Genomic DNA, 43,169 nt, shown 5'->3' on the forward strand with positions numbered 1-43,169 from the left:
AGAAAGCATCGTGCCCGTCGACCGGAGGCCGACCATGCACTAACAATTAACCTGGAGCACTCAGACGGGGCAGCTCACATGCAGGTCGCGACGCTCGTTATAAACTTTCCGGGTCGTGCGGTAGTAGTTGAAGTTCTTCGTGAAGTTCGAGGTGAAAGTCAGCCGGCTGGACTTCGACCGGCTCACCTTGTCGAAGATACGCTCTTTGCCAAGGCTGCGTTGGCGCTGCACGAGCTCGAGGAAGCCGAGTTCGATCAGCTGGCTGTGGATGGGGATCATTCGGCGGGCATTATCGCTCTTGAGCGATTGGCCCGTTCCACGCTCAATGTCGAAGAAGTGGATGCCGTCGTCGCGCCGGATGTTCTTCGGCTTCAGCTGCAGGATCTCCTCGCTGCGCAGGCCATGTAGGCGCGCGATCAACGGCACCCAGAACACATGGTCGTTGATCTGGGTCTTCTCCGAGCTCCACTTCTCCGTTTTCAGAAGGGCAGCGAAGTCGCTGCTGCTCCAAAGCTGGCGCGACGTCGTGGGGAGAGATTTGCGCATGTCCTCGATCATGGCTTCGCCGACGACATAGGGCTTGAACGGGTTATGCGACAGCAGCCCTTTGCTCACAGCGTGATCCAGGGGAGCCGACAGGTATTTCTGGTGGCGCTGGAACGTGCGCGGCGAGATGCGGGCGATCCTGGCCTTGCGAAGGAGCTCCTCCTTCACATCGCCATCGAGACCTTGCTGAGCGATCTGCTTCTCGGCGGCGGCGATCTGCGCCTGCTCCTTCTTGTCCTGGAGCTCGATGAACTCGAGACAGGTCAGCTCCCGCAGCCTGCTGGACCGGCCGTGATTGTTGGGAAGCCGAAGCAGGGTGTCGTTGAACCGGGTCCAGACCTCGCCGCCAGCTTGCGAAATGCGTGTGTCGCCCAGGATGTCCGCGATCAGCTTGCGGGTGGAGCGGATGGTGTCAGCATCCTTCATGAACCGCTTGGCCTTGCCGGCATCTTCGAAGGTGTAGGCGCCGCCGACCCGCACACCACGCGACATCTCGTCGAACCACTCGTCCCAGAGATCCAGAAGGCTGGGGTCTGTCCCCTTCAGGCAACGCGCCGGCGCGCCATGGCTCGCATCGACCGAGACCGACAGCCCCTCCCGCTGGTGAAACGGCGTCGGGGCTGCGGACAGGGCCGCCGTCGGGGCGGAGGTTGCCGCCTCGACGTCTGCGGCCTCGGTCTTCGTTTCCTGTGGTTCGGCCTGAATGATGGGCTGCGCCGAGGCTTCATGTGGGACGGGGGGGGCGGAGATCGTCTCGGAAGAGAGTGCAGGAGTGGCCGACTGGCCGAGTGCGGCAGAGAGATAGGGCTGGGGCTCGGAGAAATGCCCCCTGGCGCGGCGCTCCTTCTCCTCGCTGATCTCGATCATGAGGCGGACCATCTTGTCGGCCAGGATGGCGAAATCATCTTCGCTCTCATCGAGGGTGAGGCCCAAGCGGGCCGCGACGTCACGGATCGGGGTCAGGGCAGGGGTGGTGTCGCACAGGAAGATGGCGTCGCGCAGAGAGGCGCGCGCCGCTCCCTCGAGGGACATCGCCACTTCAGCGGCCTGCCTGGTGCGCGGACCGGTCAGGGCGCGCAGGCGGTCGGCGGCCTCGATCTCGATCCGGGCGTAGGTGACCAGGATGTTCGTCATGATCTCTGGCGACACGTGCGACTCCGCGTTGAAGCAGAGATCGCTGACGGCGGTCAGTCGCCAGGCGAGCTCTGCGGCATCGCGGGGGACGTGAGTCCGCAGCGGGAAGCAGAAAAAATCAGGTTTGAATCGATTTTTTTCACGCGCCGGCACGCGCCGCCGCCAGTAGTAGCCGGTGGTTCTGAGCTCGAGATGGGGTTGGGCATTTGCCACGATCGGGCCTCCTCGGGTTGGAGGCGCCACGCGGCAGGATCGGGGTCTGTGCAACGCTTTGTGCAAAGCGGAATGCAAAATCCCCGGGCCTCTGACCGAGACCCGGGGATTTTTGTAGCAACTTCAGCGCAGTGCTGGAAGTTTGGCTCCGGCGGTAGGGGGCGGAGCCGTAAAGCTAAGCTACTGAGTCTAAGGCGCTTTTCCGGAGCGACTCCTGTCCGACTCCGCAATGTGCCAGCGACTGTGCCGCAACATGTGCCAGCGCGCAAGCGAGAGCTTTCCCCATGGAGTGATAAGGTCGGGCAGGGCGAAAACTCGGGGCCCGGTCGATGCGCGCTTGCGTCCTGTGCGCGAGGTACATCTTAGATCCGAATTGATCAGCTGACTTTGAGCCCCACCACCTCGTCCGCGAACCGTTTCCACGAGATCTCCACAGTTCGACCTTGAGCCGGTCAGTATCTTCGTCACGGATACGCGCTCGGGGCGCGCCAATCGTATTGCGCACCATTATGGCGATCTCAGCTGTGCCAGAATGACTTGCGGTTGAGAGGCCTGGTTGGCAGAGTGCCGCTCGGGGCGGAGAGATATTTCATGCGTGACGAATTTTTTTCGGGCAAACAGAGCGGAAACACGAGCGGTCAACCACTCCATTCGTATCGGATCTCCGAACGGGAGTTCGACGAGCTGGAGATCGAGGTTAAGAATCTGATAGGCGCGCGGCGATACAAATCCGCCGCTAAGCCTTTCGTTCTCTGGGCTTCGGAGAAATACAGGCTCGATTTCGAGGGTGGCGGTTTCAGCTGGTCTTTTTTGACCGATCCCCTGCGATGCTCCCTCAGTCAGGATGAGCTGAGGGAAATGACCGAAATCGGGCTGAAAGAATTTGGCCGTCTTCCTAAACGCACCCCGGACGGAGCAACCCAGTATCTGCGGACCATCGCCGCCGAAGGCGGGATACCGGTTCGTCTGCTGAGCGCGCGCGGGGGGTATCGAGCAGCCATCGTGGGTCTGGTGGCCGATCTGGAACGAATGGGGCTTGCATGCCCCGAGGCACTGGCGATGAGCTTCGCGGCCAAACGCACCGCCCGCTTGCCGCTGGGGTACCGTACCGAAGAGTATCGAAGACTTTTCGTTTCCTTTGCTCGCGAAGTGCTCGAGTTGCGGGCCATGGCCCCGACGAGTCTTGCACCACATGAGGTAGAGGCCTGGCTGGATCGGGAGCGCCCTGAATGGCGCGACAACCTGTCTTTGCGACTTGATGGAGAGGCAGCGGCCAGCTTGCTATCCGAGGCCGTCGCCGCCACGCGCCGTTCCGGTGCCGTGACTGACCCTCTCCGACGACTTCTTGCTCGTTCCTCCGATGGTCGGTGGTCTGGCTGGATCGAGGTGGAGGACGAAGCCACGATCGCGGCCGAGCTCTTGCAACATGTGGTCGGCGATCGGACACGTTTGCGTCTCGGCCCCACTGGAGAGTTGGCGACGGTGGTTCCCGATCTCATGCTGGCCTTGGATCGCGATGCTGCGAGCGGGTCCTGGGGATGTCGCCGGATTAGCGCAAGACGAACGGCACGTTTTCGGTTCGACCTGGAGCGAGCGGCCAGCTTCGTGGCGATGGCCGATGGCCGATACTTATCGCACGTTGACCTCCCAGGGGCGGCGGCCGTCGAGCCTTCGGCCGGGTTGTCTCTCTGGCTTCTGTCAGAAATGGGTGAAAGCGGGCCGCGAGAACTCGAATACGCCGGGTCCTCGTCGCTTACCACGATTGACCCTCATGTCTGGGTTGTCCTGCCAGAGCAGTTTGAGCCGGACTGCACCGGTGACCTGACAGCCAGTCATGAGGCGGATCTGCCAAAGGGAAAGCTCTGGCGCTTAACGGGGAAGGGCCGCATGTCCATCCCGGACTGGAGCGTTGCGGTCGCAACCGATGCCGATCGCTCAGATCAGGAAGAGATTTTGTCCGTTGGTTCGCTCGAGTACAAAATACTCGATGGTCGAGGTGCCCCGGTGCATCGGGGCGTGCCAGGAGTGCTTTACCGCCAAGCTGGTCGACCATTTCGCAACCTTCTCTCGAAGGAAATTCGCTACCGCAGTGCGACAAGCAAGCTGTGGAAGAATACCTGCCAAGACGACGAAGTACTTGGTCCACTCACGATTGCCAGGTGGGACGAGAAGGGGATCGGCGCACGACTGACTGTCAGCGTCGTGCCTCAATCTCTTTCAATCCGAGAAAGCAGCACTCCTGGTCATCAGCGCGTGGTTCTATTCGAAGGGCTCCCTCCTGGCTGGACGCTTAGGATTGCTGAAGGGGCGCCGTTCGTTAGCGACATGCAGGGCGTTGCCCGCGTAGAGCTCCCATTGAACGCACACACCAAGGGTCATCTTCCTTTGACCATCGCTGGACCGAAGGGCACGCCTATCCTGAGCTGGACCCTATCATTGCCACGATCACGATCCGCGTTTGTCACGTCGGCTGGCGACCTGTTGCTCGGCGATCGAATGATAACGGTACATGATCTTCGCTCTTGGCGGATCGTACCAAGTAGCGCGGGCCATACTCACCTTCGCATCCGTCTCGCCGGTGGCACTCAGGAATATGCCCCGACGATTACTATCCCGGTGGCGGGCGACGTGGCTCTTTCGAGTTTCCGGGCGCTCTTGGAGGAGGTTCTTGCGCTCGGAGGACCGGATTCCGAAATTCGTCTCCGGGCCTTGAGCGGTCTGGACCAATCTCCAAGGTTGATCCTGCGCCGACATCTTGGCGAAACCGTTCTCGAGGGCGACACGGTGTCCGTTCTGAGCGAGCGGGGCGCCGAGTTGGCATCTAATCTACAGCTTTCAACGGTGGATATGGAGGACCCGGAGCGTGTTGTTCAGGTGGAGGCGAATGGCCTCTCGCGACTTGGGCAAGGTAGATGGTTCCTGATGCCGGAACTGGACGGGCATCCCCTGAGACCGCCGCGGCCGTATGTCGTGGCGGACGCAGACGAAACAGCAGGTCTTGATGTCGAGAAAATTCGGACGACACGCGAGCAACGCGTAGCTGAATTTGCTCGTAATCTCCGAGAGGAGAAGGGCGAAGCCACAATCAGAAAAATGGTTGGCCTGATCGGTGTACTTCTTGATCATGGTGCCACGCCCGGTGCTCTGGACCAGGTTCTCGCGCTGACAAAGGTGCCTTCGGTGGCAGTTCGATTGCTGTTGCAGGCCGCGTCAGAAGACCTTTCTGACCTTCTGGCTCTCGATGTGCATGGGGGCCCCAACTGGATATTCATCCCACCTCAAGACTGGGGGACGGCTCTCGCTTCGGAAGCCGCGGCTCTTCGTGCGACCTTGTCCAGCATAGCCGCACTGGCCGACAACGCCGACAACCTGGTGCGCCAGCAGCTTTCTGGACGGATCAAGGAACTCCTCGTTCTAAGGCCAGAGCTTTGCGCCCACATGGCGCTTGGCCTTCTCGAGACCGGCCTCGCAGGCCCAGCTGAACTCCCGAAATGGGCCGGTACGCTCCCGTCTTGCATCGGCAACCCAGAAAGAGCGCTTCTATCGCACGCGAATTCAGCGGCGCAGCGGCATGTCGGCCAAGTAGAGGCGCTGCGTGATATCCGCGCAAAGGTCGTCCCATCAGGGCTTGAGCAGTTCCATGACGATATACGCGGTCTAATCGACGCACCGCTCTTTGTGGCGGAAATCGCCTTTGGAATAAGACCACCCCCGACCAAGCGTCAGAGAATTCAGATCGTGCAGGCCATACAAACCGATCCCGGGGCATTTGAGCAGTCTTTGCCGGCGGCTGTTGCGTGGCACTACTCCCGACAAAAGACGTAAGAAGGACGAACGAGTGAGAGACCACGTATCGCGGCTGAGCTCAGGCTATGAAGAAATTCTGACGCGCATTAACGACCGTGCTGCTGATGCAGTTCTGGGCAAAGGGCGTGTTCAGTCGACGGCATTGCGCTCAGCGGTCGCTCGGAGGCTTCGGGCCGGTGCCGGCAGTTCTGACGCTTTTCTTGCAGATCCCGTATTTGAGGCTGCGCGAAACTGGAAACGTGCAGATCGAACACTCGACGCGCTTTCTGGCACAATGCTCGAAGAGGACCTCGTTGCTGCACTGGATCAGGAAGGTCCGCGCCGGTGGCCGCGACGCGGGCCCGATACCGAGCCCTATGTCCATCAATTGAAGGCTTGGGAAGCCGCGGCAAACCATCGCAGCTTCATAGTCACCAGTGGCACCGGTTCGGGTAAGACCGAGTGCTTCATGGTTCCAATGTTGAACGACCTGCTCCGGCGCGCCGCGGGACGGCGCAGACAGGGCGTTCAGGCAATCGTGCTCTATCCGCTGAACGCCCTGATCGACAGCCAGAAAGAGCGGCTCAGCGCCTGGATCGATCCACTTTCCGATCGGCTGACCTATTCGCTCTACAATCGCCATCTGCCTGAGAGCCTTCCAGCGTCCAGCCGGCGTCAGGGGGCAGAAATCCGCGATCGAAAAACGCTTCGCGCTGACCCAGCATCGGTTTTGGTGACCAACGTCACCATGCTGGAATACATGCTTATGCGAGCGCAGGACCGGCCCCTTTTGGAGAAGTCGCAGGGCACGCTGCGTTGGATCATCCTCGACGAAGCCCACAGTTATGTCGGAGCTCAAGCGGCAGAGATGGCCCTGCTTCTCAGACGCGTCCGGGACGCGTTTGGCGTCCGACCGGAAGATGTTCGGCTGGCGGCTACCTCCGCGACCATCGGAGAGGGGTCTGAAACTCGGGAGGCGCTGGCCTCATTCCTCGCCGATCTGGCTGGTCTCTCGCCCAACCAGGTTGAAGTCATCGAAGGCGAAGAAGTCGAAGCGGTATTACCTGCAATCCAAACTGACGCCGTGATCGATCCTGACGGCCTAAGTCAGACCGAACACGATTTGTGGTCAGAGTTAGCCTCCAACGCTCGTGTCCAAAGCGTTCGATCGAAGATGCGAGATGGTGGCATCTCGTTGCGGCAGTGTAGCGAGACGCTGGGCTACGACCGTCTGTCTTCCGGTACCACCGAGCGTACGTTGCGCGTGCTCGAGGCGGCAGCTCAGGCACGAGATTCTAAGACGGGGGTCGCGTTGGCTCCCTGGCGGCTGCATGTCTTTCATCGCGCGCAGGGGGGAATGTGGGCCTGCGTCGATCCAGAGTGCACCTCGCGGTCGCAAGAACTTCAGGAAGAAGGATCTGACTGGGCGTTCGGTGAGGTTTACCTGAAAGAGCGCGAACAGTGCTCCTGCGGCGCGCAGGTGTTTGAGATCGGAGCGTGCGACGAATGCGGCACACCTTGGCTCTTGGCAGACATCCAACATCTCAGAGCCCAAGATTATCTGCGACCGGTCGCCGTCGACAACGCCGAGGACGAGTATATCCTTGATGTCGAGCCTGATGAACACGTCGATGGGCCTCAGGCAGCTCACAGCAGTATTCGCGAACGTGTCGTAATTGGCCAATGCCGGGATGAAGTTCGAGAATTCCTTCGCCTGCGGGACGGAGCTTTGTTTGAGCAGCCCGATCCTGAGGACAGGGTGATAGCTCTGCGGCTGGTGGATGAGAAAGAACGCGACTGCTGTGGGAAGGCGAGGCAGAAGGGCGTTATTGCTCGACCACAGCGATTTGGCGCACCATTCCTGATGGGCAACGCCATGCCCTTGCTCCTCGAAGCAACCAAGCCCAACCCAAGTTCAAGCCCGGTTCCCAGCCAGGGAAGACGACTGCTCAGCTTCACTGATAGCCGTCAGGGAACTGCCCGGTTTTCGGCAAAGCTCCAACAAGAGGCGGAGCGAACGTTAACGCGAGCCTGCATCTATCATTCGGTACAAAGGTCAGAAGGGGACCCAGAAAAGGCTGCCCAGCTGCGCAGTGTGATCGAAGCCCTGCGTCCAGTGGTGCAACTGAACCCAGCACTGAAAGTCACGCTTGTTGAGCAGGAAAGAGCATTGCGCGAAGCTGAAGGTGCGAGCAAGCCAGTGCCATGGGGTGAGATGGTCGAGCAGCTGGCTGCAAATCCGGAGCTTCAGAACTTCGCCCGACCGGTTTGGCGAGATCGTCCCGAGAAGGGTGAGAATGGATTGGCCGAGCATGCTTCTGCATTGGCGGAGCTGTTCTTGTATCGGGAGTTTTTCCGTCGGCCCCGTCTCCAGAACAACGCGGAGACTATGGGAATCGCACGGCTGATCTTTCCCAGACTTATCGAACACGCTCGACTAAAAGTACCAGCGCCGCTCAAAGAAGCCGAGCATGACGAAGGTGTTTGGGCCGACATCCTTCATGCTGCCATTGACGCTGTCTTCCGCACCAACTTGGCGACAAGGCTGCCTGAAGAGCCTGCCGATGTGAGACATTGGATCGCGCCGAGAAGCGCCTTGTCCGCAGTGCTGGAGCCTGGCACGCCACCAGACGCTCCCACGACGGTAAAGAAACCCAGGGCCTTCCCGACTGCACTCGGCAATTCGAATCTCGTAAGCATGCTGTACCGCCTGACAGGTGGTTCTCGTGACAGCGCGACTGACGCGGAGAGGGTTGAAGCGGTCCTATCTGCCATTTGGACAGCACTAACTCAATCGAGGGTTCTTTGGGCCGCAGGCCCAGGGGCGTGGCGCCTGGACCTAACGAAATCAGAGATCGTCAAACTGGATCAGGCTTTCGAATGTCCGGTGACAAAGCGTCTTCTACCCTTTGCGCCTGGCGGGATATCGCTCAACGCTCCGGAGGCGTTGCAGACCGTCAGGCCAGTGGAGATGCCAGCTCTTCCTATCTCAGTTCCTCAAGGACCCACGTCGGTGCAGCGAGAGTCTCTCCGATCCTGGCTATTGCAAAGCCCCCAGATCCAGAAGCTGCGCCTCGCCGGACATTGGACCGACATCCATGATCGTGTGGCCGAGTTCTCACCCTTCCTACGGGCTCAGGAGCATTCTGCGCAGATAGATCGGCAGAGCCTAAAAACATACGAAGATGCATTTCGAAGGGGCGAGATCAACGTCTTGAATTGCTCCACGACGATGGAAATGGGCGTGGATATACCGGACGTGGGACTCGTGGTGAATACCAACGTCCCCCCTGCGCCCGCGAATTATCGGCAGCGTATTGGTCGTGCAGGGCGCCGGGGGGAGCCATGGGCAATGGCATTTACATTCTGTAAGGACGTCCCCCTCGATCGCATGATTTTCGACGACCCAAGCCGCCTGTTGCGAGCGGAAGTGCAGGCCCCACGGGTCCGGTTGGATTCTGCTGTCTTGGTGCAACGGCATGTTAACGCTCTCCTCTTGGGGCTCTTCCTGCGCGAGGCAGGCGGTCTCAACGTGAAGACGAGTATCGGCATTTTTTTCGGCGCGCTGGACGATCCGAGCGACCCGTTCCAGTCCGGAAACGTAGCTGAAGATTTCATGTTGGCATTGAAGGGCGACTGGGCAGGTTCTGAAGCGGTACGTGATGCAATCCGCACGCTGGTGCGGGGGACTTGCCTCGAGGGACGAGATGGACTGGTCGCGCGCTGCGAAGAAGCCTTTGGTACGATGCGCGGCCGCTGGTGTGCCGAATACGAGCAACTGCTTGCTGCGCAAGCGGCATACCCGGATACTGAGCCTGCACATTGGCTTTATCGCAAGCGCGCGAAGCGGATGCGCGAAGAGTTCATGATGACAGAGCTGGCACGCCGTGGGTTTACACCGTCCTACGGCTTTCCGGTCGATGTCGTGTCTTTCGATCACGCAGGCCGGGACAGCGCAGAAGCCGGGCCATCTCGTCCACTTGATATGGCGATCCGTGAGTTTTCGCCGGGCTGCGAGGTGGTGATTGATGGATTGGTTCACCGGTCAGATGGCATCTTGCCGACTTGGGGTAACCGTCATGATCCCAGTTCCATCGAGGATCTGCGAACGCTCTTCACTTGCCGCAAGTGCGGTGCCTTCGGTTCCACACGTCATGATATAAACGAATGCCCCCGTTGCCACTCGACCGTGAAACCAGAGGAACTCCTGCGTCCTTCCGGCTTCTTGGGAACGCGAAAGCCACATAGTGCTTATGAACAGCTGGCCTTCGTGCCGCCAGATCCTGCTCGGGTCTCCGCTGAGCCTGCGGACTGGATTTCGATGCTCGATCCAGAAGTTGGACGCTTCCGCGCCTCTCGCGAAGGTAGGGTTTTGGTAACGGCTTCCGGAGCGGAACAGACAGGATACGCAATCTGCATAGCGTGTGGTCGGGCTGAAGCTGAGGGTAGCAGAGAGGATGATCGCCTACCGCAGGGGCTGAAGGATCACCTCCCGCTCCAGCGGCTCCGCGACAATCCGAGGCACGACGGCAGGTGCCCAGGGAATGACGAAGTATCCCGCAAGATCCGGCGCCGTGTCCGGCTGGGCGCCGAGGTAACGACCGATGTTTTCGAGCTTCAGTTTGACATGTTGCCTTGGACAGTCCCGGGCAAACAGCAGGCTCTCGCTATTGCAGCCGGGCTCAGGGAGGCCTTGGCTTCGCGTCTGGGGGTCGATGCGGAAACAATAGGCATTGCAGTCGCTCCAAGTATCCGGGCGGATGACTCACGGCGCACTTCGATATTCCTCTATGACAAAGCGGCGGGTGGCTCCGGCTTCGCGACCGCTGCGGACCAGAACCTCCCGGAACTGTTGACAACAGCTGCTGAGAGATTGGAGTGCCGCGCCGGTTGTGCCCATGGTTGCCCAGAATGCGTCTTGCGGCGAGATCTACAGTTCAGCGCGGAGGGGCTCGATCGCCTCGAGGGCCTTCGCGTTCTGCGGCAAGCAGTTCTGCCGCGTCTCGCGCTGCCACCGACTCTCAAGCTTTTCGGAGACGAGACGCGGGCGATTACGCGCCCCCTTGCGGAATGGTGTCTGCGGAAGGCAGCTTCGGGCCAACTCGAACGGATGAGTCTGTTTCTGACTGGCTCACCATCGACTTGGGACATCCTCGAATGGCCTGGAATGGCGGCACTTACCGAAGCGGATAAGTCGGGCGCGGCTTGCGCGGTCGTGGTCCGACAAGGGGACATTCCAGCGCTTGAGATGTCGCAGAAGCTCGACCTCGTGCGGCTCGCTGCACGAGCTTCCGCGCAGCTGCATGCAGTCAAGGAAATTCCGGAAGTCAACGGCCAACCGGTTATCGCGGAGGTGACGATCGACGGGCGTCATATAGCCATTGTTGCCAATGATAAAGGCGCAGCAGGGATCGACAGAGATTGGGGGGCAACGGCCAATGGTCCGCTTTTGAGCGGAAAGAGCCCTGAAACTACACTTTCAGGCCCGATATCCCTTAATAGACTGGCGTCCTTCGGGGAAGGAAACTCCGCTCATCGTGATATAACCGGCGAGTTGGATGGTTCGGTTGGTCGCTTTGGCGCAGCTTTTTGGCAGATTGTAAGGTCATTGAGGCCTCAGGCTTTTGCAGGAAAAGAAGTCACAAAGGCTTCCTACAACGACAGGTACTTACGCAATCCGCTAACCACTCGCCTCCTGTTCGAGGTCTGGAAGCACCTGCCAAACAAGGCGCAAGGCGCCAAGCTCGAGATCGTGTCAGAGCAATCTGTTCCGGAGGGCAGGTCCGGATATTTCCTTCACCACAATTGGGAGACCGATCAGTTGAGGACTTCAGTTCTGAAACTGCTTGTGCCGGGGGCTGACGTTCGATTGGGCGCCAAATCGGATTGTGCTCACGCGCGTCGCATGACGTTGAGCTTCAATGATGGGTCCGTCGCGACGGTCTTCCTTGATCAGGGCTTTGGCGCATGGCGCTCGTCTTCCGACCGCGCGATCCGGTTTGAACAGGGGAGTGCTCCTGAGCAACAGGCGAAGAGCCTCATAGACCTTGAGTTTAATGTAGCTCTGCAAGACAATGGAAAGATTCCGTCCCCGATTTGGGTGGGATGGTGAACGAGAGAGAATAATCGGACATGGGGCGATCCGGGGCCTCAACGCTGTGCGGAAGTAGATCTTAACGGAATGGCCGATCTGAAAGGGTCGGCCAATTCTAAGTGAACGGCGGTTCTTGTCGCGCCACTATTAGCGGCGCCTGCGCCTCTTGCCGGCCAAAGTTTCACTGCTTTACGTATGTGACGTAGAAGCCTTTGGCCATCCGATGCTCTTGCAAGCGATCGCCAAGATTAAAACCCTCGCGACGCATTGGCGCCTGAAAGATATCAAGACCTCGGTCGAGGACGATTTTCCAGCCGGTGTCGGTGACGATGTCGCGCGCATGAGCAGTCCCGGAGGTATCGAATGCCCAAGTGAAGTCAACACCTGTACCGATGCAGGCTTCTGAGATGCTCTCGAGTAGCTCTCGCTGCTTCTGCACCTCTCCGTCATTGGGGGCGGTCACCAGATGGACGGCGACTTGATCCTCGGGCGCTTTGCGCTGGATGACCATCTCAACGAATTCCATCATATTCCGGGTTTGGTAGTAGAGCCGGATATAGGGGTCCGTAACGATGATCCGCTGGGCGCCGTCGATATAGGGGCCAAACAGCTTGTCATAGCTCACGCCCTTTCGGTTCTCGGCGAAGACGTGGTGGCCTTCCGATAGATCAGATTTTTCTCGTGCCTTAGCGTCCAGTCCTCCAGTCGGTGCCTCGTCTCGATCAATGACGATGTCGTCCCTCGAATGGCCCGAGGCGTCTCGGGCTATCGGGTCATGTGCAGACTTCTGGTTGTAGAATTGGGGAAACTCCTGCTCCTCGACAGTCTGAACCCGTCGCTTCTGCCCATCCGATCCAACATAATAGAAATCAACCTCGGGATAGGTCGCATCGATACGGAACAACTGGTCCTTCACACGCTTGCGGCTCTCGAGTGCAAGTTGAAGTAGTTCCTCGACGTCCTCGGGGGACTCGCCACCAGCCGGGAAGATAACCTTCAGCAGGCCTGACATGGTCTTGTAGATAGCATCGCGATCACGGGTCGAGATCTTTTCGCTGATTTGGAAGTACTGATCAGGCCGGTTCGAGAAATCCTCCTGCCTCAAATGACGCAGTATCTCAGCCAGGTAGTCCACGATGAAACCGTAGCCTCGAGTGAACATCTCACCCCGGATGACGTCTACTTCCCAGCCGGGAAGGTAGGCGTGCAGTCGATCGATGAATGCACTGTCATGGAATTGTGACGGCAGCGCCTCGAACAGGTCGGAGTTCTTCAGCATGTAGGGCACGTTGTGGTCGGTGTTGCCCACGAAGGCGAAGCTCGCTTCGGCGCCCATGGGGTTCACCCCGCGCGAGAAGGTCTTGTTCGCCATATAGTTCTTCATGATATCGACAAGAGCTTTGTTGGCGGTCTTCTCGCGCCCGGCAAACTCGTCAAAGGCGACCACGTCCCAGTAACCTACCAACCCGATACGTCCGTTCGAGTTGTTCACGAATAGCTTGGGGATGGTGACTTCTCCGCCGGAAATCAGCTGCCCGTGGGGTGAGAATTCCGAATAGATATGCGACTTTCCGGTACCTTTGGGCCCCAATTCGATGATGTTGAAGTTTCGCTCAACAAAGGGGATCAGGCGCATCAGTTGCAATAACTTGCTTCGACGGCCGAATGCATCGGGGTTGAAGCCGATGGACTGCATCAGAAGGTCGATCCACTCGTCCTTGCTGAACTGCGTGCGGGCTCCCTTGTATCCCTCGTAGTCAACCCGGGCGATCTGGATCGGTTTGATGGTCTCCAACACCCAAGGCGAGGTGCGGGCGTCTTCTGAAAACTCGTACTGGACATCGGCGATGCACCAGACACCGGTCACCAAGAGCTTGGGATGGGCTTTGACAGTACCGCTGTCCACAGCGACCTTCTTGATACCGAGGTTATCGAACGTCGCCTCGTAGCTGTCGGTCTTCTCGTTCAGCGACACACTGATTTGGTCGATGACCTTGTAGCGACCCTTTTCTTTGATCGTTGATTGAATCAGGCCCGCCTCGCTGCGGTGGACATAGTGCTTACGCAGGATTTCCTTGACGGTCTCGATCCCGGAATTGATGGAAGCCTCGTCATCGGTCGCGCAATACTGCCCAAGCAGGTATTCGAGCACATAGGTGGGGACAATCGCGTTGCCCTTGACCGCCTTCACCAGATCCTTTCGGACGACGTACCCAGCAAAATGTTCGTTGATCTTGTCGTCGAGTGTGCTCATGGCGCGTCCTCAGAAGTCGAAGTCCGTCGAGATCCCGCGGCGGAGCTGGAACCGGTGGCTCGTGTATTCGTCATAGTGGCTGGTTTTGCCGCGCTGCTCTCGCAGCTTCAGGAAGACATCTTGATTGTTGAACCGATCCGCGTCCCGCGAGAGCAGAAACTTGATAGGCATTTCGCGTTCGCGGGCATTCTCGGCGGTGTAGTCGAAGGTCAGGCTGTGCTCGTCCGAGATGAGCGTACCATCGCTCGCGTAAATCCCTGCACGCAAGACTCGCTGCTGCTGCTTTTCGGAAACCGGTTGAGCCTGGTATAGGGTGACGGCGGTCTGGCCCGAGGAAATCAGGCTCCGGCCAGTCACAACAATCTGCACTTCAACCTTGCCGACATCCTCCTCGCGGCGCTTTCCGACGCGGAGGACTGGAATGACAACCTCCTGCAAACTGGCCCCACCATGGACGAACCGGCTGCCGGCCCCTTTGACCCGCATCCGGTTGATCGAATTTGGGATCAGGACATCGAGATCGCCAGCCAAGCCAAGCGCTTCCGACGTAAATTTCTTCATCCCTGTTGTCTCATTCAGGTCCTGCCCGACAACAAAGCGGCGGTTCTTGAACAGGATCTCGTTGCCGGTGGGATCGGCGACAGAGAAGTCCGTCTCGTGGAGCTCTCGGTGCTGATAGAGGAAGCCGTGGTCGGCAGTGATCAGGATGTTGGAGAAGTTCGAGGTGGTCAGCTTGCGTACCAGCTTTGTCAGATCTTCGATCGCGTCCTCGGCGGCCTGCGTCACCCGCTCCTCGGTCGCGAGCTTGTCGCCCACGACATCGATCCGGTTATGGTAGAGATAGAGGATGTCATGGTCGCGGAAGAGTTCCTTGCCGTCATCGGTGCGCAGGCTCATGAAGTCATCTGCCTTCATCGCCTTTACCCGGTCACCGGAACGGCCCATTTTCAGGACCTTTTCGCGGTTTGACGTGCCTTGGGTCGGTAGCCCGAAGGAGGTGACGCCGCCATCCCCTGCGACCGTCAGCGCTTTGTTAGGGAGCAGCGCTGCCATCCCGAGCTGTGTGTAACTCGGCAGCGCCGAGATCATCGGCTTCAGCTCGGCGTCAAAGCGGTTGAGCTTTCGGATTTCCCGCAAGCACTCCTCAGCGATCTCGAAGCGCAGGCCATCGGAGATGATAACCACCACCTTCTGATCCTTACGCCGGAACTCGGCGGCCTGTTCGAGGTAAAAGTCCCGCTGCTGCGGGTAGCCAGGAATATGCCAGGCATCCAGCTTCGCGATCTGATCCTGCCAGGCATCATTGACGGCGATCAGAAAGCTCGTCGTGTAGCGGTTCTCGACGGTCTCGAACAAGGCGCCCAACAGAGAGGCCTGTCCGCTTCGCTGCATGTGATATACGAACTTCCGATAGAGTTGGTCGATCTTGTACCAAGCTGCCACATACCGCCTCACGCCCTCCGCAGGCGAAGACATGGTCAGATTGGTTTCGGCCAACGCCTGCTGGAATTGAGTGGCAAAACCGATCGCCAGGTAAATATCCTCGTAGGTCGCGTACCAGTGACTCTGGCGGCGCTCACGAGTGATGGCCAGCACATCCGCGGCCGTCACCGTCTGGCTCGAAATCGCCTCGACCAGACCGCGGATGATCTGCCTGTCGATCTCTTCAAAGTAGTCGATAGGGCGCAGCGCCTTTAGCTCACGCACTTTTACATCAGCTTCGATCTTCAGCAGGTCCTGATACTCTGCGCTGAGCTCTGCAAAGGCTTCAGCACCGAGGCGATTGTTCTTCCAGCGCCGGAACATCAGGAGGGATTCGGTGTTCAGGTTGCCGTCCTCACCCAAGGCGCGTTGGTAGCAGGACTTGAACAGCGTGATCGCGAAATCCTCGAAATCGGGCGTGTCCGAAACATAGCCATAGGCGTTCTCGAGCTGTTGCCAGAAGAACGGCATCAGACCCGACCGTTCCATCAGACGCTGGCCATCGTCCCGCTTTGCGGCCAGCTGACCCAGCAACTCCTCGACGACCGTATCCAGCGCCCCTTCGGCCCCTGCACAGACGGCCAGCATTCGGCGCAGCACGTCGGATTTCTGGTCCGCGGGCGTGATCAAGCGCTTCAAGGCTTCGATCCGGGCCCTCGAACGGTAGAACTCCATGTGGTCGCGGACCACATCTTCGAAGGCTGACGGAAGACCAAGTTCGGCAAGCCAGATTGCGGCCTGGTCAGCCTTGAACACCGCCGTCGCAAGTTGCAGGTCGAGGAGCCAGTTGTCCTTCATCTCTGGCTCCGGGCCGTCCTTGAACACCAGGAACCTCTGCTTGGGCTCCTGCCGCAGCATCCGGTACTTCAGTCCGAACTCGTTATTCGCCACCTCGACTTTCTCGACCCCCGGCAGCTCCACGGCATCGAACTCACCGCGCATGTCTCGGGCGCCGTCGTACCAGAAGACGATCCGGTGTTCCTCGAAGAGCCGTTCAAGGCCGGCGCGGATGCGCTCAGTCATCCTTTGCCTCCAGCCCGACGATCTTCTTCAGCGCCGCTCCGAACTTCGGGTAGTTCGCCTTCACCCCGTCATCGAGGTCGATCTCGATCTTCTGCTGCGCCAGCGGGAAAATCACCTCGCGCTCCCACTCGTTCAGCTCATCAACCTGCTTCGCCACGACGCCTGCGTCCTTCAGTGCCTTGGTGCGCTGTCCTTGGGTGGCGGCCGGATCGTCGGAGAGCTTCTCCAGACGCGCGCGTTCGCCCTCCAGCTTGGTGATGAACTCGCGCAGGTAGTCGTTGAGCAGGACCGACACCGTGTCGCCACGGTAGCGGTGCAAATAGATCAGCGCGTTGAACGTGCCCTTGGGGCTGGAGAACATCCAGTAGATCGGGCGCTTCTTGTAGCGCTTTACGTGGTCGACGTAGAAATCGCGGGTGAAATACTTACGGATGTCCTTGCCAAGCGCGTCCTCGATGAACTTCAGGTTCTCGCGGAAATGCTGTTCGCCGAAGGTGGTGCGAAGGAAGAGGCGGAAACGTTCGGTGATGTCGTCGACGAACCAGTCGCCGGCAAGCACGGGGATGACGTTGTCCGCATCGGGCGTGAAGCTGGGCGAGGGGACACGGGCGAGGTAATCCGCCAGCGTCTCCCCCTGATTGGCGAGGACCAGGCCCGGCGCGTCGAGGCTGTAGCGCCCGAACATGCAGCCCACGGCATAGCTCAGGAACTCGGCCATGGTGTCGGCGCGTAGGCGGGTTTCACGGTCGTCCTCGGAGCCCTTCACGCCATAGCGATAGGCGGGGTTGCAGGTGAGGGTGATCTCTTCCAGCGGCACCTCGGGGGTCAGCTCGTCTTGCAGACCATAGGCGTCGATGAAGATGCGGTTGTTCTCTTCTTCAAGGGTTTTCATCTCGTCCGTCATGGACTGCCAGCGAGCGCGCAGCGTGGCGTAGCTGTCCGCCAGCGTCTCGCCGCGATGATCCGGCGAGAGCAGCGGGAGCGTGCTGAAATCCCAGGAGGTTTCGTTGGCATCCCAGTCGGATTTGGTGTGTTCTACCAATTTCTTCGAAGACGCTATCACCTTCTCTTTCTGAGATTCAATTACCGGAACCTTTCCAATCGGGCCTTCATGGTAGTCCAAAGTTGGAGAAACGGCGAGGAGTGCCTTCTCGACTACTCGAGTATTCATGAGCGCCAGAGGAAAGAACGGCTCGCGTCCATTGAGAGGAAAGCAAACAGAGCCTTTTGTCTCAAAAACAGCACCTTGGGGTGAATATCTCATCGAGAGGGAGCCGCTGGTCACAGTCGACCAAGTGATGCCCTCTTTGAAGTAGTAGTTGGGATTTCGAATAACTGACCCGGGATGTTGTCGCATCTCGGCGCCATCATTCTCCCAGTTGGCAACTATCAGGTTATTCCCATACCACTTTCGAAATTCGCCTCCTTTGTTGCACGGGAACCAGCGAGCGTTAGATTTTGCTGCAACGGCAGCATTGCTCGCTAAAAAGTTTGTGCGGTCATCCGAAACTTCAAACCAGCTGCGTAAGAAACGTTCGTTTTCCCCGGTTGCAAACCCTTGCCTCGGGACGGCGTATTCTTGAATTGGGGTGCCCTTCGCAAATGCGTCCAAGAACTCATTTGACAGCCAATAAGCGATAGGTGTTCCGGGAATTGCGAGTAGGTTTTTCTGAGGCGTTAGAAAATATCCATATCTACTTTCCAAGAAAAGTTCCTGGATCTCGTGAGGCGCGCGCACCAGAACATGCTTTTCGAAGAGCCGCCGGTAAACTGCCGTCTGACTTTCCTTTGGCTTTTTCTTGTCAACTATGAAGGCAACGCTTCCAAAATCAGACCCAAAGATACCTCGTCCTAAGTGCAATAGCGAAACAAAGCTTTCGTTCTCCAGCAGCGCGAGGCGCAGTTTTTCAAAGGATGACAGGAACATCCAAGACGGAAGGTTGATCATCCCCCATGTTCCATTCTGGCGAAGCAGCAGGGAAGCGCGCTCCATGAAGCAGGTCATCATATCGGACTTGCTGCGTGGGAAGTGCTTCTTGGCGAACTCACCAAGTTTCCCGTTCATCCCCTTGCCGCCCATGTAGGGCGGGTTGGCCACGACCACGTGATACTTCGGCGACAACGCCTCGGCCATGCGCAGCACGGCCACGACGCGTGCCTGAACGTCCTTCAGCAGCAGGTCAGAGCCGAAATCCCGCGCCTCGACCACCCGTAGGGTCTCTGCCGGACCCTTCAGTTTCGGCACGATCAGCGAGCCGAAGTTCTTGGCCTGCTCGAACTGGCCCAGAGTCTCGCGCAGCTCATTGGTGAACAGATCCTTGCCCACCACGGCGGCCACGTCCTGCATCTCGGCATTCGTAAAGCTGACGTTTTGCAACACGCAGATGTCGGGCTTCGCCTCCATTCGCAAGAACCGCCGCCGCCCCAGCTTGCCCGCCGCCTTCATCGCCAGCGCAAAAGCCGCCAGCGCCCCCGCGCGGTCGTCTATCTCCATCCCGGTCAGGTTGTGCGTCAGGATCAGCGCGGGGATCTCGGTCGCCTCGTATCCCTCTTCCTCGTAGATGGCGTAGAGCAGCTCAAAGGCATAGGTCAGCATGTGCCCTGAGCCTGCGGCGGGATCGCAGATGCGGATCTCTTCGGGGCGAGTGATCTTCAGGAAATCCGTCTCGGGCTCTTCAGGCGCGATGTAGTAGGCCATCCGCTCGGCCAGGCGGCTTTCGGGGCGGTTCAGCAGCCAGAGCCGCCCCAGCGAGTTCTCCACCAGGTAGCGGACGATCCAGTTCGGGGTGAACAGCTGCGTCGCGGCGGGGATGTTCTCGGCCGTGATCTTCTGGTTCTTCTTGAGGCCCGCGAAGACCTGATCCTTCTTCTCCGAGATGTAGAACTGGTAGAGCCAGCCGATGATCTCGACATCCCTACAGGCGTCCTCGGTCATCACCTTGCGCAGTTCGGCGAGGATGGAGGTCTGCGAGAGCAGATCCTCGGGCATCAGGAGTTCGGTGTAGTCGTCCAGCTCCTCGAACAGGAAGGGCATGGGGCCATGCCACTGGTTGCAGGCATGGACCAGCAGTAGGCGATAGGCCTCCGCCTGCGGGTCGTTCGAGGGGGTGCGTCCGTCGAGCAGGGACTGGATGATGGTAGGGGCATCGTCGGGCAAGTTGCCGGCCATCACCTCTGACAGAATCTCGGGCCGGGTGGCGCCCTCAGCGGGAGAGACGACACGCACCTGCGTGTAGCCGTTCGCATCCATGAAGCGCAGGGCGGTGAAACGGTTGAACCAAGTGTAGGCGACCTGTTCGATGACCTGCTTCCTGCTCGTCTGCCTGATGGCATTCTCAAGTTCACGAATGGCCTGCGGATGCTCCCGCCGCGCGGCTGCTCCTTCGGCCAGCACGTGGTCGAGCTTGGCCCTCACTTGGTCGATCAGAAGATTGCGAGCAGACTGAGCAAATTTCTTGAGCGCGTTGGTATCCATTAAACGAGTACTTTCCTGCCTGCATGGATCTCGGCCAGCAGGGTCTTTTTCAATTCGGTTAGGTATTGGTCGATATCGGCCTCATCCGAGAGGAGGGATTTGGGCGCTACGACTTTGAGCTGTGAGGCAACGACCGTGCTGGGGGCCTGCGGTCGTGGTGCTGGCGGTTCTCCCATCCCGTCCGGGCCAGCGGGCACCGGCTGGGGTGCGGGCTGCACAAGACGGCTGACCTCGGAGACCAGCTCGGGCAGGAGTTGTGTGCGGGCCGTATTTGCTTTGTCGCGAAGCGTCGGGATCAAGGTGATGGCTTCGAGACCCGTCCTGTGACGGTCGATCCGGGCAGTGATCAGAGCTTGCTGATCGGCATCGAGTTCTTGGAACTCGGACAGCTCGGCGATCTTGGCTGCGACATTCTCCAGCTCAGCGAGGACAGCTTTGCGTTCCTCGATCACCTTGAGGTCGATCTTGTTCTTTATCTCAAAGAGGTCGTTCTTGAGGTTCTGGATCGAGTTGCCCTTGAAGCACCCTGGATCATTCAGTGCGGCTCGCAAGCTGCGCAACGCTTCAGGATCGACATAGTCGATATTAGCCTCATCGCGGCGCAAAGTGTTGCGGGCGTCGTCATAGATCGCCTTCTGCGTGCCACCCATGAAGGCGCGGATCTTGTCCAGGATCTCTTCCTTCGCGTCGAGCAGGTCGTCTTCCTTCTTCGGCGCGTCTGAGATGTACCAGTTGGCGGGCTTGTCTTTCATCGACCGCAGGAGCGTGTGGAAAGGCTCCAGCTGGGCGAGAAAGGGGTAGTCATGGGCCTGCCGGATCAGGCGATCGACCTCGACTTCAAGGGTGTCGATGCTCGTCGCCCATTCGGCCCCAAGACTGCGGACATCGGTGCCAGAGGCGGGTTGAGAGAAGAGCTCCTGATACAGGTCCTTGACCTTACGGATCTCGGCTTGGGTGAATTCGATCTGCGGGGTCAGCAAGATGCTCGAGATGACCTGACTGTTGTTGAGCGCCTTGGCGAGGGGAAGCCCCTCAATCACGCTGCCATCGATCCGCGCCTCGATCTTGCCCTTGGCAACGAGGCTGCCTGCGATACAGAGCGCGGCATTGCTGGGCCAGCCATAGGGCTTTGCGGTGAAGCGATCGGCAAGGTATTTGACCGTGACCTTCAGACCTTTGCGTGCCTGAGCATTGATGCTGCTCAGAACTTCCTGTTCTGCCTCGCCGAGACCGGTGCTGAAGAGCCCACTTTCGACCTGTACCGCCTTGTTAATGTCGGCCTCGGTATAGCTCACTCCACGCAGCATCGGCAGGCTCGTGTAGACTTTGTCCACCAGCAGCTGAAAAGCCTTGATGATGCGTTCCTGCGGGTCCTCGCCACCGATCTCGAGCTCGTCGCCACGTACGAACAGGCGCGCTTCCCCCAAAAGCTTGCGTAGCCGCATTTCCAGATCCCGAAAGCGGCGGGAATTCTGCTCGCCCTTTTCCGAAATGATCCGATCGCGGCCCGGTTGCGGTGAGCCGCTCCTCGACTGCCGGATGAACTTGTCCGTCTGCTTGAAGAGGCGGAGGTCACGCACGAAATTTGAATCGGGCCTCAACGCTACGGCAAGCTCTTCGCGCGACATGGTATTCATCCGGATCGCATCCGGACTATCCACATCATCGCTCAACGGCGAGATGATGTTCACCGCCAGCTCGTATTCGCGACCTATCACGTGATCGTCGAGCTTGCGCGTAAACAAGTACTCGCTACCGGTTGTAAAATGCTTGATACGGCGGTGCCGCAAGATCGTGTCGAAGGCGAGGGTTGTCAGCTCGGTCGACAGCTCGGACGAGTCGATTTGGAGGTTCTTGATCTCGGCCTCGACATCCTTTTCCTCATTCGTCAGGAATTCATAGACTTCGCCATTGCGCTGGATCAGAGTGTTGCGCTCAAGCGTGGCGAGTGCGTCTTCGATCTGACGCCGCTGCTTCGTTTGGTCGGAATCGAAATGCGACAAAAGAAGGATGCTGATATTGCGCACCGATGGTTTGAAACCTTTGACGTATTTGACGAGAAACAGCGCCTTGAGAACACGCACCGCAAAGGGGTCGTCCAAGTTCTTTTCGGCAATCTGGATGCTCTGTTGGACTGAAGATTTCAGAGCCGTTCGAATACCTTCGAACATTAGGTCGAAGGTCGCAAGGTCGCCGACCTGCTGATCCTTCAGTTTTTTGGAGACTTCCTGAAACACCCCCAGCATCGAGCGCTCGCCCACGGAGCTGTGCTTGCCCTCGAATGCATTGTGTTGCGACAGCGATGTGATCGTCATCTGGAAGAGGTCGTATTGGTAGGGCGGGAAGGGATAGCTTGAGATGAACTGATCGCGATCGCGGTAGTTCGTCAGCTTCATCGACCCGTCGGCGAAGTGGAAAAGAGTTTTGAGGTTGTTCTCTTCTCGGTCATGCAAGTTGCCGAGCGTGACCCGGCCTTCCTCCGTTTTAGCAAGCAGGCGGCGCTGGATGACCTCGGCGACATCGGCTGAATTGAGCGGCATCCGGTTGCTAAACCGCGCCTGGATCTTTGAGAAATCGTTCTCCTGCTGCTGGGTCAGGTCACCGATCACCGACGCCATGTCCTGCTGGGCAGTGACGATTATCCAGGCTTGTCCCTTGCATTTCGTATTCAGGCTTTCAGCAAGGGTTTGCAGGTTCGTCATTAGTTTGACATTGTCGGCGATGTACTGCCCGACTTCGTCGACGAAAAAGTTCAGCCGGAACCCTTTGGGCTGTTCGTCAAGCCAAGCCTTAACGGCAGTTGCGAAATCCTCGATCGAGACGCGGGTATCCTTCCGATACTGGCTCAGGATGTCCTTTGCATCGGATGCATCTCCACCAGTTGCCGCGGCGAATGCCGTCGCGATGTTCTTGCCTTCGAGCAGAGCCTGCTCACGCCCGCGTTCCCAGTCTTTGCTGGACGCATCCCTGAATGCGGTCTTGAAAGCCTTGAACTGACCGCGCGCATGAAGGTCTCGCTCAAACTGGGCGATATACGCCTGCTTGCCGTAGAAGCCACAGGCTTCGTCAAAGACCTTTTGAAAGACAGACAGAATCGCATCGACATCCGCCTTGGAAATCACGTCCGCTTTCTGATCGATGTTGAATAGGATCGACTTCGAAGGGATTGAAACGGCCTTATTCAGCGCCCCCGCCAGCATCGGCTCGTCTTTGAGCTTTTCGCTGAAGATCTCATGCGCCGTCTTGCCGTCGACTTCGCGGTTTTCGAGGAGTAACGCCAGCATCTTCAAAAGGTGCGACTTGCCCGATCCAAATAATCCGGAGATCCAAACGCCATTCGATGTGTCGTAGTTATTGTATGCCTCGAGAAACTGCTCCAGCCGTTGGCCGATCTCACCGGTAATGACGTACTCGTCCAGTTCGACCCGGAGGCTTGCCTCGTCATCGGCCTTAATAACGCCATCTATGGCACGGTCGACCGGCTTCTCGAAAATATCCTTAAGTGAAAGAGCCATGGGGTCAGACCTCGTAGTTCAGAATATTGAAAGCGCGATAGTATTTGTCGTCGTGGAGCTCTCCGAAGAGATCGAGTGAGGCGCCGGTAGCCAGTGCATGCGTGTAATTTCCTGGGAAAAACAATACAGTAGGCGCCTCTTTGGCGGTGCTTTGGAGGTTGTTCAGAACGCTGTGCGAGCGAATAAAAGGGTAGACCTCTCCGACGCCTGACAGAAAAATCACATCATGCTCCGTTGCATCGATGGCTTCGCCAATTCTGGGGATGAGGTGGTCCTGAGGATCAAGAACTCCTTGCAGCAACTCCTTGATCTCGGATTTCTCACTCTCCGCTTCGATCTCAAGTATTTGATCCAGAACTTCTCTTTCCCTAAGGATCTCAACCGCGAGTTCATACAGGCTGAGATCCAAAATCTTGACTCCGGCATGCGAAACTCGTGCCACCAGGTCCCTGCGATCTTCGATCATCTTCAGTCCGTCGCGCGCCGGAAAGGGGCAGATGAAGAACGGCACCTCGTTGCCAAGGCCTTGCTTTGTCAAAAAGCGTTCGCTGGTAACGACGCGATAGAGGTGCTCGGCACGTTCCTTGCGGCTCATTTCTTTTGTCAAATTACGCTCCATTGATCGAAGATCCGGGGAATAGCAAAAGCTCAGACGGGTTTTGATCTGCGATCATGGCCTTCAATCGGGTTGAAAGAATTGCTGCCTGTATTCGGTTGGCGTTAGATAGAAGTCCGGCTTCCCGCATCATTTTGAACATCACTTGGCGCAGCTTGGATCGTGTGCTCTCTTTGATGGCGGCAAGGTCATTATCCCATTCCGCTTTCGCCTCGAAGAGCAGATCAAAACTTTCTCGCGGGAGGTCGAGTTGATAAGAGAGGTAACGTTCGCGGACCACCTCGAGCGAGAACTCGCGTACGAAGCGGTACGCGCGGCAAGCAGCGAGCCACAGCAACGCCTGCTGATCGGAGCGGTCCGTCGTTTCGAGTAAGAAAGCTCTCTCTTCAGCCGAGAGCATCATCAGACGGTTAGATATTTCCCGCGTGGCTCGGCGATTGGATATCGCCTTCGGCAAGCTGGTAGTACCTTCCTGTCTGGCGCGTAGTAGAGTTTCACCCCATGGCTCGCCTTCTATATGGAGCCGCGCAATCTCAAGACTTTCATTAAGAAGCAGCCCACCGGTTGAGAATGACATCTTGTAGTTTTGGCTTGTCATTTTCTCATGGCGATATTGAGCGAAAAGCTGCGAAGGCCTCGTTCGCCTCGATTAGGGGTCTGCTGATCACGCAAGCCCCGTATATCAGTGCGAGTGGCGAGGCCAAGATGTTTCGGGCTGCGGGAGAGCGGGCACATCCGGAACGTGTCTTACGGTGCAGTTTTGCTTCACATTGGCCAGACAGATGCCGCTCGGCTGACACAGGCTGACTGACGATCGGTCCATCGCAGGCATGACCGGCCCGGTATAACCCGGGTTTCGCACCGAACCATCCCGGGCTGTCTGGACTGTGTTCCCCATTATCACAGCAAACACGGCGGCCCCGTGCGATAGAGTTCCGGGATTGGGGACTGCCGATATGCCTCGCTTGTGGTTGCCCCACAGGGTTGTATCCTGGGTCTGCATGTAGAGGCTACGGAGGCCTGCAAGCGCTGCCCCATGGGCTCCGTCAAACCGGCAGAAAGATGAACCTCCGGTCAGTAGAACCACCACCAGCGGATAACCTTCAGATAGGTGAGGTCTGTCTGCCTGAGCTGTTTTGGTCGGGTCGTCTTCTCGTGGAGCTCGTCCGCCACCTCGATCACTACGAAAGCCGGGCTGGTGGTCAGGTCATCGGCCTTTGAAACGCCGTAGACGCTGGCCTCGGACACGAAGTAGCGCCGGGTGTCGGTGAACCGGACCGCGAGTTCCGGGGCGACAGCTCCGGGCTGCTCACCGGTCAGATCGACGATTTTCTCGCGAGAGATCCGGTTCCAGACCCGGCCGGACGCGTGGCTGCACTCTTCGAAGAAGTGCTATTTGGGTTCTTCTGACGGGGCAGGCGCAACGAGGTCCGCCAGAACGGCGCGAATGTCCTCGCGGTTTTCCGGATTGCGCAGCTCAGCAAAGAGGCGACCGACTCCGCTCTGTTCGCTGGTTAGACGCTCCAAATCCGCGCGGGCAATCCGAAGCTCTTCGTGCGCCTTCGCCAGATCCCCAGCGAGCTTGTCTCGTTCTTTCTCCAGGGCCCTCGTGGCCACCTCCTTCTCGGCGAGTGCTCCCTCGAGGATTGCCATGCAATTCTGCGCATTCCTCTTGTCGGCCCGGAGTTCGTCGCACTCTTGTTTGGCCAGTGTCAGCGACCCGGCATGTTGCTGAGCGACGACCAGCAACAATTCCTTTTCGGTTGCAGCCACTGCTGCGGATACCGCAGCAGCGGTCCCCTTAGGCAGCTTCGCGAGGAGCGCTCGGTTCTCAGCCTCGCGGATCTCGGCATGAGCGGTTTCGACAAGGCTCTCCAGCGTTTCCTGCCGGATCGAGCCTTTCACACCATACTCACCGCATAGCCGCTCTTTGACGTAGGATGCATCGAGATCGGCAGCGGGTAGGCCGCTGGCCAGCCCTGCGGAGATGATCTCGTGGACGAGGTTGGGGTCGTAGCTGAGGGGACGGCCGCCAGTGTTGCTCTTGTTCTGGTTGGTTTTTGTCACGGCTGGTTTGTCTTTCGGTTTGTCAAACCAGGTTTGACAAACCTGGCTTGTTGATTGCTTCTGCGGGGAAGATTGGTCGATTGTCTCCGACACAAAAAAAAATCGGCTTTCAGGTCATGTCGGGGCCGCCTCTGTTGACAGGCGCCAATCCTGGCCGGACTTTTCAACCACGGGGGGTTTCTGCTCGGCGAGGCGCGCAAGTACACGACGGATCGTGTTCATGCGGTTTTCGTCCGACATCGATCCAAAGATCTCCGGCGGAACGCTTTCGAGAATATCGCGAGGTTTGAAGGGGTCGTTACCGCGGGCACTGTTTAGGCGGCGGATGTGGAGAGCGGTCAGGACCGCCGTGTCATACTTCGACACAGCGCCACGGTTGTTCGCATTCTCCTTATCCGGAGGGCCTGAGCCGTCGACCTCCTTCTCCGGAGGGCTCGAGCCGTCGACAGCCATGACGGTGGTACGGTCATCGCCGTCCTCATCCTGACCCAAGACGAAACTTCGGGTCTCGAAGAACCGCGCCTCTCCTTTCCGCATGGTACGTTGCTTTTCGTGGACCACTCGCACAACCGTTCCCCGGGTTGGCCAAAGCGAAATCTCGGTATCAACCGCACCCCGCAGCGCAGAGCTGCCACGCCCACCTTGTTTGGCGTCCTTGCCAGTATGATGAACCAACATGACATGGGCATCGAGCTGCCGCGCAATGCGGCCAGCGGTGTCGGCAATGCCTGTCATCGTGCTGGCGCAGTTCTCGTCTGCCGTGCCGAGGGAACGTGCCAACGTATCGAAAACGATCAATATAATCGGCTGTCCAAGGTTGTGGCGAAGCCGCTCGAGCTCAGTGACAAACTTGCCGACTGCGTCTGGCGCGGAGAGAACTACAGGCTGCATTCGTACGATGTAGGGAAGAGCTTCGGGGTTATCGCTCAGTCTGAATGCCTGCATTCGGTCGAGCACTGACTCCGGCGCTTCAGCTCCGACATGTACCACTACGCCTTGGCGCACCGGTGCCCCGAAGAAGGGCCCCCCGGTGACGATGCAGTTTCCGAGATGGCACACCAGCGCGGATTTGCCGCAATTGGATGGGCCATAGAGAACAGACGTCTCGCCGCGCCGAAACCATCCTTTCGCGGCGTAATTCCAAGCGAGGGCAGGGGAATGAACTCGGGCATCCCGGTAGATGTCATCGAACCCGAGGGCGGCTGCGGGGGAGGGGGAGGGATCTTGCAAGATTGGGGTCCTTTTGGGCTGCTCGTGAGACTGTCCGTCTTGCGGACAACCCGGAAATAGGTCCGCCCCGCTGACGTCGGAAAACCGAGCCAAGGAAAAATTTCGGCTGATCAGAAATCGCCCCGGCAGACATACAGACACTCCCCCTTCAGGGGATGTCTGTATGTCTGCCGGGGCGTGTTGGCCGCTTTTTTCCGAGATGTTTTTGGGCTCGGTCGGCTTTTCCCTAAGTCCGAGTTGAAGCCAACAAGTCTTAGGGAAATGCAATGAAAAACAGGCTTATACGACCTCTCGCGCTGAGCGAGGTCGCGCGTCTTCTGGCGGTTTCACCAAGAACAGTCAGCCGGTTGATCGACAAGGGTGATCTCAGGGCGGTCCGTATCGGCGCCACGCTGGCGGTGCCACTCGATGGGATGCCCGGCGAGCTGCAACGTTGTTTCGATGTTGATCAGCCCCGGCCTCTTCTGACTTTGCACGAGGTCGCCGCAGAGCTTGGTTGCTCACCGGATGACGTCCGAGCTCTGACGGCGACGGGAGAGCTAACACCTGTGCGCATTGGCCGCTCGCTGCGCTGCTCGCCGACCGAGGTCAAAGAGAGAGTTCGGGTGAAGGAGGGCGGGCATGATCATCGCACCTGATGCGACCTACACCGTTGCCGAAGCCGGCGTGGTCTTGGAGCGCTCTGAACGGCAAGTGCTCCGCTACCTCGAAGCCGGCCGACTTCGCGGGTCGAGAGCCTCCGGGCGGTGGATACTGACCGCTCTTCATATTTGGGAGTTCCAAGGCATCGCCGACGCGATGCTGGAGAACTGGCGCAATTACTGTCGCCTTGCCGAGCAAGAACTGGAAATCAAAAAAAATCAGGATCTTACGCCATCCGGGGAGTGAGGGTGGTCTGCACGGCGTCGGCATGCAGACCACCCCATTTCCTCCGCCGGCGGCGGAAGTCGGTTCGTGTCGCGGGATGTCTCCCTGCGGCGCGCGGGGACTGCCCCTGTCATCAGGTTTCACGATCTCGGCGGCGTCTTCGGGAACGCGCCGAGATCGTGAAACCGAATGACAACAAAGACAAGAAGATCGGATGACACCATGAAACATGTAGCCTTCGACATCGAGAACTCTGCAACCGAGCACGGGGACACTGCGGACTTGCGCCGGTGCCTCTGGCTCTCCAGCATGAAGGGGTCTACCCGTAGTGCGACCCTCGTGAGCCTTGCGGCTTTCTGTGCGGCCTCTGGAATTGATGGTGAATTGCCGATCTTTCGAGTGCGGCAATTGGTTGTGTCACCCCACGCCATGATGAAGGCCACAGTGGGCCAGCGCTGGACGCAGGTAATTAGCGATGTACGGCGAGCACTGCGCTATTGGGATGATCCGCCAACCCGCTGGCTCGCATTGCGCCTCCGGGCCCGTATCCCGACCCTGTCGGATGCGGCGACAGCAGCCAGTCTCCGCCTCGGCACTGACGAGGCAAAGCGCGCCCATGTGGCGCTCGATGCCCTGGCAGCTTCGGAAGGCGGCACCCTCGACGAGGTACCTGCAACGGCTGGTGTGATCGAGCCGCTCCTACGGGCGGCGACACCCGAGACATTCGGCGTCGCCAGCCCAAAAAGCCTCGACAATAAGCGGACGCTTCTTCGAAAGGTCGTTCGGCTGGTCGATCCGCTCAGTACAGGGATGCGCGAGACTTCCGTAGATACCCTACCGGCGGAGTGGAGGGAGGTCCTGGCGTTCCTCGAGCGCCAGTTGAAGAAGCATGAGAAGAGTGCTGCCGCGATTTTGCGGCGCCTTGCAGGGTTCTGCGCGCGCCAGGGCATTCGGCCCGTCGATATCGGTACGCCCCTCGTCGAGACCTTCGTGGCCATGGAGATCGCGACGCACGCACCAGCTTATGTCGAGAAGGTGCGTGCGGCACTCCGTCGATGGAATGATGCGGTTGCCGCAGGACTAAAGTGTCCGCATCTGCCGCCACCCAGTGCGCCAGTGCGTCGGCAGGAAGATGTTGACTGGCACAGTGTTCCCTCAGGCATTCGTACGCCAGTCGATACCTACCTCGAGAAAGCCGTTTCAGTGCGCAACCCCGGGGACTGGGGAGATCTGGTGCCCGACGACGACCCGGAATACGCCGAACTCGGTGTTGCTTTCGGGAACCCGGTATCGAGCAGCGCTGCCACTGAAGCCGTACCTATACTGGAGCCTGGGACCCAAAAGAACTGGCGGGATGCGGTCAAGCGAGCCTGGCACGCCGCGGAAGTGGACCGACGGGTTCAGCCGAAGCCGGAGGCTCTCGGGGATCTGTTCTGCAAGCCAGTGGTGGCAGCTCTGGTGGCTTCGACCCGGAACGCACGCAGACGGCGCAACGAGGCCCAAGGGCTCGTCTTCGACCCCAAGGTGAAAGGCCGCTATGAGCACACGCTGGTCGAGGCGCTCTGTTCGGTCGGGCGCGCCCTTGCCATTGCCCCTGAGCGTCTGGAGGAAGTGGAGGAACTGAAGCGGCAGATCGACCCAAGCGTGATTGGGCTGAAGCGAACCACAAATGGTGGCTTCGAGCGGGTCTACGCCGAGCGACGCATCGGTATGCGCCATGCCACCATGCTGGCAAAATTTGCCGACACGAGCCGGCTGAAGAGGTGGTTCGAGGGGCCTTCCGTTCTATGGGCCCTCGCATGCGCTCCGATCCAGCGGGGGCGGAAGCCTCAGGCCACTCATGTAGCTCTCGCGCGCAACGCCCTCATCGCGCGGATGGGGCAATATGTGGCCCCGGTCAGGCGAGCGAACCACGCGCGCTATCGCTATGTGGGCGACGATCGCCATCTCATCCTGCCCGAAGGCGACGGAGAGGGCACGCTGATCATCCCGGCAAACGAGGCCAAGACATTACGGTCAATCCACGTCCGGATCGACCCTGAAACCGTTCGGATGCTGAAACTCTACATCGAGCACTTTCTGCCGGCGGCTCAGAAGCAGGCGAAGGCTTCTCCCGACAATCCTCACCTTTTCCCAGGAGCCGACGGACAGAAGGTCGAGGAGGGGGGCTATGGGCCAGGTCGCGGTTACATCACCAGGTCCAAGCTCAACACCAGCTTCAAGAAGCACATGTTGAAGCATTGTGGTCTGGATATGTGCTTGCATGTCATGCGGCATCTCGCGGGTAAGATCATCCTCGACCAAGACCCCTCCGCAATGTCGCTTGTGAAAGAGATCCTTGGGCACAAGCGGCTGAGGACGACCCAGTCCTACTACGCCGAGGTCTGCAAGATCGTCGCCCAGCGTCGCTACATTCACTTGCTCGAGCGGCAAGCCCGCCGGGTGCTCGCAACCATGACATTCAAATTCATCGACCCCCAGACCGGAAAGGCGATCTGAGATGCCAAGGCACAGACTTACCTTGCCGCCGTCTTGCTGGCCCGAGGACTTACGAGATCGGTTTGATCGCCATCCGCTTTCTGAGGCCCAGAGGGCGCGCCTTCGGCGCGCCCTGGGGCGCTGGCTTCAGATCTCAAACGACCTCGTCGTAGATCCGCGCGACGTTTCTCGCGAGACATGGCTGGAGCGTACGCAAGGGCTATCGCGGCAGGTCCGCAACGAAGTGCGCCAAGCGCTGGCCATCGTTTTCCCGGCCACGGCCGCATCGCTCTATGCGGGAGACAACCACCGAACAGATCGGGCAGATATGCGCGCCCAGCTGCGCGCGACGATCGCGCGCAATCTGGCAAGGTTTCCGGATGACTGGCGTGTTGCCGCTGAACCGCTCCTTCGCATGGGCGAGGCCGGGTTCGATGACGGCATCCTGGTTCAAGCCTGGTCATCGAATACGATCAAACGGCGCCTCGAAGCGGCCGCGCTGCATTTTGATTACTGCCGGACGCGAAATTTCGCGGTCGACATCGCGCCGACAAGCGTCCGCTGCAAGCTCCGGGAGGATCAGGCCCGCGTTGAAAACGGCAAGCGGCGCGTTGGCGGCGTTGCTGTCGACTTGGGGGCGCTCTCAGGATTGGCCCCAGCCCTTCTGCCAGAGAGGTCGTGGGCGTGGCTGAAGACGACCCGAGATCGCCTGAGGAAACTCGCCAACTATCGAGGCTCACGAAACGCTTCGCGTGCCATCGATGCCGCTGAATTGAGAGCTGCCGGGCAGCAATTGCTCGACAAGGCCGATGCGCTCCATGCTGCTGCCCGCAATCGAAGAGAGCTCGTCGCAGCGCACACCAAAGCGCGAACTGCGCTTTCGATGATCTTGCTCGCCGAGGCGCCGGTTCGGGTCACGAACCTTGCGGAGACCGAACTCCGGAGCAACCTCTTGGAGGACCTCGCCGGTCTGTACCTCGATGCCGCGAGCACCAAGGAAGGAGATCTCGACCGACGCGCCTTCAGCGCGACGCTGATCGACGCGATCGGTCGCTACGTGCGGCTGCATCGCGCGGTCGTCGCGGCCCCGGGGGAGAGCAGGTTGTTCGTCGGTGAGCGCGGTGGCCCGATCAAGGGGGCCCAACTCTCGAAGTGCCTTGGAGACTTCACCGACCCGGTGTTCATGGTACGGGTCACGCCGCATGCAATCCGGCACTCGGTTGGGAACTTCATCATCGCCTCGGTGCCGGAGGAAGCGGCGCTTGCAAGCATCATCCTGAACCACCGCAGCGATGCGGTCACGGCTGTATATACGCAAAGTGCCGCACAGGTCGCTGCCTCTCGGCGACTGGCTGCGGCAACTTCAAGCACAGCCTCAAAGCTTCGAGCCGACACCATGCCCATGACTTCAAAGAGAAGTCCCAAGGGGCGGGGCTCATGGTGCGTCGCCAAACCTCGGCGTCATCCGAAGAGCGCATCCTGACCCGGCCTGACCCCCGGAAATGGCGGGCAGCGGGGTGGACTGGATAGGTATCCAGAGGCCGTCAGCGAAAGTGGCGTGCCTAACGCGGCTTCGGCGGTAGCTGTTCCAGCCATTTCAGGATTGCGTTCGCCGATAGCAGTCATCTCGCACTGACAACAGCTCGGAGGTTCAAGGAGCTGTGGACCGTCTCGATCGGCGCCCCTCAGTTGAGGGCGCGATCAAGGCGGCCACGCTCAGGAAGGAGGTAAAGAGAACAAGACGACCAAAACCGGACTGGAAGCGCGGTCCGGCATTGACCGGGGATTTTCCCTCGGGTTCTCGAAGGAGACCATCTATGAATTACAATCCAAACATGCGGGCCGCGCTTCAGGCCGCAGAACTCCGGCAGGAGTTCATCGACTGGCTCCGCGCGGATGCGGACAAGCTTGTCTCCGCAGCACGGCTTCTCGGCGGTGACCGCTGGCAGGACCGAGCGGCTTACGTTACAGACGCCGTCGCAGTCGGCGCTGAGCCGGAGGAGCTGGTGGCCGATCTGAACGATCTGCACCGCTTGCTGACCCTCGAGTTTGCCGACAACCTCGAGGCACCAGAGGCTCATCACTTCTTCTTGGTGCACCCAGACGATCCTCGCGCGGATGACGCGCGGCTTTGCGCCGAAGCTCTCGAGCGAGGCCTCGAGGTGATGCGGGCTCATGCCGCCGCGCTGGTCAGGGAGGTAGCGTGATGGACCAAGTAAGCGATTTCGTCGCCGAGGCCCTTGGCCACTCTCGCCTGGTCCGCAAGGGCCTCGACGACAACATCACTCCTCTGTTGGAGCCGCGTCATCGCACCTTTGCCGCTGAGCTCAGCCGGCGGATCAGCGCACGAACCATCGTCAACGAAGCATTTTTGAGGGACATCGCGGCATTCATCGACCTGCTCGAGAAGGAGGTCGAGCGTGAGACGTCATATGTGTGGCACGGACGTGAGCATGACCCAGAATGCGGGTATCACGTGCCCGTTCGCACTGAACGTGCCAAGGCATTTCTCACCACTCTCGAGGCGCTCTATGCCGTCGGGACAGCCATCGAGACCGCGCTCGATGCTGCCGAAGCATATGTCATCGCAAACGCGTTGTTCGCCAGGTAGGACCCACATATCACCAGCGAGGTGTCTATACCGCGGCGAGTTCTTCTGAGACCGGCGGCAGAACCGGATCTTCGAGGACAAGGCTGCGGACCCGGAGGCTCCTTGCGCCAGGAAGTTTGCAGGACTCTCGAAAGCGCGGACCTGGATCAAATGCATCGACGCCGCCGGTTCCTTCTGCCGGCGGTGCTTGACGACCATAGCAACGGGTGGTGATCGGTGTCGGACTTGCGATGGCCGTTTATTCGAGTTTGCACATCTCTCACCTAAGACATTGGCGGCGCCAGGCCATAGTGATGTACAGGCACTTTAATGTACGGAGCTGACTTCACCTTGTGATGAACTACGCCTCGTAGGGTAGACCGGTAAACCTCAGATTTTCCGCTAAAGATCTTTTAGCATCGGCCACTACTCCGTGAAGATCCGTTTGGTGAATTAAAACGGGAAACCTATTATCAGTCGAGCCAGGGAAAATATTCCTATAGGTGAAAAAGCCTCATCAAACAAAGTATCTGCTACCGCGCTTTCCAACGCAGCGTTCTCGATCCCCGTATCGATAATAAGGTCGGAACTAATCTGTGCAGCGACTTCAGAGGTTACAGCAAACGCGATCTCAGGGTCGTCCTGCATTGCTCCTGTTACGTAGCTTACGGAATCCGTAGCTTTCAATTGTATCTCCGTTACGACATCGCCGCCCCCGAACACCAACACATCTGTGCCAGGGTGATTGGTGGCATCAAAGAGGCTCGCTGTGATCCCTGCGGCGTCCAGAGCATCAACGTACTCCTGTTCGAATAGGATTCCTTTAATATGGTTCGAGTGACCCAGGACGTCCGATGCATCGATGGCGTCAAAATAGGTCGTGATTTCGGCCGCAGATGCCGATTCAAGCTCAGAGTATCCCCGCCTAACAGCAGCGAAGACGTCGTTGGGAAGAACTTCCATCATTTACCGCCGAATTCTCTCAAGACGGCTTCTGTAGCAGTCCTTCCTGAACCATACTTTGAAGGCGCAATACCGAACGGCGTAAGCCCAGCCTTATTCTTGCGATTGGGATCTGCACCATTATTTAGAAGCAACCTCACTGTTTCGACGTGTTCTTCCTTGGAGGCGAGCATCAAGGCCGTATGCGAAGCTTCGCCCAGCTGATCGACCGACGCGCCAGCCTCGAGCAGGAGTTTGCATAGATCTGTCCGTCCGCACTGTGCTGCTGCATGGATTGCGGCCCATTTTGGGCCCTTCACGTTGACGGATGCGCCATGTTTCACAAGCCGAGCGGCAGCCGTGTATTGCGCATTCAGAATGGCACTTACCAAGGCTGGATTGCCATTGGTGTCGCGGATATTCACATCCGCTCCAGCAGTTAGAAGAAGGTCGAGCATCTTAATGTCGCCGCGAGCAAGAACGAGAATAAGCAGAGGTTGCCCTTCCGAGGTCCCGATATTCACACTGGCACCTTCGGCGATCAAAGCCTCAACGACATCCAAGGAGCCCTGTTCGTAGGCTGACAGTAGGGCGGCTTCTTGATATTTCTTTCCGAACTTCGCGCCTTTGGAGGCCAGTGCCCTAACGATCTGCGTATGGTTCCTAAAGAAGGCGCCTGTGATCGCGTTCCAGCCATCATTGCTGCAAACGTGAATATCGGCGCCCCTTTCTATGAGGAATTCAACCACCTCCTTGCGGCCCTTGATCGCGGCCCAAATAAGAGGGGTCCAGCCATTGTGATCTCGGATAGAAATCTCAGCGCCCTGGCTCAGCATGTAGTCTGCCAGATCGAAATACTCGTTCTCCAGAGCCAGAACGATCGGACATTTTCTTTCTCCCGCAGCTGCGTTCGGGTCAGCCCCTGTGGCAAGAAGTTGGGACGCGATATCGAGGAAGCCGAGTTCTATGGACACCCTGAGCGGTCCACCGCCTTCGGCATTGGGATCGAAGCCGGGTGCCTCCATCATCAGCAACGCGCGGCTTTTGAGCCCTTTTTGTAAAGCGTCAATGAATTCTATGACGGGGTCGTCCGATTGTATCGGCGAAGCACTGTCTTTCACACCAATTTTCCTTTTTCCCTACGTTGCATCACTGCGCTTCGCGCCGCAATGGCTCTCACTCGGCCGCCTATGGCGGTGGCACGGCGCTCAAGCTTGCGGCGTCATGCGCCGCGGCGACAATGCAGCTTTCGACGAGCGCTCGCGCCATGTGGCCGGGCCACGACGGGCTCTCAAAGTGCCTTCAGGCGGTGGTCTTGGTGCGGTGAGCGGACAGGTCGGTTACGCCTGCCGTAGCTACTTCCGCAAACGGTGAACGGATCATCGAAATGTCGACCTCGACGGCGTTGACGCAGTCCCGAAGCGTTCTCATCGAGAAGCCGCTCGGGTTGTAGTTCGTGATACCCACATCCCGCTCGACATGGCCCATGAGCGCACGGCGGTGAGAGTCCTGGCGTTCGGCAAGGATCACCAGATCGTTGAAGGTGGTCCGGAAGCTATGGAAATCCCGTTGCGCATCGTAGATCTTGTGATCTTGGCGGTATTTGGTGAACCGTTTCGAGAAGGTCTCCGTGAACGTCTTCTTGGACTGGCTGCGCTCGAGCCAAGGGAACAGACGAGGCTCCCCCTCGCGCCGACGAAGGGCGACGAGTTGCATGAAACCCAGCTTCAGCAGGTTGTCATGGATCGGGACTGTCCGGCGCGACGCCTGGCTCTTGAGATGCTGGCCCGGCCCCTGTTTCAGCACAATGCAGGGGATCTTGTCGATGATCTGGATATCGTCGAGATAGAGCTGGAGGATCTCTTCGCTCCGGAGGCCCATATGCACCGCGATCAGCGGTGCCCAGAACATCGGATCGCCGACATCCTCGAGCTTGGTCTGATAGATCGGCGAGCGGAAAAGGCCCTCCAATTTGCCGAACCATGTCAGCCGTTCGTTGTCCTCCTCGAGGATATCGCGACGTGCAAGCTCGGCGGAATCCCAGATGTGATCTTCCATGATGTTCTTGGTCAGATGTCCGCGCTTCTTGAGGTAGACGCAAATGCGCTGGAGGTCTTGCATGTGGCGATAGATGGTGGCCGTCCGAAGCCGCCGGATGCGGCCTTTCAGGATCTCGAATTCGATCTTGCCCGGGCTCGCACCCTGCTTTTCCAGCTTGGCTCGCGTAATTTCGGCGTTGTGTCGTTCGGTCGCGTCAGCGTCATCCGCAGCCTCCTGCGGAGACATCTTGCTGGTCTTCGCCTGGTAATTGCGGGGCAGGCGAGCGACGACCTCCCATGACGCCTTCATTTCGGCATCGGAAACTTGGTCGGCGGGCTTGTTGCCGAAGATCCGGCCGAAGAGAGATGCGGTCGACCGGGCATTCGGCGCGGAGTTGCGCGCCCAGCTTTCTCCCGCCTTGGAGCATGGTTGCTCGTAGGGCTTGAATGAGCTGTAGCCCTTGCAACGCTCCTCGATGTAGCGTCCTGAGCCGGTCAGGATGTCTGGGCAGACGGACGTTCCAGGTATGGCTTCCGATGCCTTGGAGGCAGGGATTACCTCGTCGGCGGCGACTTCAATAGGGGGCGAGAAACCCGTCCGTGGCGCGTCGTGAGGCTGCATGGAGGCCGCTGTCGCGATGGTCGACGCGTCGGGCATTGCCGGCTTGGCAGGCGGCACGATCGATGCCGGATGCGCCGGCGGTGCAATAGGCTGGACGACAGCCGAAGGGGTTCCCGCATCGAGTAGGGAGCGAGCTGTCTGGAAGGCCGGTGACGGCCCCCCGAAATCGCCCTGATCGCGGCGGAGGTTCTCCTGCTCGGCATCGAGCATGACGCGGAGCGCGCGAAACGCCAGCCGCTGCCAGTCGGGATCAGCTTCATCGAGGGGAACTCCGAGACGGCAGGCGACCTCTCTCAGAGGGTTCCGCGCCTTTTCGCGGTCCCGGGACGCGATCGCATGCCGCAGCGTCGCCATCGCGGCGTTGGCGCAAGCGAGGTCGAAGGCCGCCGCTTCCGGAGTCCGCAGAGCTTCCATCTCGCGCGCTACATCGGCCGCTTCGATGAGGAAGCGGCAGAGCTCCACGAGGAGCCTTTCCATGATGTCGGGCGCGATCGCCATCGTTCTCTCCGTCACTCCGGCGAAGGCGATGTCGCTCAGAAGCGTAAGTTTCTGTGCAAGGGCCTTCGCGTCGGGAAGGACGTGGGATCGTAGGGAGAAGAGGAGTGCGATCTTTTTCGATGGGGTCCAGATCCTCAGGGCACGTCGGGGCCAGCGTCGGCGCCAGTGGAAGCCGGAGGGACGGTATTCGAGGTGCGACTGTGCCGAGACTTGGGACCGCATGTCTTCGACTCCTGTGCCAGCGGTTGTGCCAGGCGGAGAGACAGGAATCGCAAGCAAAAAGGGCTTCTTCGACGCTATGTCGAAAAAGCCCTTCAGAAGCAGTAGCTTAGAATTTTTTGGCTCCGGCGGTAGGGATCGAACCTACGACCAATTGATTAACAGTCAACTGCTCTACCGCTGAGCTACGCCGGAACATGTGGGCGATATACAGTTATCGGATCGGGAGTGTCCAGAGGCCGAGGCGGAAAAATTTCGCTCTCCTCACGTCAGCTTGAATCGGGCCTCGGCAAGACCGGGCGTTTCGGCGATCGCGCGGTTTCGCGACATGAGATCAAGGAGATGCGCGAGGACGTTGCGGCGGGCCGCGCCCTGCAACTCGGCCGGGATGTCGGCGTAGAGCAGCCGCGTGATTTCTCCTGCATCGGCGGGACCCTTCGAGAGGACGCGGACGATCTGCGCCTCGCGCTCGGCGCGGTGGGACAGCAGCCAGTCGATCCTGGGCGCCGGCCGGTCGACCGGTGCGCCGTGGCCGGGATAGAGCCGCCGGGGCTGCAGCGCCCGCAGCCGCGCGCAGGAGCGGCGGAACGCCGCGAGGTCGCCATCGGGCGGCGAGATCAGGGTGCTGGCCCAGCCCATCACCAGATCGCCCGAGAACACCGCCCCCCGCCAGACGAAGCACAGATGCCCGGCCATGTGGCCCGGCATGTGCAGCGCTGTGACCGGCGTGCCGCCCGCGCCGATCCGCTCGCCTTCGCGCAGGATCCGATCGGGCCGGAAGGCCGCGTCGAGACCTTCGCCGCCGCCAAGACCGGCCTCGGCCAGCCGCCGCATCAGGGGGCTGCGCCCGGCATGCGCGGTCCCGAACCCGCAGATCGGTGCGCCGGTGGCCTCTGCGAGGGCAGGGGCCAAGGCGGAATGGTCGCGATGCGCGTGGGTGACGAGGATCGCTTCGACCGGGCGGCCGTCGATCTCGGTCAGCAGCGCCGCGAGATGTCCGTCCTCGGCCGGGCCGGGGTCGAGCACGAGAAGCCGGTCGCGGCCCAGTACGTAGCTGTTGGTGCCGGGCCCGGTCATCGGCGAAGGATTGGCCGCGCGGAGCCGCACCAGCCCCGGTTCGAGGCGCACGCGGGCGTCGTCGCTCATGCTTTTCCTTTCCGGTCCGGGCGGCTAGCTTGCGCCATGACCTTCGACTGGTTGAAACGATGGATGCCGCGCGGTTTGCAGGGCCGCGCCGCGCTGATCCTCCTGCTGCCCGTGGTCACCCTCCAGCTGGTGATCTCGATCAGCTTCGTGCAGCGCCATTTCGAAGGCGTCACGCGGCAGATGACAAGATCCGTGCTGATCGATCTGCGCTATGTGGCCGAAACCGTGAATGCAACGCCGGCGCGCGCCGCCGCGGCCGAGGCGGCGGCCCGGCTGGGCGAGCCGCTCGAACTCGAAACCCGCTTTGCCCCGGCGCCGCCCGGCGGCGATTCGGTCAAACCGTGGGATCTGTCGGGTCAGCAGGTCATCGCCACGCTGCGGTCCGGGCTCGATGACGTGCAGGCGGTCGAGCTGACCGCCGGGCGTCAGGTCTCGGTCTGGGCCGGCACCGATCACGGGACGCTGCAGCTGGGCTTCGACCGGCGCCGGGTGTCGGCCAGCAACCCGCACCAGCTGATCGTGCTGATCGTGGTGCTCGGCGCGTTGCTGACGCTGGTGGCCTATCTCTTCATGCGCAACCAGCTTCGACCGATCACCCGGCTCGCCGCGGCCGCCGCCGCCTATGGCAAGGGGCGGCTCGTGCCCTACAGGGCGGGCGGTGCCTCGGAGGTGCGGGCCGCCGGGATGGCCTTTCTCGACATGCGGGCGAGGATCGAGCGGCAGAGCCAGGCCCGGCGGCTGATGCTGTCCGGGATCAGCCACGACCTGCGCACGCCGTTGACGCGGCTCAGGCTCGGCCTGTCGATGCTGCCGGAGGAGGAGGTGGGTCCGCTGGTCGGCGACGTGGACGAGATGCGCCGGCTTCTAGACGCGTTTCTCGATTTCGCGCGGGGCGATGCGGGCGACGAGGTGGAGCGGATCGACCCCGAGGAGCTGACCGCGCGGGTGGTCGAGGATGCGCGGCGCACCGGGCAGGCGGTGGAGATGCGGCCGGTGCAGGGCAGGAGCGAAGCGATGCCGCTGCGACCCACGGCGCTGCGCCGCGCGCTCGAGAACCTGATCGGCAACGCGCTGCGCTATGGCACGCGCTGCGAGGTATCGCTGATCGTGTCGCCGCGCAGCTTGCGGCTTCTGGTCGAGGATGACGGACCCGGCATCCCCGAAGCGCGCCGCGAAGAGGCGATGCGCCCCTTCACCCGGCTCGATCCCGCGCGCAACCAGGATCGCGGCACCGGCGTCGGCCTCGGCCTCGCCATCGTGGCGGATATCGCCCATGCGCATGGCGGCGCGCTGCATCTGGGCGACAGCGAGCGGTTGGGTGGGCTCAGGGCCGAGCTGGTGCTGGCGCGCTGAAGCATCTCTTCAGATGGCAGGCGGAGGTCCGGTCGGATCCGGCCCGGACCCGATCCGTCCATGGGGCGTTGGCCCGCCATCAGCCAAAGGAATCGAGATGACTTACAAGTCCATGATGCCGGTCTTCTTCCTGCTCGCGGCCTGCGCCGAGATGCAAGGTGAGACGGGCGTGACGACCCCCGCAGGCGCCGATGGCACCGCATTCAATGATGAAGACCGCGCGGATTATCGGCCCGGCGGCGACCCTGTCTTGCAGACCGGTGGCGGCCTCAACGACGAAGAGGATTGAGTATGTCGATATTCCTGTTCCACCCCTGACGAGTGCGACGAAGCGAGTAGCGGCGGGCATCATCTCGGGCGGACCGGACATTTTTGCGCCGGAAAGCGACAACAATAATTCCGCCGCGCCGCCACTGTTCAGTCAGGCCGGACATTGCGTCGAATTTGGCCCCAAACCCTTGCGAAACATGTCGCATTTGCGTCTTTTTAACGGAGCAAATGTGAGGGGATCGACCATGAAGACTGCCGTGCGACTCGCAACCAGCGCCGCATTCCTTGCCGCCATGGCAACGCCAAGCTTCGCGACATGGCGTTTTTCCTGGCGTGACTGGTACGCCTACAAGAGCAAGCCGCATGCGGTTCCGGAGATCGACGCGTCGAGCGGCTTGCTGGCTGTCGCTGCCGTGGCCGCGATGCTGATCTTCGCGTGGGAGCGGAACAGGAAGCGCGGCTGAGCGGCCCCGCCGACCTCAGATCAGGGCCCAGTTCCCGCTCGATATGGCCCACAGCGCAACGACGGCATTGGCCGAGACATGGGCCGCGACGGCATCGCCGACGCGGCCTCGCCGTATCAGCAGTGCCGAGAACACCAAGCTCGCCATTCCCGCGGCAAGCCACTGCCCATGCAGCAGGGCGAAGCCCATAGCCGATATGGTAAAGGCCAGAATGCGAAGACGCATATTGCCATCATCGATCCGGGCGTGCAGGTAGCCTCTGAAGAAAAGCTCCTCGATCATCGGTACCAGAATAATGGTGCCGACGAGCCGGGCCCCGATCCACAGTGCCAGAGCAGCACCACCGATCGGCCCCGCGAGATCGGTGATCGTCGCCTGTGCGCCGCTTGCCATGCCGGCGAAGATCCAGCCGATCCCCACGACTCCGCCCGCGGCAAGAGAGAGCACATCCGGGCGCCATTCCAGCCGCGCGTAGACCTGTGAGAATAGCGCCAGCGACAAGGCCATGGCGATCACCCGCCACGGGTAGCCCGCCTCGGGCGCAGTCCAGAACGCCGAAACGACGATGCCCGAGATCATGAAGACCACGAAGGGCAGGATCCGCGCCGCATCCCAATCTCGCAACAACGGCGTGCGCGCAGATGGAGCGGCGCGGTTTCGGTGCAGCCAGGGCAGGCTTTGGGCCAGGGCCAGGATCAGCAATGCCAGAATGGTGAAGGCGAGCCAACCGGCATAGCTGTGGAACCCGTTCACCGCGAGGTCCGGGGCGCCACCCACGCCGATCATCACCAGGATGGCGATCCGGATGACGTTGAACACCCAACTCAGGCCAAGTGCCAATGGCCAGAGCACCAGCCAGAGCCGGCGCTGCCGCAGCGTGTCGCGAAATAGGACCGCGTAGAGGCCGACGAAGCCGGTGACCAAGGCCAGCCCCTCGACCCCGGAACAGGCCGCCGCGATCTGCACGAAGAAGTCATTGGCGCCGATGATGTATTCCGAGACATCGACCATGACCGCGAGTCCGCTCATCGACATGATCAGCGCCACAGCCTGGAATGTCGGCCGCGCCAGCCAGTCCCAGTTCCAGAGCATGCCGCTCGTCGTCGCGGCCTCGGGCAGCAGCGCTGCGATCAGGGCGAGCCATACCGGCACCCAGCGCTGGTCGGCGAACCAGACGGCCCAGCCACGCGGCGACACCATCCAGAACGCACCCCCCAGAGCCCCGGCGAGCGCCCCGGCCGCCATGATCGGCAGTGCCGTTTCCAGCCGGTCCTGCAGCAGGGCCGGACCGAAGAGGATCACCGGCGAGAAGATCAGCGCTATCCCCAATGCGTGAATGGCGGGCCAGAGGCCGGACGTCGCGCCGCCGCTCAGGGCCACGAGGGTCTTCCCGGCCTTGGGCCGGGCCACGAAGTAAAGCGACAACGCCGCAATGACGGTGATCCCGCGCCCGAGCGATCCGCGCAGCTGTTGGCACCACAGTTCCGCCGCACTGGCGCGACACTCGACCGACACGCCGAACTGATAGACGGCGACGATCATCAGCGTCTCGACAAAGAAGAGAACGCAGAGCAAGGCCAGACGTGGCTGGGAAAGATAGGTCAAGAAACGGGTCCTGTGGGCAGTCGGTAACGGTTCTTCGAACGCGTGCCTTAATCGAGGATCAAACCATGACGAAGCTCGCGCTCCCTTAAAGCTTTCGCCCCGATTTGGGGCGTCAATTTGCTTTGGCTTGGTCGATTGTTCGACCGATCGTCCGTCTGTTTCCAAGGGGCCAGCGGACCAGCGACTTGGCATGCCGGGTCATGCGGCTGATGGCCGGCGGCGGCCGAGCGAAGCGTCGCGTCCCGGAGCTCATCTCGATGCCTGAAAGAGATTGCCCGGCTCGTCCCAGCCCCGGGAAGATTCATAGGGTGTTGATTTGGGTCCGATGGACAAACGCCTTTGCCCGGAGTGGCTTACGGCCGAATTGTGAACGGCGGCGCCACACTGTTGCCACAATCATCGTTCCTATGGGCAGCAAGAAAACTAGTACTTTTGGGTAGCGACCTGACCCACTCACCTCATCGGCTCGTCAGAAGCCGTGGACGTCAGGGGCCTGCACCAGAGACAAAGGGCAGATCTATGAGCATCTCCTATGCGATGCAGACCGGCGTGAGCGGGTTGCGCGCCAATTCCACGGCGGTGGGCCGGATCTCGGAGAACATCGCCAACGCCAACACCGACGGCTACCGGCGCAGCTTCGT

26 protein-coding genes, 1 tRNA gene and 1 pseudogene are annotated in these 43,169 nt (G+C 59.9%); 12 read left to right on the plus strand and 16 right to left on the minus strand.

Annotated features, from left to right (window positions below):
* Positions 1–60: 60 nt before the first annotated feature.
* Positions 61–1,893, minus strand: coding sequence for a DUF6538 domain-containing protein (locus O4G76_RS17270; RefSeq protein WP_269398491.1), 1,833 nt, complete (start codon positions 1,891–1,893; stop codon positions 61–63).
* Positions 1,894–2,484: 591 nt separating this feature from the next.
* On the opposite strand from O4G76_RS17270, the gene O4G76_RS17275 reads away from it, so the two are divergent.
* Positions 2,485–5,718, plus strand: a complete 3,234-nt coding sequence (locus O4G76_RS17275) for an STY4851/ECs_5259 family protein (RefSeq protein ID WP_269398492.1) — start codon at positions 2,485–2,487, stop codon at positions 5,716–5,718.
* A 13-nt stretch (positions 5,719–5,731) separates the two neighbouring features.
* Positions 5,732–11,791: a DEAD/DEAH box helicase gene (locus O4G76_RS17280; protein ID WP_269398493.1), complete on the plus strand. Its 6,060-nt coding sequence runs from the start codon at positions 5,732–5,734 to the stop codon at positions 11,789–11,791.
* A 163-nt stretch (positions 11,792–11,954) separates the two neighbouring features.
* Here O4G76_RS17280 and brxL read toward each other — a convergent pair whose 3' ends face one another.
* From brxL to O4G76_RS17325, 9 genes and pseudogenes are all read right to left on the minus strand, one after another.
* Positions 11,955–14,027 (minus strand): BREX system Lon protease-like protein BrxL, encoded by a 2,073-nt coding sequence (gene brxL / locus O4G76_RS17285; RefSeq protein ID WP_269398494.1) that lies wholly within the window; start codon positions 14,025–14,027, stop codon positions 11,955–11,957.
* A gap of 9 nt (positions 14,028–14,036) precedes the next feature.
* Positions 14,037–16,532: a BREX-1 system phosphatase PglZ type A gene (gene pglZ / locus O4G76_RS17290; RefSeq protein ID WP_269398495.1), complete on the minus strand. Its 2,496-nt coding sequence runs from the start codon at positions 16,530–16,532 to the stop codon at positions 14,037–14,039.
* Positions 16,525–20,007, minus strand: a complete 3,483-nt coding sequence (gene pglX / locus O4G76_RS17295) for a BREX-1 system adenine-specific DNA-methyltransferase PglX (RefSeq protein ID WP_269398496.1) — start codon at positions 20,005–20,007, stop codon at positions 16,525–16,527. Before pglX ends, pglZ begins: the two co-directional genes overlap by 8 nt.
* Positions 20,007–23,522: a BREX system P-loop protein BrxC gene (gene brxC, locus O4G76_RS17300; RefSeq protein WP_269398497.1), complete on the minus strand. Its 3,516-nt coding sequence runs from the start codon at positions 23,520–23,522 to the stop codon at positions 20,007–20,009. Before brxC ends, pglX begins: the two co-directional genes overlap by 1 nt.
* Positions 23,523–23,526: 4 nt before the next feature.
* On the minus strand, positions 23,527–24,117 hold the full coding sequence (locus tag O4G76_RS17305) for a DUF1788 domain-containing protein (RefSeq protein WP_269398498.1): 591 nt from the start codon (positions 24,115–24,117) through the stop codon (positions 23,527–23,529).
* A 13-nt stretch (positions 24,118–24,130) separates the two neighbouring features.
* Positions 24,131–24,715 carry a DUF1819 family protein gene (locus O4G76_RS17310; RefSeq protein WP_269398499.1) on the minus strand — a complete coding sequence of 195 codons (585 nt, stop codon included), beginning with the start codon at positions 24,713–24,715 and terminating at the stop codon, positions 24,131–24,133.
* A 500-nt stretch (positions 24,716–25,215) separates the two neighbouring features.
* Positions 25,216–25,497, minus strand: a pseudogene (locus O4G76_RS17315) (IS3 family transposase); the annotation flags it as partial.
* Between the two features lie 33 nt (positions 25,498–25,530).
* Positions 25,531–26,205: a hypothetical protein gene (locus tag O4G76_RS17320; RefSeq protein ID WP_269398500.1), complete on the minus strand. Its 675-nt coding sequence runs from the start codon at positions 26,203–26,205 to the stop codon at positions 25,531–25,533.
* A 114-nt stretch (positions 26,206–26,319) separates the two neighbouring features.
* On the minus strand, positions 26,320–27,435 hold the full coding sequence (locus O4G76_RS17325; protein ID WP_269398501.1) for an AAA family ATPase: 1,116 nt from the start codon (positions 27,433–27,435) through the stop codon (positions 26,320–26,322).
* Between the two features lie 266 nt (positions 27,436–27,701).
* Between O4G76_RS17325 and O4G76_RS17330 the strand changes: the two genes are divergently transcribed.
* From O4G76_RS17330 to O4G76_RS17355, 6 genes are all read left to right on the plus strand, one after another.
* A complete protein-coding gene (locus tag O4G76_RS17330) occupies positions 27,702–28,073 on the plus strand; it encodes a helix-turn-helix domain-containing protein (RefSeq protein WP_269398502.1) in 372 nt (123 codons plus the stop codon).
* Positions 28,057–28,323, plus strand: coding sequence for a hypothetical protein (locus O4G76_RS17335; RefSeq protein ID WP_269398503.1), 267 nt, complete (start codon positions 28,057–28,059; stop codon positions 28,321–28,323). Before O4G76_RS17330 ends, O4G76_RS17335 begins: the two co-directional genes overlap by 17 nt.
* Positions 28,324–28,524: 201 nt before the next feature.
* A complete protein-coding gene (locus O4G76_RS17340; protein ID WP_269398504.1) occupies positions 28,525–30,801 on the plus strand; it encodes a hypothetical protein in 2,277 nt (758 codons plus the stop codon).
* Between the two features lies 1 nt (position 30,802).
* Positions 30,803–32,263, plus strand: a complete 1,461-nt coding sequence (locus tag O4G76_RS17345; RefSeq protein ID WP_269398505.1) for a hypothetical protein — start codon at positions 30,803–30,805, stop codon at positions 32,261–32,263.
* 334 nt (positions 32,264–32,597) lie between these two features.
* On the plus strand, positions 32,598–32,987 hold the full coding sequence (locus O4G76_RS17350; protein WP_269398506.1) for a hypothetical protein: 390 nt from the start codon (positions 32,598–32,600) through the stop codon (positions 32,985–32,987).
* Positions 32,987–33,391, plus strand: a complete 405-nt coding sequence (locus O4G76_RS17355; RefSeq protein ID WP_269398507.1) for a hypothetical protein — start codon at positions 32,987–32,989, stop codon at positions 33,389–33,391. The genes O4G76_RS17350 and O4G76_RS17355 overlap by 1 nt, the downstream gene beginning before the upstream one ends.
* 432 nt (positions 33,392–33,823) lie before the next feature.
* On the opposite strand, the gene O4G76_RS17360 is transcribed toward O4G76_RS17355, so the two are convergent.
* From O4G76_RS17360 to O4G76_RS17380, 5 genes are all read right to left on the minus strand, one after another.
* On the minus strand, positions 33,824–34,333 hold the full coding sequence (locus O4G76_RS17360; protein ID WP_269398508.1) for a hypothetical protein: 510 nt from the start codon (positions 34,331–34,333) through the stop codon (positions 33,824–33,826).
* The gene (locus O4G76_RS17365) at positions 34,333–35,433 is read right to left on the minus strand and encodes an ankyrin repeat domain-containing protein (RefSeq protein WP_269398509.1); all 1,101 of its coding nucleotides are present in this window, start codon (positions 35,431–35,433) and stop codon (positions 34,333–34,335) included. Before O4G76_RS17365 ends, O4G76_RS17360 begins: the two co-directional genes overlap by 1 nt.
* A gap of 181 nt (positions 35,434–35,614) precedes the next feature.
* Positions 35,615–37,471 carry a site-specific integrase gene (locus O4G76_RS17370; protein ID WP_269398510.1) on the minus strand — a complete coding sequence of 619 codons (1,857 nt, stop codon included), beginning with the start codon at positions 37,469–37,471 and terminating at the stop codon, positions 35,615–35,617.
* Positions 37,472–37,810: 339 nt separating this feature from the next.
* Positions 37,811–37,885 (minus strand) — tRNA-Asn (locus O4G76_RS17375).
* A 69-nt stretch (positions 37,886–37,954) separates the two neighbouring features.
* The gene (locus O4G76_RS17380; protein WP_269398511.1) at positions 37,955–38,836 is read right to left on the minus strand and encodes an MBL fold metallo-hydrolase; all 882 of its coding nucleotides are present in this window, start codon (positions 38,834–38,836) and stop codon (positions 37,955–37,957) included.
* 36 nt (positions 38,837–38,872) lie between these two features.
* On the opposite strand from O4G76_RS17380, the gene O4G76_RS17385 reads away from it, so the two are divergent.
* The 3 genes from O4G76_RS17385 to O4G76_RS22090 all read left to right on the plus strand — a co-directional run bounded on the left by O4G76_RS17385 (position 38,873) and on the right by O4G76_RS22090 (position 40,923).
* A complete protein-coding gene (locus tag O4G76_RS17385; protein ID WP_269398512.1) occupies positions 38,873–40,189 on the plus strand; it encodes an ATP-binding protein in 1,317 nt (438 codons plus the stop codon).
* A 112-nt stretch (positions 40,190–40,301) separates the two neighbouring features.
* Entirely contained in the window at positions 40,302–40,478 is a 177-nt protein-coding gene (locus O4G76_RS17390; RefSeq protein ID WP_269398513.1) for a hypothetical protein, read from the plus strand.
* The gene (locus tag O4G76_RS22090) at positions 40,450–40,923 is read left to right on the plus strand and encodes a VPEID-CTERM sorting domain-containing protein (protein WP_269398514.1); all 474 of its coding nucleotides are present in this window, start codon (positions 40,450–40,452) and stop codon (positions 40,921–40,923) included. The genes O4G76_RS17390 and O4G76_RS22090 overlap by 29 nt, the downstream gene beginning before the upstream one ends.
* A gap of 15 nt (positions 40,924–40,938) precedes the next feature.
* On the opposite strand, the gene xrtE is transcribed toward O4G76_RS22090, so the two are convergent.
* A complete protein-coding gene (gene xrtE, locus O4G76_RS17400) occupies positions 40,939–42,720 on the minus strand; it encodes an exosortase E/protease, VPEID-CTERM system (RefSeq protein WP_269398515.1) in 1,782 nt (593 codons plus the stop codon).
* Positions 42,721–43,047: 327 nt separating this feature from the next.
* On the opposite strand from xrtE, the gene O4G76_RS17405 reads away from it, so the two are divergent.
* Positions 43,048–43,169, plus strand: a 122-nt coding sequence (locus O4G76_RS17405; protein ID WP_269398432.1) for a flagellar basal body protein, incomplete at its 3' end; no start/stop codon positions are given.

This window comes from Limimaricola sp. G21655-S1, assembly GCF_027213785.1.
Classification (GTDB): domain Bacteria; phylum Pseudomonadota; class Alphaproteobacteria; order Rhodobacterales; family Rhodobacteraceae; genus Limimaricola.

What these genes read in the sequence shown, in the direction of transcription:
- O4G76_RS17275 (WP_269398492.1), top strand. Translation starts at nt 2,485, where the DNA reads ATGCGTGACGAATTTTTTTCGGGCAAACAGAGCGGAAACACGAGCGGT.
- brxL (WP_269398494.1), bottom strand. Translation starts at nt 14,027, where the DNA reads ATGAGCACACTCGACGACAAGATCAACGAACATTTTGCTGGGTACGTC.
- pglZ (WP_269398495.1), bottom strand. Translation starts at nt 16,532, where the DNA reads ATGACTGAGCGCATCCGCGCCGGCCTTGAACGGCTCTTCGAGGAACAC.
- pglX (WP_269398496.1), bottom strand. Translation starts at nt 20,007, where the DNA reads ATGGATACCAACGCGCTCAAGAAATTTGCTCAGTCTGCTCGCAATCTT.
- brxC (WP_269398497.1), bottom strand. Translation starts at nt 23,522, where the DNA reads ATGGCTCTTTCACTTAAGGATATTTTCGAGAAGCCGGTCGACCGTGCC.
- O4G76_RS17305 (WP_269398498.1), bottom strand. Translation starts at nt 24,117, where the DNA reads ATGAGCCGCAAGGAACGTGCCGAGCACCTCTATCGCGTCGTTACCAGC.
- O4G76_RS17310 (WP_269398499.1), bottom strand. Translation starts at nt 24,715, where the DNA reads ATGTCATTCTCAACCGGTGGGCTGCTTCTTAATGAAAGTCTTGAGATT.
- O4G76_RS17330 (WP_269398502.1), top strand. Translation starts at nt 27,702, where the DNA reads ATGAAAAACAGGCTTATACGACCTCTCGCGCTGAGCGAGGTCGCGCGT.
- O4G76_RS17335 (WP_269398503.1), top strand. Translation starts at nt 28,057, where the DNA reads ATGATCATCGCACCTGATGCGACCTACACCGTTGCCGAAGCCGGCGTG.
- O4G76_RS17340 (WP_269398504.1), top strand. Translation starts at nt 28,525, where the DNA reads ATGAAACATGTAGCCTTCGACATCGAGAACTCTGCAACCGAGCACGGG.
- O4G76_RS17345 (WP_269398505.1), top strand. Translation starts at nt 30,803, where the DNA reads ATGCCAAGGCACAGACTTACCTTGCCGCCGTCTTGCTGGCCCGAGGAC.
- O4G76_RS17350 (WP_269398506.1), top strand. Translation starts at nt 32,598, where the DNA reads ATGAATTACAATCCAAACATGCGGGCCGCGCTTCAGGCCGCAGAACTC.
- O4G76_RS17355 (WP_269398507.1), top strand. Translation starts at nt 32,987, where the DNA reads ATGGACCAAGTAAGCGATTTCGTCGCCGAGGCCCTTGGCCACTCTCGC.
- O4G76_RS17360 (WP_269398508.1), bottom strand. Translation starts at nt 34,333, where the DNA reads ATGGAAGTTCTTCCCAACGACGTCTTCGCTGCTGTTAGGCGGGGATAC.
- O4G76_RS17370 (WP_269398510.1), bottom strand. Translation starts at nt 37,471, where the DNA reads ATGGCGATCGCGCCCGACATCATGGAAAGGCTCCTCGTGGAGCTCTGC.
- O4G76_RS17380 (WP_269398511.1), bottom strand. Translation starts at nt 38,836, where the DNA reads ATGAGCGACGACGCCCGCGTGCGCCTCGAACCGGGGCTGGTGCGGCTC.
- O4G76_RS17385 (WP_269398512.1), top strand. Translation starts at nt 38,873, where the DNA reads ATGACCTTCGACTGGTTGAAACGATGGATGCCGCGCGGTTTGCAGGGC.
- O4G76_RS17390 (WP_269398513.1), top strand. Translation starts at nt 40,302, where the DNA reads ATGATGCCGGTCTTCTTCCTGCTCGCGGCCTGCGCCGAGATGCAAGGT.
- xrtE (WP_269398515.1), bottom strand. Translation starts at nt 42,720, where the DNA reads ATGCCAAGTCGCTGGTCCGCTGGCCCCTTGGAAACAGACGGACGATCG.